Here is a 57,408-nt window from a genome sequence, read left to right as displayed (position 1 = left end):
CGAGGTCAATGGCCTGCACCAGCACCTGCGCGGTGAGCTGAACATCGGCCTCACCGACAACCTGGTGACCATCGCGCACATGCGCATCACCAATGCCCTGGCCCGGCTCAAGGTGCAGGGGCCGGACGTGCGCATCAATATCCGCATGACGCCCCCCTCGGAGGTGGAACAGGGCGTGCTCGACGGGCGCCTGCATATTGGCGTGGTGCCGCAGGTCGGAGCCCTCTCCGGCCTGGAATACCAGGCGCTATACGATGAGCGCTCGTTGCTCTACTGCGCGGTCGGCCACCCGCTGTTCTATGTCGATGACCAACAACTGGAGGACGAACGGCTCAACGCCCAGGAGGCCATCGCCCCGACCTTCCGTGTGCCGCCCGAGGTGCAGAACCACTACCAGGCACTGAACTGCACGGCCAGCGCCTCGGATCGCGAAGGCATGGCCTTCCTCATCCTTACCGGGCGTTACATTGGTTACCTTCCGGATCACTATGCCCAGGCTTGGGTACAGCAGGGGCGCCTGCGCGCACTCAAGGCCAGCAGCCGCTTCTACGACATCAACCTGGCCGCCGTGACACGCAAGGGGCGTCGTTCGCATCTGGTACTGGAGAGCTTTCTCGAAGCCCTGGCCGAAGGTTGAGACGCCGCACCACCGACGTGCATGGCGCTCCATAACGGTGCATGATTCACGGCGCCAGGCCTTAGCGCACAAAAAAGCCCCAGGATCGTATCCAAAGAACTACGGAGTATTGCGCACAGTTTTCTCTAACAACCTGATCGACTGGACAGCTTCTTGCATCCGGGCGAGCAGCCTTGCTGCCAGGTGCGCACCCTGCCAGCCCCACCCGCCCCAGCTGCGAGATCGCGCCATGCCCCAGGAAAAAACCGCTCACTCCGACCTGATCTACGCCCTGGATGACCGCCCAGCGCCGCTGCCGGCCTTCTTCGCCGCGCTGCAGCACGTGCTGGCCTGCTTCGTCGGCATCGTCACGCCAACCTTGATCATCGGTGGCGTGCTGGGCCTGCACGAGCAACTGCCTTACCTGATCAGCATGGGCCTGATGGTGTCCGGTGTCGGCACCCTGATCCAGGCGCGCCGCCCCTTCGGCATCGGCGCCGGGATGATCTGCGTGCAGGGCACCAGCTTCGCCTTCCTCAGCGCGGTGCTGGCCGCCGGGATGATGGTCAAGGCGCGCGGTGGCAGCGCCGATGACATCCTGGCGATGGTCTTCGGCGTGTGCTTCTTCGGTGCCTTCATCGAGATGGTGCTGAGCCGCTTCATCGGCCGCCTGCAACGCATCGTCACGCCGCTGGTGACGGGCATCGTCATCACCATCATCGGTATCAGCCTGATCGAAGTGGGCATCACCGACCTCGGCGGCGGTGCCAATGCCGAGAACTTCGGCGCGCCGATCAACCTGGCCCTGGGCGCGCTGGTGCTGGTTTGCATCATCGTGCTCAACCGCCTGAGCAACCCCTGGCTGCGCCTGTCGGCCATCATCATCGGCCTGTTGCTGGGTTCGCTGCTCGCCTGGCTGTGCGGCGTGCTGGTACCGCAGCCATTGCCCGAGCTGCCGCTGATCAGCCTGCCAGTTCCCTTTCGTTACGGCTTCGCCTTCGACTGGATGGCCTTCGTTCCGGTGGCCCTGATCTATCTGATCACCGCCATCGAAACCACCGGCGACCTCACCGCCAACTGCATGATCTCGCGCCAGCCGATCAAAGGCCCGCAGTACCTCGAACGCATCAAGGGCGGGGTGTTCGGCGATGGCGTCAGCTCACTGATCGCCGCCGTGTTCAACACCTTTCCCAACACCACCTTCAGCCAAAACAACGGCGTGATCCAGCTCACCGGCGTGGCCAGCCGGCATGTCGGCTACTACATCGGCGCGCTGCTGATCGTGCTCGGGCTGTTCCCTGTGCTCGGTGCGGTGCTGCAGCAGATTCCCAAGCCGGTGCTGGGTGGCGCCACCCTGGTGATGTTCGGCTCGGTGGCCGCCGCCGGCATCCGCATCCTCGCCCAGGCCCCGCTGGATCGCCGCAGCCTGTTGATCATGGCCACCAGCTTCGGCATCGGCCTGGGCATTTCCAGCCAACCCGAGCTGCTTGGGCAAATGCCGACACTGGTGCAGACCGTGTTCGGTTCGGCCATTACCAGCGGCGGCCTCACCGCCATCCTGATGAACCTGCTGCTGCCTCTGGAGCCTGACGAACGCGCAGAATGAGGTGAATGACGGCGCGCGATTTCCGTCAAATCATCGTCGCCGAGTTCATGACGGCAAGCTTTTTGCTGGCAATGGGCCAGAGTGTTACGGGGGTAACACTCGTCACATCCATAGGGCCCCAGCTCCCTTCCAGGGGCCGTCATGACTTATCAAGGTTGCCAAGGGGCCACGATGTTTTTCTTCAATCCGGTTCTGGCGTTGATGAACCGCGCCCGCTACGCCCATAAATTCCTGCTCATCTTCACGGTGTTCATGCTGCCCTACTGCTGGCTGTCGATCAGCAAGCTGATGGATGTCGGCCAGGATCTCCAAGCCTCACGCCATGAGCTGCAAGGCCTGCTCACCCTCGAACACTACCTGCCGGTTTACCGCCAGGCACAGGAGATGGCCGGCATACAGGTGATCGGCTACGCCCGTAACAAGGACGATGCCAAGCAGCTCATCGAGCAGACGACACAGGCCTACCAACAACAGAGACAGGCTCTCGATGCCCGCCTGCAGGGCGGCCCGTTCGCCAACTTCGCTCTGGGCGACGATGCCCAGGGCATCGAGCCCAGCAGCAAGATTTCCACTCAGGGCCTGGGCTCGCAGATGATCGCCCACAGCCACGTCCTCACGCCGTTGATCGCCAACATGCGCGAAATTGCTGCCGTCTCGCGCCTGAGCCAGGACAGCAACCCGCGCGTGTACCGCAATATCGATCTGCTGCTCAACGAGTGGCTGCCCCTGTACGACGTGATGGCTCGCACCCGCACCTATGCCACCTACATGACGGCCTACGGCTTTCTCGAGTCCTCGACACGACCGACCATTACCAACCTGCTCGACACCCTCTCACGCTACACCGACCTGGCTCAGGGCAAGGGCAACGCCCAGGCGCGCCAGTTGATGAGCGAGGCCGCCAAGGTCGCTGCCGAGCGCTACAAGCGCGAGATCGTCGACACCTACACGCAAAGCGGCTACTTCGACCAGAAATCGGTCGAACAATGGCAGCAGCGCTACGCGGCCTACGCGCCACAGTTCGCCAGCCTCGACCAAGCCAGCCAGGCGCTGCTCACGGAAACCCGCACGCTGCTGCAGGCCCGCGCCGATGCCAACCAGCACGCCCTGGTACTCTGGTCAGCCAGCCTGACCCTGGTGGTGATTCTGCTGTTGTACCTCTTCATCGGCTTCTACCTGTCGGTGCGCGGCGCCATCCGCGACCTGACCAGCGCCACCCGGCGCATGGCCGAGGGCGACCTGCGCCAGCCAGTGACCACCGCCGCCCGCGATGAGCTGGGCGACCTGGCCAAGGACTTCAACGACATGCAGACCCGCATGCAGCAGCTCATCGCCGAGGTGGTGCGCTTCTCCGAAAGCACCCTGAGCAAGGCCCAGAGCGTGGCCGACAGCGCCTCCACCAGCCAGCGCAGCGTCGAGCGCCAGGCCAGCGAACTGGAGCTGATCGCCACCTCGATGAGCGAGCTGGTGAGCAACGTTCAGGAGGTCAGCCAGAACTCCCACGTCACCGCCGACAAGGCCAACGGCGCCGGCGAGAAATGCCGCGAGGGCCGCGTACAGGTGGATCAGGCGGTGACGCGGATCAACCAGTTGTTCACCGAGATGGATGACTCCATCGCCGCCATCACCTCGGTGGAAAAGGAAAGCCAGGAAATCGTCAAGGCCGTCGACCTGATCAAGAGCGTGGCCGAACAGACCAACCTGCTGGCGCTCAACGCCGCCATCGAGGCCGCAAGGGCCGGCGAGCAGGGTCGCGGCTTCGCCGTGGTGGCCGACGAGGTGCGCAGCCTGGCGATTCGCTCGCACGAGCTGACCGGCGAGATCGACCAGACCATCGAGCGCCTGCGCCAGCAGGTCGACAATGCAGTGAAGACCATCCGCAACAGCCACCAGAGCGCGGCGCAGAGCGTCGAGCAGGTGACCCTGACGGCCAGCACCTTCGAGGCCATCACCGGCAGCATGGATCAGATCATCGACCACAACATCCAGATCGCCTCGGCTGCCGAGCAGCAGGCCGCGGTGGTACAAGGCGTCGAGCAGAACACCCTGGAGATCAAGAGCCTGAGCGAGAGCAACGCCCACGAGGCGCAAAGCACGGTGCAGGTCAGCGGCGAGCTGAGCGGCATGACCCGCGACCTGCACGGGTTGCTCGCCTCGTTCAGGGTCTGACCCGCGCCAAGGCACCCGCGCCCATTGCTTGAAGCGCGGGCGCTGGTCGCCGTTTTCCTGCAGCAAGGCTTGTCACCCAGGCGGGGCTGGGGTATCAGTGCACTCGCTCCGCTCCCAGATCAGTTCGGAATCGCCATGACCCTTGAAGTCCATGCTCACACCGCCCACGACAAACCCGCCGGGCGCATTCGCCAGAAAAACGAAGAGGCCATCATCAAGGCCGCCGAAGAGGAGTTCGCCCGTCACGGCTTCAAGGGCACCAGCATGAACACCATCGCGCAGAACGTCGGCCTGCCCAAGGCCAACCTGCACTACTACTTCACCAACAAGCTGGGGCTGTACCTGGCGGTGCTGAGCAACATCCTCGAACTGTGGGACAGCACCTTCAATCACCTCACCGTCGATGACGATCCGGCCGAAGCGCTGGAGCGCTATATCCGCGCCAAGATGGAGTTCTCCCGACGCCAGCCGAAGGCCTCGCGCATCTTCGCCATGGAGGTGATCAGCGGTGGCGAATGCCTGTCGCAATACTTCAATCAAAGCTACCTGGAGTGGTTCCGTGGCCGCGCCGCGGTGTTCGAGGCCTGGATCGCCACCGGCAAGATGGATCCGGTCGACCCGATCCACCTGATCTTCCTGCTGTGGAGCAGCACCCAGCATTACGCCGACTTTGCCTCGCAGATCTGCCGCATCAAGCAGTGCTCGCGCCTGACCAAGCAGGACTTCGATGAAGCAGCCGAGCAACTGGTGCAGATCATCCTCAAGGGTTGCGGCCTGACACCCGCAAACAAAGCTTCATAGACTCGTCACATTCGCCCACTAGGCTGCCCTCCACCCGTGGAGGAGATGAGCCTGATGGACAATAACGAACTGACTGACCTGCAACATCTGGTACTGAGCCGCCGCCGCTTCATCGGCACCGGCGCCCTGGCCGGCGCCGCCCTGTTCCTGGCTGGCAGCCCGCTGGGCCGCACGGCCCTGGCCAATGCCATCAGCACCCAAGCGCTGCTCGGCTTCGACAACATCGTGGCGACCACCGCCGACACCATCACCCTGCCGCCGGGCTACCGCTTCGACGTGCTGATCAGTTGGGGCCAGCCACTGCATGCCGACTCCACGCCTTATCGCGGCGACGGCAGCCACAATGCCAAGGAACAGCTCGGCCAGTTCGGCGAGAACAACGACGGCATGAGCTTCTTCCCCTGGCCGGGCGACGCCAACCGCGCACTCATGGCGATCAACAACGAATACTGCAACTACCAGTACCTGCTGCAGCACGGCAAGCCGCCGCAGTCCCTGGCAGACGTACGCAAGGCCCAGGCCGCCGTGGGCGTCACCGTCATCGAAGTCAAACGCAATGCCGATGGCGCCTGGCAATTCGTCCAGGGCTCGCCGTACAACCGTCGCATCCATGCCAACCTGCCCATGGAAATCAGCGGCCCGGCGCGTGGCCATGCGCTGATGAAGACCGCCGCCGACCCGCTCGGCACCGAAGTGCTCGGCACCTTCCAGAACTGCTCCAGCGGCATGACCCCCTGGGGCACCTACCTGACCTGCGAAGAGAACTTCACCGACTGCTTCGGCAGTACCGACGCCAAGCTGGCCCTGAGCCCGGCGCTCAAGCGTTACAGCGCCAACCTCGAAGGCGCCAGCGACAACCGCTGGCACCTGTTCGACGAGCGCTTCGACTTCTCCCGTCATCCCAATGAGATCAACCGCCACGGCTGGATCACCGAGATCGACCCGTTCGACCCGGATTCCAAGCCGATCAAGCGCACCGCACTGGGCCGCTTCAAGCACGAGAACGCCGCCCTCACCGAGACCCGCGACGGTCGCGTGGTGGTGTACATGGGCGACGACGAGCGCGGCGAGTTCATCTACAAGTTCATCAGCCGTGACCGCCTCGACAAGAGCAATCCCAAGGCCAACCGCCACCTGCTCGACCACGGTGACCTGTACGTCGCCCACCTCGGCGGCGATGCCCAGCAGCCGCGCGGCGAAGGCCGCTGGATCAAGCTGCGCTTTGGCCAGAATGGCCTGACCGCCGAAAACGGCTTCAGCGACCAGGGCGACGTGCTGATCCGCGCCCGCGCCGCCGGCACTCAGGTTGGCGCCACGCGCATGGATCGCCCGGAATGGATTGCCGTCAGCCCGCAGGACGGCCAGGTCTATTGCACCCTGACCAATAACGTCAAACGCGGTAACGACGACCAGCCGGTGGACGGCGCCAACCCGCGCGCCAACAACGTCTACGGGCAGATTCTGCGCTGGCGTGAGGCCGGCGACGACGCCGCTGCCGAGCGCTTCACCTGGGATCTGTTCGTGGTCGCCGGCAACCCGGTGGTGCACCCCGGCACGCCCAACGCCGGCTCGGCCAACGTCAACGCCGACAACATGTTCAACAGCCCCGACGGCCTCGGCTTCGACAAGGATGGCCGCTTGTGGGTGCTCACCGACGGCAACTATAGCAACAGCGGCGACTTCGCCGGCATGGGCAACAACCAGATGCTCTGCGCCGACCCGGTCAGCGGCGAAATCCGCCGCTTCCTGGTCGGCCCGCGCGGCTGCGAGATCACCGGCCTGGCCTTCGCCCCGGATCAACGCACGATGTTCGTCGGTGTGCAGCATCCGGGTGAAGACGGCAAGTCCAGCTTCCCAGATCACCGCGACGGCATGCGCCCCCGCTCCTCGGTGGTGATGATCCGCCGCGACGACGGCGGCGTGATCGGCGCCTGATATCGCTCGGCATCAATCAACGCCCGCCAGGCTTATAGGGCACTTCTAAAAACGTAGGCGAGGCAGCCAGCGCAAGGCAAAAACAGGCGAAAAAGCGCAGTTTACGCGTTGTAAATGAGCATTTTGAGCCTGTTTTTAACGCCGCGATGGCAACGCAGGTAGTTTTTAGAAGTGCCCTATACTGGCGGGCGTTTTTATTGCCCGGCCAACCAACATGCCCAGTACCCTGCTCGGCCCTTGCGAGTACCGCGAGGAAATCCGCAAGAGCCGCTTCCTCGCCCTCGCCGCCCCGGTCACCAGCGCCGCCGAAGCGCAAGCCTTTATCGAACGCCACAGCGACCTGGCCGCCTCGCACAACTGCTGGGCGTGGAAGGTGGGCAACCAGTACCGCTTCAACGACGACGGCGAACCGGGCGGCACCGCCGGCCGGCCCATCCTCGCCGCCATCGAAGGGCAGGACTGCGACCAGGTGGTGGTACTGGTGATCCGCTGGTACGGCGGCATCCAGCTCGGCACCGGCGGCCTGGCCCGCGCCTACGGCGGCAGCGCAGCCAAATGCCTGCAGGCGGGCGAGCGCCGCGAACTGATCCTGCGCCAGGCATTCACCTGCCATTTGCAGTTCGCCGAACTGCCACTGTTCAAGGCGCGCCTGAATGACTTCGACAGCCTGATCGAAGGCGAAGACTACGACGCCACCGGCGCCCGCCTGCACCTGGCGGTGGCCCCGGCCGAGCGCGAAGGGCTGGAGCGGCTGCTGGGTGATATCAGCCGTGGTCGGGAGAGCCTGAGCGCAACTGACTGACAGGTTGGTGCGCTATGCTGACGAGTCTTTCTCACCCACCATGGAGCCCGACATGACTGCCTCCCGATCCATCCTGATCATTGGAGCCTCACGCGGCCTCGGCCTTGGCCTGGCCAGTGAATTCACCACCCAGGGCTGGGCCGTGACCGCCACCGTGCGCAGCGCCGCGCAACAAGCCCCTCTGCAAGAGCTCGGCGTGCGCGTGGAACTGCTGGAAATGACCGAGCCGGTCAGCCTGGAGCAACTGGCTGGTCACCTCGACGGGCAACGCTTCGACGTCATCTTCGTCAACGCCGGAGTGGCCGGCCCGGCGCACCACAGCACCGCTCAGGCCAGCGCAGAAGAAATGGGCCAACTGTTCCTGACCAACGCCGTCGCCCCGCTGCGCGTGGCCGAGCGCCTGCTGCCGAACCTGGCAGCCGAACAGGGGCTGATCGTATTCATGAGCTCGATCCTCGGCAGCATCGAAACCGGCGCCGGCATGGGCATGCCGCTGTACGGCGCCAGCAAGGCAGCACTCAACCACCTGGCGCAATGCTTCGTGCGCGGCCAGGACAACCCCAAGCTCGGCGTGCTGCTGATGCACCCAGGCTGGGTACGCACCGACATGGGTGGCGACAATGCCCCGCTGGATATCGACAGCAGTTGCAAGGGCATGGTCGAACAGGTCGGCGCAGCCGTCGGCCAACCTGGCTTGCGCTACCTCGACTACCAAGGCAATCCGCTGCCCTGGTAAGCGCCTGACGTATAGCCCCCCAGGACAATGGCTCCCACGCGCCAGCGTGGGAGCACTACCGCGACGCTCGGCGTCGCTACCGAGCCGGATAGGCTGTTGCCATTTCCTGCCAGCGTGCACAGTCAGAGCGCCTCGATATACCTATACTCTTGCGTGCTAAGAACACTCGCTGGATGCGAGCCTCCCAAAACCGTCAATCGGAACCAGGTCAATGGACAACCTGTATCAGCCTCCCAAAGCCGAACTGCTGGACGAACAATCCTCCTCTCGTAACGCCTTCTTCGTCACCTCAGAGAACAAACTCTACCTGCTGAATTTTGCCACCTTCGGCCTGTACCCCCTCTACTGGTTCTACAAGCAGTGGGACAGCCAGCGCACTGCAATGCTGCCGAAAAAGATCATGCCGGCCGTACGCTCGTTCTTTCAGATCTTCTTCACCCATTCGCTATGCAGGCGGATCAGCGAGCACAAGCAGCGTCAGGGTCTGGGATCATGGGATTATTCAGGTACCGCCTGGCTCTATGTCGTGCTGATGGTAGTTAGCAATGGCCTGTCTCGTATCGAGCTCGAGAACGGTTCTCTGAATATGCTACTGCTGATCGGCTGCATCGTGGCCCCGGCGATCCCCCTGGCCCAGATCCAGCGACACGCCAACCAAGCCAGCGGCGATGACAACGGTCAGAGCAATGCCCGCATCAGCGGCCTCAACCTGCTCTTCATCATCCCTGCCGCAGCGCTCTGGATGCTCGCACTGGTTGGCTCCTATCTCTGAAGCCCGAGCACAAACGTTGCAGTTGCAGGATGGGTTGAGCACAGCGAAACCCATCGTTCAGGCATCGCTACATTCGATCTCGGCTACCTGCTCGCCAATGGTGGATAAGCTTCGCGTTATCCACCCTACGCTCGAAGTCAGGATGATGTACCTGTAGGGTGGATGACGCTTTTTCATCCACCGTTTGTACGGTGGATATACGGGCTAAGACTCACACCCAATTCTGGCTAGCTGCAACCTCAACTGGTTAAGTTTTTCTGGCTGATGTCTGAATTTCTGGATAAGCATTTGCCGCCACCGATCCCAGTTACTAACGACGCCTCGAACTGCCTGAGCTGACGCAGCAGGCTCATCGTCGAAACCAAACTCGAAGCCACAACTACACATCTCGAATGATCCGCCCTCTTCGGTTCGTGGCTGAAACTTCAATTCAAGGGAACCACATACCGGGCAATACCATAGGTTATCAGCCTCTTTATATAGAGTGATATTTTCGTTCTCTGGCGTTTTTATCGTGACGCTTTCCATAAAGCTCCAACGCTGGCCAAACAAAAGGAGTTACCAACCCGACAGCAATGCTTGTCACATAACTCCGCATACCGCGTTTAGCTTTATACAAACTCCTTCCACAACTGTGAAGCTACGCGTTCAGACTGAAATTCGTACATTGCAAAAACAAAAGCAACGGCAACATCAACAACAGATAATCACGCCCCGTAAATTTTACTAAACACGAATATTTTCACGAGCCACCTTTACTATAACGCTGCGTCAGCGGACCTGTGTAGTGGAATAAATTTTATGGTAAAAAGAGCGTAGCGATACCATAAAGTTTGCAGAGCGTAACTGGTTCCACTGCACCATCTTGTTAGTTTTCTTCATACTGAGACCAGTACCTTTCATATTTTTCCCTGGCAAAATTTCTGTCTGTGAATCCAGTTTCATCATTAGCGCAAAATTTTACAAATGCTGCACATGCCCAAAGCTGATCGGGAGTAAACAATGAAAAGCGTTCTTTATGATATTCAGCTAGCTTAGGATCTTTTGCATGATTATCTAGCGAGTAAAGAGTATGGTCAGACCAAACCTCATCACTGCCAAAATTTTTAAGGTACCAAATCATATAAGCTGGCAAGTAAAATCGCATGCCTGTTTTATTCACAAAACTCAAAGCTGACTGACACTTCCTTATGTGCTCTCTTGGCACATCTTGCCAGCGCCCGATATAGTCTCTTCTACGATGTTCTTTGTCGTGGTCATAGTCATAGTCATCATGCGCTTCAGCTACATGCAGAGTAATTTCTTCAGGTTGAGGAACCCCATCGAAGGCTTTCTCTATCATGTTAATTAGTTCTTCAATGTTCATGGAAATCTAACGTTTGGTTAAGGAGCGGGCTTTAGCCCGTCCCAGTGAGTGGAGCGAGCGATTTGAACCACTAGTTAGACGGCAGTTGCAATGCTGCATAATGCTTCCGCTTCGGCTCTTCCAGAATTTTCATGGATAAAAATAATGTCTTCGGTGACGCCGAGCTCATTCGTAAGCCCCACTACGAAATCTCTTTTTGTTTCGACTGCGATTTGCTGAAGGCTGAGTGCGATAGCTTTGGCGTGAATTTTAGTAATTGCTTCCAAATTTAAATCTAAGCCAATGTCCCAGTCGAGTAGATCTTGAGAGCTCATGTCCGGCGTTTTGGGATGCTGGAAATTTACCAATTTGGGTTCTAATTCGTGCAAGCGAACTGCGAGATTTTTAAGCTCGATAATCAAGGTTTTTTCACACACTGAAAGGTCCGAGCCATCCACTCTTATGTACAACCAGCGCATTACTTAATCTACCTTCTAACGTTTGGTTAAGGGGCGGGCTTTAGCCCGTCCCAAGCGAGCGACTTGAACCACTTGTTATGCGGTTTGCTCACTAGCCTAATATTCCTTGCCTGGCACTGACGATTAACTTTGCAACACTAATGTCATGTTCGTTGTTGTCTGTGGCGTTCAATCCGATATTTTGACGAATTGTTGATGTGAGTGAAGCAGCGATTCTAATGTGATCGCAACCCTCTACTGCAAGTTGGAATATGTGAGGTACATAGCTATCGTATTCATCATCCCACTCACTGTCTTCTTCGTAGACACCGATAGGATCCCAGTTCTTCCAGAGAATTTTGGATATCCTATTCCAGAGTTCTTTTTCCTTTGAGCTCAATTTATTCTTCATGCTCGATTACGCATAACGTTTGGCTAAGGGGCGGGCTTCAGCCCGTCCCAGTGAGCGGAGCGAACGATTTGAGCCAGTTGTTAGGCTGGCGTTGCCGGGTAAGTTACGAGAGATAATCATGGTCTTCCAGTTCTGGCTCTGGATAAACATTAATTTTATATTTTCTCTGAAGTAAACTTATGACTTGTTGGATGTGCGGCCCGGCGCTAGCAGATTTGATTTGATGTTTCATTGACGAGAATGTATCTATAACAACTTTATGCTTGTCTATGTGTATCCAAAACCAAGAGTCAGTTTGCAGCCCGCACTCGATATTTTTGAAGTGTTCCAGAAGATATTTCTTTAGCCCTTCATGGACGTCCCAGCACTCTTCTGGATATTCAAATTTTGCGAATATCATAGGGACTCCTGCGTAAGTGCCTAACAGTGATTAGATGGAAGGCGGTACTAATCCAATAGTAGAGCCTTCCATCTAACTCCGCACCATCCCGTTTCGCCTGCTGCAAAAACCCTTCCCAATCATAAACTTACCGCTATGCCCCGATAGACCAGTGTATTCGCTTGACCTCCTCTTTTTGCTCCAGCATTACGGCCCCGTAAGAACCCTGTGCGCCGCCATCGCGCATTCGGCTGCGATTCTCTGCGGCCAGCAAGAGGGAACCCCGGATTGCATCCGGGCTACGGGTCGCGGCTAAAGCCCCTCCCACAAATTGCCACTCTCGTGTGGGAGGGGCTTTAGCCTCGAACGCGCGAATGCGGTGCGTTGGGCACTGTGCACGGAGAAGCGCGCACCAAGGACGAGCACGGAAATGCGCTTGATCATGGGCAAGCGTCCAGACAATGGATTTTCTGACTCCCTGGCCAAGTTTTTGCTTTAGCCCCGCTCAGTTCTTTCCATGAGCGTTTTCCATGTCCGTCTCACCCGACTCTCCACGCTTGCAGCTCACCGCCATCAGCAAGCAATACCCCGGCTGTCTGGCCAATGACCGTATCGACCTGGCCATCGCTCCCGGTGAGATCCGCGCCCTGCTCGGCGAGAACGGCGCCGGCAAGAGCACGTTGATGAAGATCATCTACGGCGTCACCCAGCCGAGCAGCGGTGAGATTCGCTGGCAGGGCGAGCGGCTGACGATGCGCGACCCAGCCATGGCGCGGCGTCTGGGCATCGGTATGGTGTTCCAACATTTCTCGCTGTTCGAGACGCTGACCGTGGCCGAGAACATCGCCCTGGCCATGGGCGGGCAGGCCGGTACGCCGAAGCAACTGGAGTCGAAGATTCGCGAGGTGTCGCAGCGCTACGGCATGGCGTTGGAGCCGACCCGGTTGGTGCACAGCCTGTCCATCGGCGAACGGCAGCGGGTGGAGATCGTGCGTTGCCTGATGCAGGACATCAAACTGCTGATCCTCGACGAACCCACCTCGGTACTCACCCCGCAGGAGGCCGACGAGCTGTTCATCACCCTGCGCCGTCTGGCCGCCGAGGGCTGCAGCATTCTGTTTATCAGCCACAAGCTGGGTGAGGTGCGCGCGCTGTGCCAGAGCGCCACGGTGCTGCGTGGTGGGCGGGTGTCCGGCCATTGCGTGCCAGCAGAGTGCTCGGATCTGGAACTGGCGCGGCTGATGGTCGGCGACGCCGAGGGGCTGGAAAGCAGTTACCCGAAAGTCAGCGGCGGCCTGCCACGGTTGCGCGTCGATGATTTGAGTTGGCACAACCCCGACCCGTTCGGTTGTTCGCTGGAACGCATTCGCCTGGAAGTGCGCAGCGGCGAGATCGTCGGTATCGCCGGAGTCGCTGGCAATGGCCAGGACGAGTTGCTCGCGCTGCTCAGCGGCGAAACCCGTCTGCACCGTAGTGAGCGTGAGCGGGTCAGCCTGGATGCCGCGCCGGTGGCCAATCTGCAGCCGGATGCGCGGCGCGCTCTGGGCCTGGCTTTCGTGCCCGCCGAACGCCTTGGCCATGGCGCGGTGCCGGAAATGAGCCTGGTGGACAACGCCCTGCTCACCGCCTTCCAGGGCTTGGTCAAGTGCGGACTGGTGCAGCGCGGCAAGGTGCGTGCGCTGGCCGAGCAGATCATCCAGCGCTTCGCGGTGAAGACGCCGGATGCTGACACCGCCGCGCGCAGCCTGTCCGGTGGCAATCTGCAGAAATTCATTCTGGGGCGGGAAATCCTGCAAAACCCGAAACTGCTGGTGGCCGCGCACCCCACCTGGGGTGTCGACGTCGGCGCCGCCGCCGCCATCCACCGCGCGCTGATCGCCCTGCGCGATGCCGGCGCGGCGATCCTGGTGATCTCCGAAGACCTCGACGAGCTGTTCCAGATCAGCGACCGCATCGGCGCGCTGTGCAGCGGGCGGCTGTCGCCACTGGCCGCGACGGCGCAGGTGTCCACCGTGGAAGTCGGTCGCTGGATGGCCGGTGAATTCGATCAACCCGCCGCCGCTGCGGCCTGCTGACGGAGCCCGTCATGCTGTTATCCCTGGAACCGCGCGGCCAGGAGTCGCGCCCCATGCTCTGGTTGTCGCCGCTGTTGGCCGCCGTGCTGACGCTGGTGAGCGGCGTACTGCTGTTCACCCTACTCGGCCATGACCCGCTGGAAACCCTGCACACCCTGCTGATCGCCCCGCTCAGCGACTGGTATGGCGTGTCCGAACTGCTGGTCAAGGCGCTGCCGATTCTGCTCTGCGCCCTGGGCCTGGCGGTGGCCTACCAGGCGCGCATCTGGAACATCGGCGCCGAAGGCCAGTTGCTGATCGGCGCCCTGGCCGGCAGCGCCATGGCGCTGCAACTGATCGACTGGGAAAGCCGCTGGGCACTGGCCTGGGTGGTGCTGGCCGGCACCTGCGCGGGCGCGGCCTGGGCCGGGCTTACCGCCTGGCTGCGCACGCAGTTCAACGCCAACGAAATCCTCACCAGCATCATGCTCAACTACATCGCGCTGAACCTGCTGCTGTTCTTCGTGCATGGCCCGCTGAAGGATCCGGCCGGTTTCAACTTCCCCGAATCGGCGATGTTCGGCGATGCCAGCCGCCTGCCGCTGGTCAGCGAGGACGGGCGCCTGCATGGCGGTCTGTACCTGGCGCTGCTGGCCCTGGTGGCGGTGTGGGTGCTGCTGCACAAGAGCTTTCTCGGTTTCCAGATCAAGGTGCTGGGCCTGGACAGCCGTGCCGCGAGTTTCGTCGGCTTTCGCGAGAAGCGCCTGGTGTGGTTCGCCCTGCTGGTCAGCGGCGCGCTGGCTGGGCTGGCGGGTGTGGGCGAAGTGGCCGGGCCCATCGGCCAACTGGTGCCGCAGGTGTCGCCCGGTTACGGCTATGCGGCGATCACCGTGGCCTTTCTCGGTCGTCTCAACCCGCTCGGCATAGTCGCCGCCAGCCTGTTGATGGCGCTGCTGTATCTGGGCGGCGAGAACGCACAGATGAACCTCAACCTGCCGCAGGCGATCACCCAACTGTTCCAGGGCATGATGCTGTTCTACCTGCTGGCCTGTGATGTGTTGATCCTCTATCGGCCACGCTTCGCGTGGGGCTTCAAGCTGCAAGCCACAGGCCGCAAGCAGGAGTCTGCCGCATGACTTGTTTCCATTTTTTCTTTACTTGCCGCTTGCAGCCTGAGGCTTGACGCTCATGGATCTCGATCTGTTGACCAATATCTTCTACGCCATGGCGCGCACCGGCACGCCGCTGCTGCTGGTGGCCCTGGGCGAGCTGGTGTGCGAGAAGAGCGGTGTGCTCAACCTCGGCCAGGAAGGCATGATGCTGTTCGGCGCGGTGATCGGTTTTATCGTCGCCTTCAGCACCGGCAGCCTGTGGCTCGGTGTGCTGCTGGCGATTGCTGCGGGCATGCTGTTGTCGATGCTGTTCGCCGCCGTGGCGCTGGGTTTCAACGCCAACCAGGTGGCCACAGGCCTGGCCCTGACCATTTTCGGCGTGGGTCTGTCCACCTTCGTCGGCGCCGCCTGGGTCGGCAAGCCGCTGACCGGCTTCGAGCCCATCGTCATTCCGCTGCTGTCCGACATACCGCTGATCGGACGCATGCTGTTCGCTCAGGATGTACTTATCTACCTTTCCTTCGTCCTGTTCGCCCTGGTCGCCTGGGTGCTGCTGAAAAGCCGCATCGGCCTGATCATCCAGGCCGTTGGCGAAAACCCGGACGCCGCCAGCGCCATGGGCCTGCCGGTGCTGCGCGTGCGCACCCTGGCGGTGCTATTCGGCGGCGCCATGGCTGGCCTGGCCGGCGGCTACCTGTCGCTGGCCTATACGCCGATGTGGGCGGAGAACATGACCGCCGGGCGCGGCTGGATCGCCCTGGCGCTGGTGGTGTTCGCCAGTTGGCGCGTATTCCGTGTGCTGCTCGGCGCCTACCTGTTCGGCCTGGCCAGCATCCTTCACCTGGTGGCGCAAGGCATTGGCCTGTCGATCCCGTCGAACCTGCTGGCCATGCTGCCCTATGTGGCCACCATCCTGGTGCTGGTGCTGCTCTCGCGTGATGCGATAAAGACCCGGCTGTATGCGCCAGTCTCATTGGGCCAACCTTGGCAGCCGGGGCATTGAATTAATGCCGTAAGCTTCAAGCTTCAAGCTTCAAGCTTCAAGAAGAGCCTGAGTGCTGGACGGAGGCTGCTCATTCGCTAGACTGCTTGTGGCTTGTGGCTTGTGGCTTGTGGCTTGTGGCTTGTGGCTGGCGCTCTGCGCCTCCCCCTGGATCAGCAGACAGGGTCAACACTGAGCTGGCTTACCTGATATCAACCTCAGAGGAGCCTGCTCATGGCAGCTACCCGTATCTGGATCAAGAACCCGCTCGCCATCTTCACCGCCAACGATCTGGACGCCTCCGGCGGCCTGGTGATCGAGGATGGCCGCATCGCCGAAGTGCTTGGTGCCGGCCAGCAGCCGTCAACACCCTGCGAGCAGAGCTTCGATGCCCGCGAGCACGTCGTGCTGCCAGGCCTGATCAACACCCATCATCACTTCTACCAGACCCTTACCCGCGCCTGGGCGCCGGTGGTCAACCAGCCGCTGTTCCCCTGGCTGAAGACGCTCTATCCGGTCTGGGCACGCCTCACGCCCGAGAAACTGGCGCTGGCCAGCAAGGTGGCGCTGGCCGAGCTGCTGCTGTCCGGCTGCAGCACCGCCGCCGACCATCATTACCTGTTCCCTGGCGGACTGGAGCAGGCCATCGACGTGCAGGTGGAGACCGTGCGCGAACTGGGCATGCGCGCCATGCTCTGCCGCGGCTCGATGAGCCTGGGCGAGGCCGACGGCGGCCTGCCGCCGCAACACACGGTGCAGAGCGGTGAGACGATCCTGGCCGACAGTCAGCGCCTGATTCGCCAGTACCACGAACGTGGCGATGGCGCGCAGATTCAGATCGCCCTGGCGCCCTGTTCGCCCTTTTCGGTCACCCGCGACATCATGCGCGCCAGCGCCGAGCTGGCCGAGCAACTGGACGTGCGCCTGCACACCCATCTGGCCGAAACGCTCGACGAAGAAGACTACTGTCTGCGCCAGTTCGGCCTGCGCACCGTGGATTATCTGGAAAGCGTCGGCTGGCTCGGCCCGCGCATCTGGCTGGCCCATGGCATCCACTTCAACCCCGAGGAAATCGCCCGCCTCGGCGCCGCCGGCACTGGCGTCTGCCACTGCCCCTGCTCGAACATGCGCCTGGCGTCGGGTATCTGCCCCGTGCACGACCTGGAGACAGCCGGCGCGCCGGTGGGCCTGGGGGTCGACGGCTCGGCCTCCAACGACGCCTCGAACCTGATCCTCGAAGCCCGCCAGGCCCTGTATACCCAGCGCCTGCGCTACGGCGCCGAGGCAATTACCCCGCAACGCGCGCTGGGCTGGGCCACATGTGGTTCGGCGCGCCTGCTCGGGCGCAGCGATATCGGCGAGCTGGCGGTAGGCAAGCAGGCCGACCTGGCGCTGTTCAAGCTCGATGAGCTGCGTTTCTCCGGCAGCCACGACCCGCTCGCTGCCCTGCTGCTGTGCGGTGCCGATCGCGCCGACCGCATGATGATTGGCGGCACCTGGCGCGTTATCGACGGGCAGATCGAGGGGTTGGATGTGGCGCAACTGATCGCCGACCACCGACAGGCGGCGAGGCAGTTGGTGAATGCCTGATCCTGAACCGTAGGGTGCGCCATGCGCACCGAGAAACTGCCGGTGCGCACAGCGCACCCTACGGGCTGCTCGCGAAGGCTCTTGCCTCGAACGCTTCGCGAGCAGAGCTCGCTCCTACAAGGGGAATCGCACGAACAGCCATGCTTTGCGCACCACAACACGGCACGTAACAACAACGCGCACCAATCCAGCTCCGCTCCACCACCCGCTCCCGACAGCAAACCGCGCAGCGCCACCTATCTGTCCTATTGGTCAGCTTTTTGCAGTCATGGGATCAGCCAACCAACAGCTATCCCAAACACAAGACTGGAGTTCCACCGATCATGTTCGAGAAGAGCAAGAAACCGCTGCTGCGTATCCTAATCGCCGCCCTGGGCTTTGGCGCCATGCTCAGCGCCTCCGCCGCCGATCCACTGAAAGTCGGCTTCGTCTATATCGGTCCCATCGGCGACCACGGCTGGACTTACCAGCACGAGCAGGGCCGGCAGATGCTGATGAAGGAAATGGGCGACAAGGTCAGCACCAGCTTCGTCGAGAACGTACCGGAAGGTGCCGACGCCGAGCGGGTGATCCGCAATATGGCCAAAGGCGGTTTCGACCTGATCTTCACCACCTCCTTCGGCTACATGAACCCGACCATCAAGGTGGCCAAGCAATTTCCCAAGGTAACCTTCGAGCATGCCACCGGCTACAAGCAGGCCAAGAACGTCGGCACCTACCTGTCGCGCTCCTATGAGGGGCGTTACGTCGGCGGCTTCCTCGCGGCGAAGATGACCAAGACCAAGAAGGTCGGCTATATCGCCTCCTTCCCGATCCCAGAAGTCATCCGCGACATCAACGCCATCCAGTTGGCGTTGGACAAGTACAACCCGGGCACCGAGATCAAGGTGGTGTGGGTCAACACCTGGTTCGATCCGGGCAAGGAATCCGACGCCGCCAACGCGCTGATCGACCAGGGCGTGGACGTGATGTTCCAGCACACCGACAGCCCGGCGCCGATCCAGACCGCCGAGCGCCGGGGCATCTATGCCGTGGGTTACGCCTCGGACATGGCCCACTTCGGGCCCAAGGCCGTGCTCACCTCCATCGTCAACGACTGGGGCCCGCACTACATCAAATCCACCCAGGCAGTGATCGACGGCACCTGGAAATCCGAAGACTTCTGGGGTGGCCTGGCCGAGGACACCATCGAACTGCCGATCAGCGACCTGGTGCCGGCTGACGTGAAGAGCGAGGCCGAGCAGATCATCGCCGACATTCGCAGCGGCAAGTTCCACCCCTTTACCGGCCCGATCAAGGATCAGAGCGGCGAAGAGCGCATCGCCGATGGCGTGAGCGCGACCAATGCCGAGCTGGCGTCGATGAACTACTACGTGGAAAACGTGAAGGCCGAGTTGCCGAAGTAAAAGCAGAGCATCGCGGCTGAAGCCGCTCCCACAGGTGTGGGAGGCGCTTCAGCGGCGATAACCCGAAAGCCACCGATGCCGTCCCTGCAGAGCTTTTATGAACAGCCTCCCCATCATCGATATCGCCCCCCTGTACAACAACGACGCTTCCGCCTGGCCCGCCGTGGCCGAGCAGATCGACCGCGCCTGCCGCGACTGGGGCTTCTTCTATATCGTTGGCCACCCGATCAGCGCCGAGCGCATCGATGCCCTGCTCGATGCGGCGAAAACCTTCTTCGCCCTGCCGACCGAGGAAAAGCTCAGGATCGACATTACCCAGAGCACTCATCACCGCGGCTATGGGGCGATTGCCACCGAGCAGCTCGACCCGAGCAAGCCCAGCGACCTCAAGGAGACCTTCGACATGGGTTTCCACATGCCCGCCGATCACCCCGAGGTGCTGGCCGGCAAACCCTTGCGTGGGCCAAATCGCCACCCGGAGATGCCCGGCTGGGCCGACCTGATGGAAACCCACTACGCGGATATGCAGGACTTGGCCAAGACCCTGCTGCGCGCCATGGCCATGGCGCTGGACATCGAGCAGGATTTCTTCGACGCGCGCTTTCATGAGCCGATCAGCGTGCTGCGCATGATCCACTATCCGCCGCGCCACACTGCCAGCAGCGCCGAGCAACAGGGCGCAGGCGCACACACCGACTACGGCTGCGTCACCCTGCTCTATCAGGATGAAGCCGGTGGCCTGCAGGCGCGTGCGCGTAACGGCGAGTGGATCGAAGCGCCACCGATTGCCGGCAGCTTCGTGGTCAATATCGGCGACATGATGGCGCGCTGGAGCAACGACCGTTACACCTCCACACCGCACCGGGTGATCAGCCCGCTGGGGGTGGATCGCTACTCCATGCCGTTCTTCGCCGAACCGCACCCTGACACGCTGATCGACTGCCTGCCGAACTGCTCCAGCGCGGAAAACCCGGCCAAGTATCCGCCGGTGACCAGCGCCGCGTACCTGCTGTCGCGTTTCGCCGATACCTATGCCTATCGGCGCGAGGAGGCATAGGGCTGATTGCGTCGTGACTGATGGCTCCCACGCTCCGGCGTGGGAGCCCTACCAGGGACGCTCTGCGTCCCGCAGACGCGGAGCGTCTGCAACGGCGTTCCCACGCAGAGCGTGGGAACGATCAAGCGATGTCCACCCTACGCAGCGGGCCAGGTGGCGCAGCACGATCCTGTCCCAAGGGTTAAACTTTGCCGATTCCCAAGCCTGACAACGAGAACCGACCATGCCCGAATGGCTCAACGCCCTGCCCAAGGCCGAACTGCACCTGCACCTGGAAGGCTCGCTGGAGCCCGAGCTGCTGTTCGCCCTGGCCGAACGCAATCAGATCGCCCTGCCCTGGGCCGATGTCGAGACCCTGCGCGCGGCCTATGCCTTCAACAACCTGCAGGAATTTCTCGACCTGTATTACCAAGGCGCCAACGTGCTGCGCACCGAGCAGGACTTCTACGACCTGACCTGGGCCTACCTGCAACGCTGCAAGGCGCAGAACGTCATCCACGTCGAACCCTTCTTCGACCCGCAGACCCACACCGACCGCGGCATTCCCTTCGAGGTGGTGCTGCGCGGCATCCAGCAGGCGCTACGCGACGGCGAGCAGCAACTGGGCATCAGCCACGGCCTGATCCTCAGCTTCCTGCGCCATCTGCCTGAGGAAGAAGCGTTCAAGACCCTGGAGCAGGCCATGCCGTTCCGCGATGCCTTTATCGGCGTCGGCCTCGACAGCTCGGAGAAGGGCTTCCCGCCACGGCTGTTCGAGCGGGTGTTCGCCAAGGCACGCAGCGAAGGCCTGCATGCCGTGGCGCATGCTGGCGAAGAGGGGCCGCCCGAGTACATCTGGGAGGCGCTGGATCTGCTCAAGATCAAGCGCATCGACCACGGCGTACGCGCCATCGAGGACGAGCGGCTGATGCAGCGCATCATCGACGAGCAGATTCCACTGACCGTCTGCCCGCTATCGAACATCAAGCTCTGCGTGTTCGAGCACATGGGCCAGCACAACATCCTCGAGATGCTCGAGCGCGGCGTGAAGGTGACGGTGAACTCCGATGACCCGGCCTACTTCGGCGGCTATGTTGGCGAGAACTTCGCCGCCCTGCACGAACACCTGGGCATGACCGAGGCACAAGCCAAACGCCTGGCGCAGAACAGCCTGGACGCGCGCCTGGCCTGAGTGCCTGACGAGCCGCCCTCACGCTGGTCGGCTCGCTGATTACAGGCCAGGCCAGGTAATGGCACAATAGTGGCATACTTTTCAAGCGCTACCGTAGCCTCAGAGCCGCTCCATGTCCTCTCGTGCCTATCGCCACCTCATCACCTGGCTCTGCCTGCTCGTGCCCTGGCTCGCCCAGGCCGAGGAGTCGATCCGCGTCGTCACGGAGGAACTACCGCCCTACAGCATGACCATCGACGGCAAGCCCAGCGGCCTGGCCACCGAAGTGGTGCAGGCCTTGCTCGACGAGGTTGGCGAGAAGAGCAACATCCAGTTCATGCCCTGGGCACGCGCCTATGACATCGCGCTCAACGGCCGTAACGTACTGATCTACTCGATCGCCCGCACGCCGGAGCGTGAGGCGCTGTTCAACTGGGTCGGCCCCATCGCCCCTGGCCACTGGTTTCTCTACAGCACCCAGGCGAACCTGCACCTGGACAGCCTCGAGCAAGCGCGCCGGTACCAGATCGCCACGGTCAAGGACGATGTCGGCGAGCGCTACCTGCTCAGCCATGGCTTCGAGATCGGCAGAAACCTGCAGTCGAGCAACCGTTACGAACTCAACTACGAAAAACTGCGCAGGGGCCGTGTCGACCTGTGGATCATCAACAAGATCAATGCCGACTACATCCTGCGCCAGCAGGGCCAGCACCCTGAGCACCCGCTCTACTCCGTGCTCGATCTAGGCAATCTCGATGGCGCCGAACTGAGCCTGGCGTTCAGCCGCAACACCTCCGCCGCCACCCTCGCGCGCTTTCGCCATGGCCTGCAGGCTCTGAAAGAGACGGGTCAGCTAGAGGCCATCTACGCAAAATGGCAATGAACGACGCGCCTCTGCAGCTAGGCCAACAGTCGCTCGGCCGACACTTGGTCACGGTCACCTTGCTGTTCTGCGTCCTGTTCATCCTGCTCAGCACCTCATTGCGCACCTACCTGGCCTGGAACGGCAACCTGCAGAACATGCGCAACGAGCTGCAACTGATCGATCAGGTGTTTCGCGCCACCCTGTCCAAGGCCATCTGGGAAATGGACGAGGACACCCTGCACACCCAGCTCGACAGCGTATCGCAGGCAGGCGCCGTGGGCCTGATCGAGCTGCGCATCCTGCGTGAAGGGCGTGAGCCGCAGGTGATTCGCCATCAGGCAGCGGATTATCAAGAAACCTCACGCGCGCCCGAGCTGTATGAAAAGCTCAGCTACGCCCCCTACCCTGGTGGCAAGGAGAATATCGGCGAGCTGCGCCTGGTGGGCAACGAAGCCCTGCTCTGGCAAGAACTGGTCGGTGACGTCGCCTCCATTCTCCTGGCGCAGGTGCTGCAAAGCCTGATGATCGCTGGGCTGATCATGCTGCTGTTCAACCGCTCGGTCACGGTGCATGTGCGCCAGATCGCCCGCCACCTCAGCCAGTTATCACCAACCACACTGGAAAGGCGCCTGCGCCTGCAACGTGCCGCCAGCCGTGACGACGAACTCAGCCTGCTGGAGAGCGGCATCAACAAACTGCAGGACAAGCTGCGCACCTACCTGGAGCGTCAGGATCGTGCCGAGCAGGCCCTCGCCGCGCACCGCGACCGCCTGGCCGAACTGGTGGAGGAGCGCACCGCGGAGCTGCGCGCCGCCAATGAGCGCCTGCACGCACTCAACCGCAGTGACCCGCTCACCGGGCTGGCCAACCGGCGCCATTTCGACGAAACCAAGCAGCTCGAGATGCGCCGAGCACGCGGGCAGGATCTGCCCCTGTCAGTGCTGATGTGCGATGTCGACCACTTCAAGAGTTACAACGACAGCTACGGCCATGCCGCTGGCGACCAGTGCCTGAGCCAGATCGCCGCGTTGCTGAGGGGGCTGTTCAACCGCAGCGGGGAACTGGTCACCCGTCTTGGTGGCGAGGAATTCGCCGTTCTCCTGCCTGGGATCGATGGCCAGCAGGCTGAGCTATGCGCCCAGCGCCTGCATGCTGGGCTGGAGGAGCTGGCCATCGCCCACGGCACATCCGCAACAGCTGGGCATGTGACCCTGAGCATCGGCATCGCCCAACTGGAAGCCGAACCAGACGATTTCGAGGCGCTGATGCAGCGCGCCGATCAAGCCCTGTACCGCGCCAAGCGCCTGGGGCGTAACCGTACCGTGCGATTCTGACTGACGAGGCCAGCATGTTCCTGACCCACTTCGCCTGGTTGACCGCCCTGCTGCTGGCACCTGCCCTGGCATCTGCCGATACGATCAGGGCCGTCACCGAAGACAGCCTGTACGCCTTCGTGCAGGACGACAAGGTCGCGGGCCCCGCCACCGCCGTGGTCGAGGCCACACTGCACGAGGCCGGGCTCGACTATCAACTGGCGCTGTACCCCTGGGCACGCGCCTATGACCTGGCCCTGCAGCAGCCTAACGTGCTGATCTACCTGATCGCCCGCACGCCAGAGCGTGAAAGCTCGTTTAAATGGGCCGCCAAGGTGCTCGACTACGATGCCTACCTGTACAAGCTCAAGGCCCGCGAGGACGTCCAGGTGCAAGAGCTGGACGATGCCAGGGGCTATCTGATCGGTGTGGTGCGCGACGACATGCGCCAGCAGTACTTGCAGAGCCGAGGCTTCACCAAGCTTTCGGTAGCCGCCAGAAACAATGAAAACATGCGCCGCCTGTTCAACCGGCAGATCGAACTGCTGCCCCTGACCGAAGGCGATGCCAGGCGACTGAGCCGCGAGGCGGGGCACGATGCCAGCGAACTGCAACGCACGGCACGCCTCGCTGAACTGTCCAGCGGGCTGTACCTGGCCTACAGCGCCAGCACCGACGACGCCATAGTCGAGCGCACGCGTGCCGCCTTCGAGCGCCTGCTCCTCAATGGCGAGATAACGCGCTTGATGAGTGCGGTACGCAAACGGGCTCAGTGATCCAGCGGGCGACGCTTGCCGGTGATCATCGACAACGGCAGGTTCTCGCGCAGCCGATAGCTCTCGAACAGGGCAGCGGCGATATGCAGCCCCACCAGAGCCATCAGGGCGTTGGCGAAGAATTCGTGGATGTCCTGTGGCAGGTCGGCGCCCCAGAAGTAATCCACCTCCTCCATGAGAAAACCGGTCACGCCCAGGCCCAGCATCAAGGCCATCATCAGGATCATCACCAGAGCGCCCAGCGGCGAGTGGCCGAGACGGTGATAGGGCTTGCCGGAAAACAGTGCCCCCGCATGCGCACGCAGGCGTGCCGGCGTCGGCCAGAAGTCGGCCCAGCGCGCCGCGGGCGTGCCAATGAAGCCCCACAGCAGGCGAATCGCTAGCCAGGCCACGGCGTAGTAGCCGAACCAGCGATGCCAGTTCTCGCCCTCTTCGGTGAAGAAGTAGTTGGCCAGGAAAGCGCCGGCCAGGGACCAGTGGAACAGGCGCACCACTGGATCCCACACGCGCACGGTCGAGCTGCTCATCAGCCTTCCACGTTGCTCTTGACCGGCTTGCCGCTGACCGGGTCGAAGTAGATCTCGACCTTCTTGCCGTCCTTGTCGTGGCCGTAGATTTCGTAGCAGTTGCCGCCGGTGACCTTGAACTTCTTGATCTGGTAGCCCTGGGCTTTCAGGTCGGCCTGGAACTTGTCCTGATCCTGCCACTGCGCCTTGTCGGCGGTGGTGCATTCGGTGGCGGCGAAGGTCAGCGGGCTGGCGAGGGCCAGGGACAGCAGAAGCAGTTTGCGCATGATGGAGTCCTCGAAGATGCAGGGGTAAGTGTGTTTGCGGGGCTACTTTCACGCAGGAACCTTAACGCTGTATTAGCCCGCATAGATTCGTAGCCCGGATGAAATCCGGGGAGGTCGACAGAGATCCCCTCTCCCCCAGCCCCTCTCCCATGAATGGGAGAGGGGAGCAACAGCACTGAAGCCTCAGAAGTCGAAATCCACCTTGGCCCAGAAGGTGCGGCCCGGCTCATCGATGCCGGTGTCGGCGGGGAAGCCGAAACCGGCGTCGCCGGCCAGGTTGAGGTGCTCGGCGTAGTTCTTGTCGAGCAGGTTATCCACACCGGCGCTGAGCTTGACCTGCTGGCTGACGCGATAGGCGCCGTTGAGCGACAGCACACCAAAACCGGCGCTGTCGCCGAAGTCCTGGCCCACCACGTTGCCCCGGCCTTCGGCGATACGGCCCTGGTCGTCGACCACACGCCACAGGGCGCCGACACTCCAGTCGTCGCGCGCATAGGTCAGGCCCAGGCGTGCTTCCAGCGGCGGCATCTGCGGTAGCGCTTCACCATCCGAGCTGTTCTTGCCCCAGGCGTAGGCCAGGGTGGCATCGGCCTTCCAGTTGGAGGTGAAGGCATAGGCCACGCCCAGCTCGCCGCCCATGATGCGCGCATCGACGTTGTCGGCCCGGGTGCTCATGCCCCGGTAGTCGAACAGGATGTAGTCGCGGATCTGCCCGGCATAGGCCGAAGCCCAGGCCTGCAGCGCCTCACTCTGGTACTGGATGCCGACATCGAGCTGAGAGGTCTTCTCCGGCTCGATGCCGTCGAAGGCATTGTCCGCGCCAGCCGGGCCATTGAGGCCGGCGGAAAACAGCTCCCAGTAATCGGGGAAGCGCTGTACATGGCCAATGCCGGCATAGACAGTGGTCGGCGAGCCGGCCAGGTCATGCTCGTAGCGCAAGAAACCGCTGGGCAGAGTGTCGGCGCGGGTTTCACCTGCCGTCGGGTTGGGCCGGGCCATACCCATCATGCTGCGAAAACTCGTCCGGTAATCCTTGGCCGAGGCGCGATCCAGGCGCGCACCGGAGACCAGCCGATCACCCTCGGCCAGGCTCCAGGTGGCTTCGGCGAACAGGCCGTAGTTGTGCATCACGGCATCCTTGTCCCAGGGGAAGCGATCGGCGTCGACATAGGGCATACCCATCATGCCGCCGCTGGAACTGCGCTTACGGTGTTCGCTACGCTGCGCATCGATGCCGGTGATCAGCTCGACGTCGTCCCACCGCCAGGTAGCGGCCAGGCGTGCGCCGAGGGTACGACGGTCGACCTGCGCTGCCATCGGCCCGGCCATCATGCTGGTAGGATCGAGCACGCGCAGACGGAAGTTGTCCATGATGTGGTCGGCGTAGTTGTAGTAGACCTTGGCCTCGAGCTTATCCAGCACGCCACCGAGGTTGCTGCGCTCGACGCGCAAGCCGAGGCTCTCGCGCTTGAACTGGGTGCCGTCCATGCCACGGCCGGCATAGCGCGCCTCACCATCGCCCCGCCCGGCCGTGAGTTCGACCAGGGTGTCGGCATCCGGCGTCCAGCCCAGGGCCACATCGCCGTTCCACTTGTTCCAGCGTGAGGCGATGGTGTCGCCATCGCCATTGTCGTAGTCATCGGAGTGCGAGCGATTGCCCATCACCCGCAGGTAGCCCTGCTCGCTGCCGACGGCGCCATCGATCAGGCGGTCGAAGCGGCCATTGGAGCCCGCCAGCACGCTGGCATGCAGGCGCGCGCCCAGCTCGCCAAAATGCTCTGGCTCACGGTCGAAACGCACCACACCGGCCGAAGCGCCCGGCCCCCAGATCACGGTTTGCGGGCCCTTGGTGACGGTCAGCAGGTCGAAGGTTTCCGGCGCGATATAGGAACTGGGCGCATCCATCCGTCCGGGGCAGGCGCCGATCATCTGCCCGCCATCGGTGAGCAGCAGCAGGCGCGAACCGAACAGGCCACGCAGCACCGGGTCGCTGTTGCTGCCACCGCTGCGAATGGCGGAGAAGCCGGGAATGGTCTTGAGGTAATCGGCGGCATCGCTGGCCGGCACTGGCTGGCGCGCGTCCTTGGGATCGGCCACCACGGTCAGCGGCGAGGCCTGCTGCACGGCGGTGATCACGGTGGGCGGCAACTCGGCGTCAGCCTCCTCGGCCATGGCCGGGGTGATGACGCACAGACCAAAGGCCACAGCGAAGGCCTGGCGCCAGCGCTGACGGTGAACGGACAGGGCAAAACGCGACGATGCGGAGCCTTGGCTCCGGACAGCAGAAACGAACATGGAAATACCTGAAAGTTGGCAGTTGTTATGGGGGTGAGCCAGGCCTTGAGGCCGTCTTTCAGGTACGCGGTGAAGCCCGAGGATTGAGCGAGGGCCAGCGATGACGATGGGGTACCGCGAGGAGCACGCTGGGCAACGGTCGAATCGCCTCGCGATTCAGCAAGCCGAACAGTCCGAAGAAGGCGGCCAGCAGAATGGCGCTGAAGCTGGAGGCGATGGCGCAACCGCCGCTGCCGAACAGCGCCGGCGGCACGATGCCGGAGCCATCGAGATCGGCCCCCGCGCCGAAGTTGCCATCGAAAGCGCAGTACTGCGCATCCAGCCCGCTGAGCTGCATCCCGGCCATCTGCCCATGGCTGATCGCACAGGCGAGTGCTGCGAACAGAACGCTGAAATACAGCGTCCAGGCAATCAGTGGACGATGCTGGCGGGATGACTTCATGGGCCGTGACTCTAGCAGTCGCTTGTAGCTGCCCGGTCTGCGACCGAGAGCCGCATACGGCTGGGTGATGGGTGTATCGAATCGCAGATGAGCCAGAGAACCACCTTCGCCAGGCTGAGGGGGAAGGCGGACTGTATGAGTGTCTTCATGGTTGATCAGTGGCCGTTGTCGTTCTTGTGCAAGCGCCAGGTGCAAGAAAGCGGGCTCTCCCTTGCGGGAGAGCCGTCATCGAACGTGCTCGATAAAGTGCACTTCGGGCTTAACCGTGGATGCCCAGACAAGGCATATTCCAACCCGAAGTCCGCACATGCTATGGGGCCATCCCTGCCCTCTCAACTGCGACAACCCGCCACACAGCGCCCGGGAAACCCGTGCTCATGGCGCCCTGCAATCGCTGTGGCGGTTTGTCGCAGCGTTCTATTCGGCAATCCGCAGCCAGCGATGAAAACCCGCCACGCCGGCGCGGCTCAGCGGTGACCAGGCGAAGTCGAAACGCGCCGGTGGCAACACCTGGATATCGTCATCCAGCACCGTGCCCGGGTTCTTCCAATCGATCAGCGTCAGCGGCCGTACGCTGCTGGCCAGCAGGATGCCCTGCGCCAGGCTGGTGTCGCTGGTAACCCAACGCGCGGCGGCAGCCGATAGCAGGCTTTCCACCTGCGCAGTGGTGACGCGGGGTGCGTATTCGGAGGCCAGCAGCCAACGGCATACGCTGATATGGAAGGTCCAGTCCTGCGCCGGCTGGTGGCGATAAGCCCAGATCATGAAGCTGCGGAACAGATTCAACCCTTCTGGTGGGTCGAGCTTGAGCAAATTGGGGCACAGGTCGTAGAGCAGGTGCCAATAGGGCAACAGCCCGGAGTCCAGCGCGATGAAAGAACGGGCATTGCTCGGGTAATCGGGAAACAGCGATTCGCCAGAGGCACGCCGGCGCGGCGGCATGGCCTTGAGATGGGATGAACGCATGGGTTCAGCCTCCTGTTCATGTTCGGCCTCGGCAAACGAGGCGACTGGAGCTCGACGAGCTCCGCCAGAGCGTTATCCAGCGAACGGGCACCTCTAAAAACTACCTGCGTTGCCATCGCGGCGTTAAAAACAGGCTCAAAATGCTCATTTACAACTCGTAAACTGCGCTTTTTCGCCTGTTTTTGCCTTGCGCTGGCTGCCTCGCCTACGTTTTTAGAAGTGCCCTAACAGAGGCGGTGCGCGCGATTGCGCAAGGGGCAGGCGCGGTGCCGGGGGCGCCGGCCAGTCCAGCAGCGGCGGCGCCACGCCTATCGCGGCCAGGGCGAACAGCGCCCAGTCCAGGCTGCCCAGCGCCGGGCTATGGATCAGCAGCGAGCAGTAGGCACAGGCATCGAGTACGAATGCCTGCTGTAGCGGCGCGGCAGGTGCAGGCGTCTGCATCGGGCCATCGTGGCAGGCCAGTTCGGCCAACCACGACCAGTCCCGAGGTTCGGCGCGTAGCTGCGAAGCCAGCGGCGCCAGGGCGATCAGAACGAGTGCCAGCAGCCCGAGCCGGGCGCCGAGCAATCGCCTGCGAGCCGTGAAGGTCATCAGTGCTGGTGCGCGCCTTCGCCGTGCTCCATGCCGTGAGCCGGCGCCTCCTTCTGCACCGCCACTTCCACCTCCACCTTGCCGGCCTTCTCGAAGTTCAGGGTCAGCGGGAAGCGCTCACCGGCCTTGGCCTGCTGCTTCAGGTCGAACAGCATGACGTGGTAGCCCATGGGCTCGAACTTCACCTCGCCACCGGCAGGGATCACCACATCCTGCACCTGCTGCATCTTCATCACGCCATCGGCGTGAACATGCTCGTGCAACTCGGCCTTGCCGGCCACCGGGCTGCTGACGCCGAGCAGACGATCCGCCTCGCTGCCCTTGTTGTGCACCACGAAGTAGGCGGCAGCGGTCGGCGCCACTGGCGGCATCTCGCGCGACCAGGGGTGGTCGATATGCAGTTGCCCAACGTCGTATTCATGCGCCTGGGCCAGCAGCGCCGGCAGCAGCAGGGTCAGGCCGAGCATGGTTTTCTTCAGGGTCATGGGTGTTACCTCCTTTGGGGAAACGAAAACATCAGAAATCCAGGGTCAAACCGGCGTACAAGGCGCGACCATCGCCCGGTGCATGCAGGGATTGGGCGATGCCCGCGGTGCTGTCGTACCACACGTACTCGTAGTAGCGATTGGTGACGTTCTTCATCTGCATATCGATGCTGACCGTCTCGCTGACGCGGTATTCGGCGCCGAGGTTGAGCAAGGTATAGCCACCATACTGGCCGGTCGTGTTGGTGCGCTCCAGGTAGTAATCGCTCTGACCGTTGACCCAGGCGCTCAGCTTGAGCTTGTCGCTGGCCTGGTAATCGGCGCCGAGGGCGTATAGATGATGCGGCACATGGTCGATTTCCTTGCCCTTGCTCGCCGGCAGGTTGGGATTGGGTTCGAGTATCTCGGAGAACTGCCGCGAGTAGGACAGCCAGATGCGCGCCGGGTCGCTCGGGTACAGGTTGAGCTGCACGTCGTAGCCACGGCGCAGGGTCTCGCCGACGTTCTCCGAATCACCGACGGCATCGTTGAGCTTGCGCTGCACCTCATCGGTGGCGTGCTGCTCCCAGTAGGCCACGCGGCCGTCGAGCCAGGCCACCGGGCTGAACTTGATGCCGGTTTCCCAACCTTCATTGATCGAGGGTTTGAGGTCATCGGCCTGGCCCGCCAGCTTGTAGGCGCCGGAGCCGACGCCGACCTGGAAGGTGCGCCCCCAGTTGGCGTAGAAGCTGGCCTCTTTCCAGGGCGAATAAACCAGGCTGAATTTGGGCTGGCGGATGCTGCCGTAGTCGTTGACGCTGGCATGCTCGCCGGTCAGCTCGTTGCGGTAGTCGCCCTCGATGCGGTCGACACGATAGGCCGGGATCAGCTTGAGGCTTTCCCAGGGCTCGATCACCGCCTGCAGGTAGACACCGGTGCTGGTCAGATCAAACACCTGATCGCGGGTCTGCGCCGCGCGTACCCGCGCCACCGTGCGATAGCGCTCGCTGACCACTTCCTGGCGCTGGATGTCGGCACCGCCTTCCAGGGCGAAGCCATGCAGGCCACTGACCACCGGGCGCCAGGTCAGGCTGCTGATGGCGCCGTACTGATCCTCATCGTTGAAGCGCTCCTGCTGGCTGACCGTCTGCCAGTAACGCACCCAGCGACGATCCTTGAAGTGGTTGTAGTAGGCCTTGCTCGACCAGGCCAGATCCTCGGCGACGTCCGTATCCAGATGCAGGCTGAGCTGATCCATGCTGCGCTCACCTTCATCGAAGGCGTTGCTGGCATAGGATTGGCGCGGATGATCATGCGCATCGTCGTGACTGAGGTAGCCGGCTTCCAGCGCTTCGCCCTCGTAGTGACGGGCAATCAGCCCGGCGCGCCAGCCGGCATCGGCGGTGTAGAACCACTTGCCAGCGAAACTCTGCCGCTCGGCATCGGCGTGATCGCGATAGCCGCCGCTCTTCTGATAGGCGACGAAGTAGTTCTGCGACCAGTTGCCCGACTCGATACCTTTGACCGCCTGCAACTCCTGGGTGTCGAAGCTGCCGCTGCGCAGGCGCAGCTTGCCGTCGTTGCCACCGATGCGAGTGTTGATGCTGGCGTTGCCGGCGATGTTGTGCAGGCCGTAGCGCGGGTCGTTGGTGCCACGCACCACCTCGATGTCCTCGATATCCAGCGGGAACACCATATCGATGAAGGGCATGTTGCCGTCATTGGTGTTGCTCGGGATGCCGTCGATCAACAGCTTCACCGCGTTGACCTCGCCCTCGCCGTTGAAGCCGCGAAACGACAGCTTGCCGGAGGTGGTGCCCTGGTTGAACTGGGTCAGCATCACCCCTGGCACGCGGTTGAACAGCTCCCAGCTGTATTGCACGGGCTGTGTTTCCAGCACGTCGCTGCCGACGTAATCCACCGAGCTGAGGATGCTCTGGCTCGACAGCGGGCCGGTTTCCTCACCGGAGATGGTCACGGTGCCCAGCGCCAGGCTGCTGTCGGCCCAGGCAGGCACCGCCTGCAAGCCGAGAGCCAGTGCGGCCAGGTGAATCGAGTGTTTCAGTGTTCGTTGCGTCACTTGCATGTGTTCAATTCCACTTGCGGCCGCCCGCCTCGGCAGGCGCCGCCCAAATTCGGTCACGGCCAGGGATCTGCGTCGCACCCTGCCAGATGAGGAGGTCAGGCCGACGGCGCGCTGGCGGCCGATTGGCGGCGCCACAGACCGAGCAGCCAATCCAGCGCCCAGACCAGCAGCAGCGAGGCGCCGACCAGGGGGAAGATCGCGCCGAGCACGATCATCACGCCGATGGCGGTCTTCCAGCGTGGCAGGTCGTGGCGCAGCGGCGGCACACCGAAGCGGCCAGCCGGGCGGCGTTTCCACCACAACACCAGGCCACTGACCGAGCTGAACAGGATCAGCAAACAGATCGCCGCCATCAGCAACTGATTGGGCAGGCCGAACATGCGCCCTTCATGGATCATCGCGCCGCTTTCCACGGCCTTGGCCACCGCGCCGTAGTCCTTCCAACGGACATCGGCGAGCACTTCGCCGCTGTACTGATCGATATGCAGGGTAGCGTCGTTGCGGGGGTCGCTGGCGAACAGCGCGACGGTGTACACGCCCTGCTCGCCCTTGGGCAGGGTGATGCTGTAACCGGGCTGCACGCCGCGCGCCTCGGCGGTGTCGACCACCTGTTGCAGCAACCGGCCCGCATTGGCAGGCATGGCCTGCCCCGGCTGCGCTGCATGGCCTTGGTGATCGCCGTGCCCCTGGTGGGCGGCATGCGCATCGGAAGCCGGCAGCGGCGCCGTTTCCACAGCCCAGGCCACGGTCTGCCGCGCGCTGTGGTTGAGGCTGCCGGTCAGTTGCCCGGACTTGGGCACCTCGTTCCACATGGCGTCGGGGAACTGGTTCCACACGGCTGCGAACTGCTTGCCCCAGAAGCCAGTCCAGGCCATGCCGGTCAGCAGCATCAGCAGCAGGATGGCGCTACCCCAGAAGCCGGTCACCGCATGCAGGTCGCGCCACCACAGGCGCCCGCGCACGCTCAGGCGCGGCCAGAGAATGCCTGCGCCGCTGCGCCCGCGCGGCCACCACAGGTACAGACCGGAAATCACCAGGACGATGCCCCAGCCCGCCGCCAGCTCGATCAGGCGGTCACCGAGGGTGCCGATCAGCAGGTCGCCGTGCAGCTTGCGCGTCGCCGCCTGCAGGTTCCACAGGGCATCCTGGGTGCCGAGCACGGTGCCACGGTAGGGGTCGAGGAACAGGTTGAGGTCGCGGCCATCCTCAGTGATGACGAACTGCGCACTGCGATCGGCGGCCGCCGGCGGCAGGTACTGCTTGATCGCCGCCTGCGGGTAGGCCTCGCGCACCCGCGCCAGTTGCTGGTCGGCGCTCAGGCGCTGCTCGGCCACCGGCACCTGCAGCAGGTCGGCATACATCAGGTTGTCGAGCTGCGGTTTGAACAGGTAGATCAACCCGGTGAGCGACAACAGGATGAGGAACGGAATGACGAACAGTCCGGCATAGAAATGCCAGCGCCAGGCCAGGTTGTAGAACGAAGGTTGCGGGCGCATGGCTGCACCTGCGGGGTTGTCGGAACGCGACGACATTAAGCATCTCCCAAGTCGGCTGCCAGCGAGCAGACGACGACTGCATGATGGAAAGCCCTGTACAGGGCACGAGGATCAGGCAGTCAGCGGGGAGGCGCGAGGGTTGGCCGGGGGCCAGCGATAGCGGGCAAGACGGGGAATGTGCAGCGTCGGCAAGGGCCGTACGCTGTCACTGGCGAGCAGGCCCAGCAGACCGAAGAAGGCGGCGAGGATGATCGCGCTGAACAGGCTGCCGAGGGCGCAGCCGGTGCCGGTCGCCGGGTTCGGCGGGACGATGCCGGAACCATCGAGATCGGCACCAGCGCCGAAGTTGCCGTCGAAGGAACAGTACTGGCCGTCCAGACCGCTGAGCTGCATGCCGGCCATCTGCCCATGGCTGATGGCGCAGACGAGCGCACCGAACAGGATGCTGAAGTACAGCATCCAGGCAGTCAGTGAGCGGTGTGTGCGGGCCAGTTTCATGGGCGCGACTCTAAACAGAGGGTAGCGGCGCGGCACTGCGGTCGATTGCCGCAGCCGTTCGAGGCGAGAGTCTAGCAGAGCTCAGACGCCCCGCCACGGCGCGTCCGCCAGCAACAGCTCGCAGCGGCTCTGCAGGAACTCGCGCAGCAGATGCACCGCCTTGCTCAACTGCGCCCGGTGAGCGCAGACCAGATACAGCGGCGTCGGCTCGCCGAGCCAGTCCGGCAGCAGCACCTGCAGGCGCCCGGCGCCTACGTCCTCGGCCACGTCCAGCCAGGACTTGTACACCAGCCCCTGCCCCGCCACGGCCCAGCGTCGGGTCACGTCGGCATCGTCGCTGACGCGGTTGCCGGTAGCCGTCACCAGCAGCTCGCGTTTGCCCTGACTGAAGCGCCAGCGCTCGTGCACCCGACCGTGCAGCATGTACAGCAGGCAGTTGTGTCGGGCCACCTCTTCCACCGTTTGCGGCGCACCGTGCCGGGCCAGGTAGTCGGGTGCGGCACAGAGTACCCGGCGGTTGTCCGCTGCCACCGGCAAGGCCACCAGGCTGGAGTCCTCCGGCGCGCCGTAGCGCAGGGCGATGTCCACCGGCTCGCGAAACAGATCGGCCATGCGGTCGGCCAACAGCAAGCGCAGGTGTAGTTGCGGGTGAGCCTCCTGAAAGGCATCGAGCCATTGCAGCAGGGTATTGCGGCCAAAATCCGAGGGTGCCGAGAGTTGCAGCACACCACGAATGCCCTCCTGACTGCCGGCCAGTTGCTGGCGCCCCTGTTCCAGGCTGTGCAAGGCCTGACGAGCATGCACCAGGTACTGCTCGCCCTCCGGGGTCAGGCGCAGGCTGCGCGTGGAGCGCGCCAGCAGGCGCACCTGCAGTTGCTGCTCCAGGCGCTTGAGTGCGGCGCTGGCCACGGCGGGCGACACGTCCAGCAGCCGTGCGGCGGCGGAAAGGCTGCCGGCTTCGGCAGTGCGAACGAAGAGTTGCAGGTCATCGAGACGCAGCATGGCGGCAGCACTTTCAAAAAAAAGATGAAAGAGACTCTACCAAGCGCGGCTTTTTCTCGTCATCCAATTGAAAGAGCATGATCCATCTCGTTCAACGACTCAGGAGTAAGCCTCATGAAAGCCATCGCCTATTACCAGTCCCTGCCAGCCGACCATCCCGAGGCCCTGCAGGACGTGCAGCTGCCCGAGCCCGCGCCTGGCCCGCGCGATCTGCTGGTGGAGGTACGCGCCATATCGGTGAACCCGGTCGACACCAAGATCCGCCGCAATGTCGCCCCCGAGCCTGGCACGGCCAAGGTGCTGGGCTGGGACGTCGCCGGTGTGGTCAAGGCGGTGGGCAGCGCGGTCAGCCTGTTCCAGCCGGGTGACCCGGTGTTCTATGCCGGCGCCCTGGATCGCGCCGGCGCCAACAGCGAGTTGCACCTGGTCGACGAGCGCATCGTCGGCAAGATGCCGCAGAGCCTGTCCTTCGCCGAAGCCGCCGCCCTGCCGTTGACCGCGATCACCGCCTGGGAACTGCTGTTCGAGCGCCTGCAGGTTGGCGAAGGTAGCGCCAGTGCCGACCAGAGCCTGCTGATCGTCGGTGCCGCCGGCGGCGTCGGCTCGATTCTCACGCAACTGGCACGGCGCCTCACTGGCCTGACCGTGATCGGCACCGCCTCACGCCCGCAGACCCAGGCCTGGGTGCGCGAGCTGGGCGCGCACCATGTGATCGATCACAGCAAACCGCTGAGCGAGGAACTGGCGCGCATCGGCATCGGCCAGGTCACCCATGTGGCCAGCCTGACCCAGACCGATCAGCACTTCGACCAGCTCATCGAAGCCTTGCAGCCCCAAGGACGCCTGGCCCTGATCGACGATCCGCTGCAGCCGCTGGACGTGATGAAGCTCAAGCGCAAGAGCCTGTCGCTGCACTGGGAGCTGATGTTCACCCGCTCGCTGTACCAGACCGCCGACATGATCGAGCAGCACCGCTTGCTGCAACGGGTAGCCGAGCTGGTGGATGCTGGCGTGCTGAAAACTACCCTGAGCGAGCACTTCGGTCGTATCGATGCCGCCAACCTGCGCCGCGCCCATGCCCTGCTGGAAAGTGGCTCGGCCAAGGGCAAGATCGTGCTCGAAGGTTTTTGAGCCGAGCCACCGCTGAAGCCGCCCCAGCACAAAGGTTCATGTTTTCCGACGAACGGCAAATGCCTTGCCAGGCCTGCATTCCAGGCCACCGAACGATACCCGTTACATTGCGATTTGATTCATGTCAGTAAAGAGTCATGCAGGAGTTCTACCATGACGGCTCTGCCCACAGATGTCGGTGTTCCGTCTCACTTCGGGAGGTAGCTAGCATGAAGATCATCGTTCAGCAGCGTAACCAGGGCGGCGAAAGCCGTTGGCAGGTATCACTGGATAAACAGTGCGTGAGCTTTCGCAGCGAAGCGCAAGCCAGAGAGTTCGTCAGTACGTTGGAAAGCCGACTGCGCGCGCCGCATGTGCTGCCACAGGAGCCCGAGCAGCGCCAAGCCAGCTAGCTGGGACGGCGTAGCGCCGGACTGCTGCGCAGCATATCCAAGACGGCATCGACCATTGCCGCCGCTTGCGCGGCCAGGTCGTACTTGGGCGCCAGTATCCAGTTGGCCTCGATACCGGCGATGAAGGCATGCAGGCAGACGGCGGCGCGTGGGCAATCCAGTTGCGCCGGTAGCTGACCTTTGGCCACGGCGTTGGCGAGAGCCTTGGCGATACGCTGATCGCTCTCGCCGCACAGTGCGCGCATGCGCTCGCGCAGCCCCAGCAGTTCGCCGGTGTACTCGCATTTGTAACGCAGGATGTCATGAATGCGCTGGGTCTGAGGATCCTGTGCCAGGCGCGTGAGTACCTGAATCAACAGCTCGCGCATGCAGCCGAGCGGGTTGGGTTCGTCCTCGCTTTCGCTGGCCCGCGCCAGTTCCTCCAGCGGTAGGCGCATGCGTTCGAGCATGGCCTGAAACAGGTCTATCTTGTTCTCGAAGTACCAGTAGATAGCGCCTCGGCTGACGCCGGCCTCCTTGGCCACCTCGGCCAACGTTGCCCGCGAAACGCCCTGAGCATGGAACACATGCTCGGCGGCATCGAGTATCTGCACGCGTGTCGCTTCTGCTTCCTGCTTGGTTCGCCTGGCCATTTGCCACCTTTGTTACGCCTTCGATGAAACCTGCCCCTAGGGGGGCGGTCGAGAGTATGAAGGCAGTTTCGGGCATTTACAAACATTCACGCACGTAAGTATATTTGCCCATCTTTTTTCACCCTTCTCTTAGCCCTTCGGGCATCGATATCAACCAGAACGAGGTTCCTGCAGATGCACACGAAGCCAGCCTTCGCCGTCTTGGTTTCCGCCGTTGCTCTGTCCCTACTCGGCCTGACCGGCTGCAAGGAAGACAGCGCACCGCCCGCCCAACAGACGCCTCAGGTGGGTGTGGTCACCCTCAAGGCCGAGCCCTTTGCCCTGACCACCCAGGTGCCCGGTCGAACCACGGCCTATCGCATCGCCGAGGTGCGCCCGCAGGTGAATGGCATCATCCAGAAGCGCCTGTTCACCGAAGGCAGCGAAGTCAAGGCCGGCCAGCAGCTCTACCAGATCGACCCGGCCACCTACGAAGCCGCCTATGAGAGCGCCCGGGCCACGCAGATTTCCGCCAGCGCCCTGGCCGATCGCTACAAGTTGCTGGTGGCCGACAAGGCCGTGAGCCAACAGGCCTATGACGAGGCGCGCGCCTCGGCCCTGCAGGCCCAGGCCGCGCTGGATCGCGCACGCATCGACCTGCGCTATACCAAGGTGCTGGCGCCGATCAGCGGGCGCATCGGCCGCTCCGCCGTGACCGAAGGCGCTCTGGTCACCAGCGGCCAGGCCATGGCCATGGCCACCATCCAGCAATTCGATCCGATCTATGTCGACGTCACCCAGTCGAGCAAGGAGCTGTTGAGCCTGCGCAGCGACCTGGCCGCAGGTCGCCTGCAGAAGGTCGGTGACAATGCCGCCAAGGTGCAGCTTGTTCTGGAGGATGGCAGCCACTACGCCCATGAAGGCACCCTGGAATTCTCCGAGGTAGCCGTGGACGAAGGCACCGGCTCGGTAACCCTGCGCGCCGTGTTCCCCAACCCGGATCATCTGCTGCTGCCGGGCATGTTCGTGCATGCCGAGCTGCAGGCCGGCATCAAGCAACAGGCCATTCTCGCCCCGCAACAAGGCGTGACCCGCAATCAGCGCGGCGAGCCGACCGCCATGGTGGTCAATGCCGAGAACAAGGTGGAGCAGCGTGTACTCAAGGCCAGCCGCACCGTCGGCAGTGCCTGGCTGGTGGAAGACGGACTGCAGGATGGCGACCGCCTGATCACCGAGGGCTTGCAGTTCGTCCAGCCCGGTGCCGAGGTCAAGGCGGTTCCGGCCGGCAACGTCAAGGCCGAGCAACCGGCGCCAGACGCCAAGAAAGACAACGGCCAGGGCTGAACGGAGAACGCTGAATGTCCAGATTCTTTATCGACCGGCCCATCTTCGCCTGGGTGATCGCGCTGGTGATCATGCTGGCGGGGGGCCTGTCCATCCTCACCTTGCCGATCAACCAGTACCCGAGCATCGCGCCGCCCGCCGTGAGCATCCAGGTCAGCTACCCGGGCGCCTCGGCGCAGACGGTGCAGGACACCGTGGTGCAGGTGATCGAGCAGCAGCTCAACGGCATCGACGGCTTGCGCTACGTCAGCTCGGCGAGCAACTCCGACGGCAGCATGGAAATCATCGTGACCTTCGAGCAGGGGGTCAATCCGGACATCGCCCAGGTGCAGGTGCAGAACAAGCTGCAACTGGCCACCCCCTTGTTGCCGCAGGAAGTGCAGCAGCAGGGCATCCGCGTGACCAAGGCGGTGAAGAACTTCCTCATGGTGATCGGGGTGGTTTCCACCGACGGCAGCATGACCCGCGAAGACCTGTCGGACTACATCGTCTCCAACCTGCAGGATCCGATCTCGCGCGCCAAGGGTGTGGGCGACTTCCAGGTGTTCGGCGCGCAATATGCCATGCGTATCTGGCTCGACCCGGCCAAGCTCAACAGCTTCCAGCTCACCCCGGTGGACGTGAAGAGTGCCATCCAGGCGCAGAACGTGCAGATTTCCTCCGGTCAGTTCGGCGGTCTGCCAGCCGTACCGGGCAACCAGCTCAACGCCACCATCATCGGCAAGACGCGCCTGCAGACCCCGGAAGAGTTCCGCAAGATCCTCCTCAAGGTGCAGCCCGATGGCTCCCAGGTGCGCCTGGGTGACGTGGCCAAGGTGGAACTGGGTGGCGAGAACTACTCGATCAATGCCCAGTTCAACGGCCTGCCGGCCTCCGGCCTGGCGATCAAGCTGGCCACCGGGGCCAACGCCCTGGACACCGCCAAGGCGGTGCGCGCGACCATCGACGATCTCAAGCCGTTCTTCCCGGCGGGCATGGAAGTGGTCTTCCCTTATGACACCACGCCGGTGATCTCGGCCTCCATCGAAGGGGTGGTGCACACCCTGTTCGAGGCCATCGTGCTGGTGTTCCTGGTGATGTTCCTGTTCCTGCAGAACCTGCGGGCGACCATCATTCCCACCCTGGCGGTGCCGGTGGTGCTGCTGGGTACCTTTGGCGTGCTGGCGGCGTTCGGCTTCTCCATCAACACCCTGACCATGTTCGCCATGGTGCTGGCCATCGGCTTGCTGGTGGACGACGCCATCGTGGTGGTGGAGAACGTCGAGCGGGTGATGCGCGAGGACGGCCTGTCGCCGAAGGAGGCGACGCGCAAGTCCATGGGGCAGATTCAGGGCGCCCTGGTAGGCATCGCCCTGGTGCTGTCGGCGGTGTTTCTGCCGATGGCCTTCTTCAGTGGCTCCACCGGGGTGATCTACCGGCAATTCTCCATCACCATCGTCTCGGCCATGGCGCTGTCGGTGCTGGTGGCGCTGATCTTCACCCCGGCGCTGTGCGCCACCCTGCTCAAGCCCATCGACGGCGAACACCATGAGGCCAAGGGCGGCTTCTTCGGCTGGTTCAACCGTAACTTCGACCGCACCAGCGACGCCTATCGACGTGGCGTCAGCGGCATGCTCAAGCGCAAGGCGCCGTACCTGCTGCTGTACCTGGTGATCGTCGGCATCATGGTCTGGATGTTCACCCGCATCCCCACCTCCTTCCTCCCCGAGGAAGATCAGGGCGTGCTCTTCGCCCAGGTGCAGACGCCGGCAGGCTCCAGTGCCGAGCGCACCCAGGTGGTGGTGGACAAGATGCGCAAGTACCTGCTGGAAGACGAGGCGAGCACGGTGAAATCGGTGTTCACCGTCACTGGCTTCAACTTCGCCGGTCGCGGCCAGAGTTCGGGCATGGCCTTCATCATGCTCAAGCCCTGGGGCGAGCGTCCCGGTGAGGAGAACGGCGTCGCCGCACTGGCTCAGCGCGCGCAGATGCACTTCTTCAGCTTCCGTGATGCCATGGTCTTCGCCTTCGCCCCGCCGGCGGTGATGGAGCTGGGTAACGCCACCGGTTTCAACCTGTTCCTGCAGGATCAGGCCGGGGTCGGCCACGAAGTGATGAACCAGGCGCGCGACAAGTTCCTCAAGCTGGCCAACCAGAACCCCGTGCTCAGCCAGGTACGCGCCAACGGCCTGCGTGACGAGCCGCAGTACCAGTTGCTGATCGACGACGAGCGCGCCCGCGCCCTCGGCCTGTCGCTGGCGGATATCAACAGCACCCTGTCGATCGGCTGGGGCGCCAGCTACGTCAACGACTTCATCGACCGTGGCCGAGTGAAGAAGGTGTACCTGCAAGGCATCGCCGATTCGCGCATGAACCCGGAAGACCTGAACAAGTGGTACGTGCGCAACGACCAGGGGCAGATGGTGCCGTTCAGCGCCTTCGCCAGTGGCGAGTGGATCTACGGCCCGCCCAAGCTGGCGCGCTACAACGGCGTGTCGGCGGTGGAGATTCTCGGTGCTCCGGCCCCCGGCTACAGCACCGGCGATGCCATGGCGGCAGTCGAGGAAATCGCCAAGCAACTGCCGGAAGGCGTCGGCTATGCCTGGACGGGACTGTCCTACGAGGAACGCCTGGCCGGCTCGCAGAAGGTCGCGTTGTTCGCCATTTCCATCCTGGTGGTGTTCCTCTGCCTGGCGGCGTTGTACGAGAGCTGGTCGATTCCCTTCGCGGTGATCTTCACCGTGCCGCTGGGGATCATCGGCGCCTTGCTGTTCACCGAGTTGCGCAGCCTGTCCAACGACGTGTTCTTCCAGGTCGGCCTGCTCACCACCATCGGCCTGTCGGCGCGTAACGCCATCCTCATCGTCGAGTTCGCCAAGGCGCAGTACGAGAAAGGCCTGACCCTGACCGAGGCGGCCATCGAGGCCTGCCGCATGCGTCTGCGCCCGATCGTGATGACCTCGCTGGCCTTCATCCTCGGCTGCTTGCCCCTGGCCATCGCCAGCGGCGCCGGCGCCGGCAGCAAGCACGCCATCGGCACCGGGGTGATCGGCGGCATGCTCAGCGCCCTGGTGCTGGCGATCTTCTGGATTCCGCTGTTCTACGTGGCCATCTGCTCGCTGTTCGAGCGCAAGAAAAAACAGTCGACCGGCGACCCTGACAAGGAGGCACTGCAATGAGGCAGTCCCTGTTATCCCTGGCCGTAGCCACTGCCCTGCTCAGCGGCTGCAGCCTGATTCCCGACTATCAGCGCCCCGAGGCTCCCGTGGCGGCGGACTGGCCGCAGGGCGAGGCCTACGGCGACGCAGCCCGCGAAGGCAGCGTAGCGGCAGCCGATCTGCAGTGGCAGGCCTTCTTCCGTGACCCGGCGCTGCGCCAGTTGGTGCAGACGGCACTGGAGAACAACCGCGACCTGCGCGTCGCTGCGCTCAACGTCGAGGCCTACCAGGCGCTGTACCGCATCCAGCGCGCCGACCTGCTGCCCTCGGTTTCCGCCGATGGCGCCAGCACGCGCCAGCGCCTGCCGGCCGACCTGAGCCAGACCGGGCAGGCGCGCACCAGCGGCCAGCACAGCGTCACCCTGGGCATCAACGCCTGGGAGCTGGACTTCTTCGGCCGCCTGCGCAGCCTCAGCGAGCAGGCCCTGCAGCAATACCTGGCCACCGAACAGGCCGCACGCAGCACGCAGATCAGCCTGATCGCCAGCGTGGCCAGCGCCTACCTGCAATGGCAGGCGGATCAGTCCCTGCTCAAGCTGACCCAGGACACCCTGGAAACCTACGAAGCCAGCTACCAACTGACCCAGCGCAGCTTCGACGTCGGCGTCTCCGATGCCCTGGCCCTGAGCCAAGCACGTAGCGCGGTGGACAGCGCCCGGGTCAGCCTGGCGCAGTACCAGCGCCGCGTCGCCCAGGATCGCAACGCGCTGATCCAGCTGCTGGGCACCGGCCTGCCGAACGACCTGCCGCAAGGCCTGAAGCTGGACAAGCAAATACTGGAAAGCGTACCGGCCGGACTGCCCTCCGACCTGCTGCAACGTCGCCCCGACCTGCTGCAGGCTGAGTACCAGCTCAAGGCGGCCAACGCCAACATCGGTGCGGCGCGCGCGGCGTTCTTCCCCAGCGTCAGCCTGACCGCCAACGCCGGCACCGCCAGCCGCGAACTATCCGGCCTGTTCGACGCAGGTTCCGGCACCTGGTTGTTCCAGCCGCAGATCAACCTGCCGATCTTCAACGCCGGTCGCCTGCGCGCCAACCTCGACTATGCCGAGCTGCAGAAAGACATCCAGGTCGCCCAGTACGAGAAGGCCATCCAGACCGCCTTCCAGGAAGTCGCCGACCGCCTGGCAGCACGCACCACCTACCGTGAACAGCTCGCGGCCCAGCGTACTCTGCTGCAGACCACCGAGACTTACTACGAACTGGCCGAACGGCGTTATCGCACCGGCGTGGACAGCTACCTGACCCTGCTCGATGCCCAGCGCCAGCTGTTCAGCATTCGCCAGCAACTGATCAGCGACCGCCTGGCGCAACTGACCAGCGAAGTGGAGCTGTACAAGGCACTAGGTGGTGGTTGGAACGGCGACGAGGTGACCGCCACGCAGAATTGATCGCGCGTACCCCGCATCAAGGACGGTTCATCCTCACGCGCCGCCCCCACCCAGTTGGTGGGGGCGTTTTTTTGTTCTGTGCGGAGGTCGGGGAAGTTGGGCTTGAGACCGGACTGGGAATTCGGTGTTTGTTTTTCTGGTGTCTGTTCCGAATTGCCGCGTTTTTGCTGATGTTTCTGGTTTCGCCCTCCCGGGCGAGTCACTTTGCGGGCAAAGTAACCAAAACCTTCCGCCCGATCATCCGGCCCTGGCTGCGCCAGGGTTCGCTCACTCCATCGCCGTTCCAGAGGCCCGCCGCGGTGGGCCATCCCTGGCCCATCGCGGCTTTCGCGGCATCCATGCCGCTCAACCTCTTCCACGACGATTCCGTTTGCCCTCCTGGGCGGGCTCTGCACGCGCCTGGAGCCACGGTAACTCCCCGGAACTCTGCGTGCTTGATGGGGGCAGCCGTAGGGCGAACTCAGGAGCCTAAGCGAACAGTCCGCCGGGCCATGCCAAGTTCGGCACCACGACTTACGCCTAATACTCCCAATGGCGTACTGCTTCGCGAGTACGCCCTACGCGGAGGCAGCCACACGCATGAAACTGCGCGAATGAAACTATTGGTTTAATTCGACAGCCACCTCGTGGTTCCACTGTTACCAGAACACTCCGAGCATGCCCGGAGCCAATGTACGTTCAGGCGCGCTAACTCCCCCTTCAGGAGGCCGAACGTAGGCATTGCGCAGGGGGCGAGCGGCATGGATGCCGCGAGAGGCTTGAAGGGCCATGGATGGCCCTTGCAAGCCGACCCCGGAGCAATGCCGGAGTGAGGGAAGTCGAGCGAAGCATGACGGGGACGCCTAGTTCCGGATGGCGGGGGTGCGTTTCTTTTGCTTACTTTTCTTTGCGCATTTCAAAGAAAAGTGAGTCGCCCGAGGGGGCGAAACCCGGAATCACTGAACACACAGCAGCGGCGTCCAGCCCCCCCAACAAGCCACCACACCAACACACAAACTCGCCAGTCCGGTATCAAACGAAAATCCCTTCGTCCGCCCCCCTCACACCACAAAACGCCTGCAACTCCAGGCAAAAGCACAGGCCACCGCACTGCACAGTGCAATCACCAACGCCATCGGCACCGCCGACCCATCATGCAGATAGGCCACCAGCGCCGAAGCCCCAGCCGCCACGCTGAACTGCAGGCTACCGAGCAACCCCGACGCACTGCCAGCATGGCGCCCCTGCCCGGCCATGGCGCAAGCCGTGGCATTGGGCAGCACGCAGCCCAGGCTGGCCACGCAGACGAACAACGGCACCATCAATATCCACAGGTTCGCCGGCTGCCAGAGCGCCAAGGCCAACAGCGTCAGGGCGCTGAGCAGATACAGCAGAACCATGCGCCGCAGCCAGGGCGCCGGGCCGCCACGCCGCACCAGGCGCGCATTGACCTGCGCCATCAGCACGAAACCCGCCGCATTGCTGCCGAACAGCCAGCCATAGTGCTCGGCCGGCACACCGTACAGCTCGATGAAGACGAAGGGCGAGCCGGCGATATAGGCGAACATTCCCGCCATCGCCACACCACCAGCCAGGCTGTAGCCCATGAAGGGCCGGTTGCGCAGCAACGCCCAGTACTGGCCGAACGCCCCGCTCAAGGGAGCCGGCTGCACCTGCGCCGAACGTGTTTCCGGCAGCCAGAGCAACACCGCCAGCAGGCACGTCCCGGCAAACAGCGCCAGGCTATAGAAGATCGACGGCCAGCCCAGGGTGCCCAGCAGCAGACCACCGCCCAGCGGCGCCAGGATCGGCGCCAGGCCCATCACCAGCACCAGTTGCGAGAATACCTTGGCCGAGGCCAGTGGATCGCACAGATCACGCACCACGGCGCGAGTGATGACCATGCCGGCGCAGCCACCCAGGGCCTGCACGAAGCGCGCACCGATCAACCATTCCAGGCTCGGTGCCAAGGCACAGGCCAGCGAGGCCAGGGTGAACAGCGTGACCCCGATCAGCAGCGGTATACGCCGCCCGAAGCGGTCAGCCAGCGGCCCGTAGAACAGTTGCCCGAGGGAGATCCCGATGAAGTAGGCCGCCAGCGATAGCTGCACGTGCTCCACATCGGTGGCGAATTGCCGCGCCAAGGTCGGGAAGCTAGGCAGGTAGAAGTCGATGGCCAGAGGGCCGAAGGCACAGAGAGCGCCCAGGATGAGCAGAATTCGCAGCGACATGATGATCCAGGTCTTTTATTAGCCGGCTAATCATCTCACTGCCGTAGCCCACGATAAACCCTGGCGCCCTCGATCTGACGAATACCTGGGGATTCAGCCTTACTGTGGCTGCCTGCCACCCAGGCAAAATCGGTAAACTGGCCCCATCCGAAATGACCTCCCCGGCCCTCATGCGCAGAACCAAAGAAGATGCGGAGAAGACCCGCGTAGCCATTCTCAACGCCGCCGAGCAATTGTTCCTCGAGCGCGGCGTCGCTCACACCAGCCTCGAGCAGATCGCTCGCGAGGCCGGCGTGACCCGTGGCGCGGTGTACTGGCACTTCCAGAACAAGGCGCACCTGTTCCACGAGATGCTCAACCAGGTGCGCCTGCCGCTGGAGCCGCTGGCCGAACAACTGGCGGCGGTCGACGGCATGGCCTCGCTGCAACTGCTGCGCGACCTGTGCGTGGAAGCCATGGCCAACCTGGTGTTCGACGAGCAGCGTCGGCGCATCCTCACCGTGCTGCTGCGCCGCTGCGAATTTACCGAGGAGCTGCGCGAAGCCGAAGAACGCCACGAAGCCTTCGTCAATCAGTTCATCGCGCTGTGCGAGCAGCAGTTCGCCCTGCCGGCCGTGCAGGCGCAACTGCGCCCGGGCATCACCCCGCGCCTGGCCTCACGCGCCCTGCACGCCATGCTGGTGGGCCTGTTCAGCGACTGGCTGCGCGACCCCACACTGTTCGACGCGCAGCACGACACCCCGGCGATATTCGACAGTTGCCTGCGCGGCCTGCTGCTGAACTGGCCCTGACTCAGGCCGGCTGCACGGCGTAGCCTTCCTCGCGAATCGCCGCCTGCACCTGCTCGGCATCCAGTCTGTCGCTGACCTGCACCCGACCGGCAGCCAGATCCACCTCCACCTCGGCAGCAGCGTCCAGCGCCTTGATCGCCTGAGTAATGGCACGTACGCAGTGCCCGCATGACATGCCGCTGACCTTGAACGCTTGCATGGCTGACTCCTTGATCCGTTGGTCGATGGGTGTAGTCTCGACCTTGCCACGGTGGCAAGGTCAAGCCCTTGTCCCGCATCACCCACCTCCATCGAGGACTGCCAGCATGCGTCCACACCCTCTGCTGCTTGCCACGTTCCTGGCAGCCAACGCCGTTGCCGAACCGCTGACGCCCCTGGTGGACAGCGCCCAGGGCGAAGGTTATGCGGTGCTGATCGTGTCCCGCGAGCGCCTGGAGGTCGGCACCACCTGCGAGGTGGCCCTGTATCTGCACGACCAGATGGCCGCACGGCTGTACCAGGGCCAGTCGGTGTCGTTCAACCTGCCACCGGGTGAAGTCTCGCTACGCCTGGGCCTGACCGGAACCGGCAGTTGCCAGGATGGCATCGCCCAGTTGCGCAACCAGTCGCTGCAACTGCGTGCCGGGGAGATCCGCCGCTACCGCATCGCCATGGACGCCGACGGCCTGCGACTGCGTGACGCGCCGCCGATCAACTGAATGCTTGACCTTGCCATAGGGTCAAGGTTGATCCTGTAGCCATCGCACTACGGGAGCTTGAGATGACCACCTTCGCTCTACCCATACAGGGCATGACCTGCGCCAGTTGCGCCGGGCGCATCGAACGCGCGCTGCGCAAGCTGCCGGATGTCACCAGCGTCAGCGTCAACCTGGCCAGCGAGCAGGCCCGCGTCGATGCGCCGGGCGAGCGCCTGCCGCAGTTGATCGAGGCCATCGAAGGCGCAGGCTACAGCGTGCCCAGGCAATCCCTGGAGCTGGCCATCGAAGGCATGACCTGCGCCAGTTGCGTCGGCCGCATCGAACGCGCCCTGGGCAAGCTGCCTGGGGTCAGCCAGGTGACCGTCAACCTCGCCGACGAGAAGGCGCGCCTGCAGGTGCTGGCCGGTTTCGAGCCACGCCAGGCCGTGGAAGCGGTCAGCGCCGCCGGCTACGGTGCAACCCTGCTCGACGACGCGCGCCCCGACACGGATCGCGCCCATCAGCGCCTGCGCCGTGAACGCCTGACCCTGCTCGCCGCCATCGCCCTCAGTCTGCCGCTGGTGCTGCCGATGCTGGTGGAACCCCTGGGCCTGCATTGGGCGCTGCCGGCCTGGGTGCAGTTCGCACTGGCCACGCCGGTGCAGTTCATCTTCGGCGCGCGCTTCTACCGCGCGGCCTGGCAGGCACTCAAGGCGCGTGCCGGCAACATGGATCAACTGGTGGCCATCGGCACCAGCGCCGGCTACGGCCTGAGCCTGTACCAGTGGGCGGTGACGCCGGCCGGGCAGACGCCGCACCTGTACTTCGAGGCCTCGGCGGTGATCATCAGCCTGATCCTGCTCGGCAAATACCTGGAAAGCCGCGCCAAGCGCCAGACCGCCAGCGCCATCCGCGCCCTACAGGCCCTGCGCCCGGATCACGCCACGCGCCTGCAAGGCGGCCGCGAAGAGCAGGTCGCCATCGACGCCCTGGCTCTGGGCGACCAGGTGCTGGTCAAACCCGGCGAGCGCTTCCCGGTGGACGGCGAGGTCATTGAGGGCCGCAGCCATGCCGACGAAGCGCTGATCAGCGGCGAGAGCCTGCCAGTGGCCAAGCAGCCCGGCGACAAGGTCACTGCCGGTGCCATCAACGGTGAAGGTCGCTTGCTGGTGAACACCACCGCACTGGGCGCGGAAACCGTGCTGGCGCGCATCATCCGCCTGGTGGAGGATGCCCAGGCCGCCAAGGCGCCGATCCAGAAGCTGGTGGACAAGGTCAGCCAGGTGTTCGTCCCCGCTGTGCTGCTGCTGGCCCTGGCCACCCTGCTTGGCTGGCTGATGTTCGGCGCAGCGCTGGAAAATGCCCTGCTCAATGCCGTGGCGGTGCTGGTGATCGCCTGCCCCTGCGCCCTCGGCCTGGCCACGCCGACTGCGATCATGGCCGGCACCGGCGTTGCCGCGCGTCATGGCATCCTGATCAAGGACGCCGAAGCCCTGGAGGTGGCGCACGCTATCCAGCAGATCGCCTTCGACAAGACCGGCACCCTCACCGAAGGCAAGCCGCGTATCGTCCATATCGGCCTGGGCGAGGCCGATGAAACCAAGCTGCTGCGCCTGGCCGGAGGCCTGCAGCAGGGCAGCGAACACCCGCTGGCCAAGGCCGTGCTGCAAAGCTGCGAAGAACGCGACATCGCCCTGCCGGCCCTGAGCGACAGCCGCGTGCTGGCCGGGCGTGGCATCGCCGGTACGCTGGAAGGCCGCTCACTGCAACTGGGCAGCAGCCGCCTGTTGCAGGAACACAAGCTGGCCATGGGCGCGCTGGAGCAATCCGCGCACGCCTGGGAGACCGAAGGGCGCACCCTGTCCTGGCTCCTGGAAACTGGTGACCAACCCCGCCTGCTCGGCCTGCTGGCCTTCGGTGACGCACTCAAGAGCGGAGCCGCCGAGGCCATCGCGCAGTTGCGCGAACAGGGCATCAGCAGCCATCTGATCAGCGGTGACAACCAGGGCAGCGTGGCGGCGGTGGCCAGCGAGCTGGGCATCGACGAGCCCCACGCCCAGGTACTGCCGGAGGACAAGGCGCGACTGGTCGGCGAACTACGTCAGCATGGCCCGGTTGCCATGGTCGGCGACGGCATCAACGATGCACCGGCCCTGGCCGCCGCCGATGTCGGCATCGCCATGGGCAGCGGTACCGATGCCGCCATGCACGCCGCCGGCATCACCCTGATGCGCGGCGACCCGCGCCTGGTGCCCGCCGCGCTGGACATCAGCCGGCGTACCTACGCGAAGATCCGCCAAAACCTGTTCTGGGCTTTCATCTACAACCTGATCGGCATACCGCTGGCCGCAGCCGGCCTGCTCAACCCGATGTTCGCCGGTGCCGCCATGGCCCTGTCCAGCGTCAGCGTGGTGAGCAACGCGCTGCTGCTCAGCCGCTGGAGACCACGCCCATGAATATCGGCCAGGCCGCCAAACACACCGGCCTCAGCGCCAAGATGATTCGCTACTACGAGTCCATCGACCTGCTGCCGCGCGCCGGGCGTACGCAGAGCGGTTATCGCCAGTACAACGAGCAGGATCTGCACCGCCTGGCCTTCATCAAGCGGGCGCGCGATCTGGGCTTCTCGCTGGAGGAAGTCAGCCGGCTGCTGGCGCTATGGCAGGACAAGCAGCGCGCCAGTGCCGATGTAAAAGCGCTGGCCGAGGCGCATATCGCCGAGCTGGAACGGCGCATCGCCGAGATGAGCGCCCTGCGCGACACCCTGGCCGAGCTGGCCGCCAGTTGCCAGGGCGATGGGCGGCCGGACTGCCCCATCCTGCACGGGCTGGAGCAAGGGTTGGACGATGCGACGCCTTGCTGCGCGACGCCACCTCGTGACTGATCAGGCCGCTTCCATGGCCAAGGGCTGAGCTTCGGGCTGCTTGATCAACGCATAGACCACCCCGGTCAGCAGGCTGCCGGCGACGATGGCCAGCAGATACAGCAGCGCATGGTTGATGGCGTTGGGGATCAGCAGCACGAACAGGCCGCCGTGCGGCGCCATCAGCTTGCAGCCGAAGTACATCGACAGCGCGCCGGTCAGCGCACCACCGGCGATGCTGGCCGGGATCACCCGCAGCGGATCCTTGGCAGCAAAGGGAATCGCCCCCTCGGAGATAAAGCACAGTCCCAGCACCCCGGCGGCCTTGCCGGCCTGGCGCTCGCTGTCGGCGAACTTGCGCCGCGCCAGCACGGTGGCGATGGCCATGCCGATCGGCGGCACCATACCGGCGGCCATGGTCGCCGCCATCGGCGCATAGCTGCTCGACGCCAGCAGGCCAACGGAGAAGGCGTAGGCGGCCTTGTTGATCGGCCCGCCAAGATCCACGCACATCATGCCGCCGAGCAGCACGCCGAGGAGAATGGCGTTGGTGCTGCCCATGCCGTCGAGGAAAGTGGTCAACGACTGCAGCATGCCGGCCACCGGGGTGCCGACCACGTAGATCATCACCAGGCCGGTGAACAGGCTGGCCAGCAGTGGGATGATCAGAATGGGCTTGAGCGCCTCGACGCTGGCCGGCAGGCGCACCCACTGTGCCAGGGCCTTGGCCGAATAACCGGCGAGAAAACCAGCGACGATACCACCGATGAAGCCCGCGCCCAGCGAGCTGGCCAGCAGGCCGCCGATCATCCCCGGCGCCAGGCCCGGACGATCCGCGATGGAATAGGCAATGTAACCGGCCAGTACCGGCACCATCAGCTTGAACGCGGCGTCGCCGCCAATCTTCATCAGGGCAGCGGCGAAGGTGCCCTCCTCCTTGAACGCCTCAATGCCGAAGACGAAGGACAAGGCGATCAGCAGACCACCGGCCACCACCATCGGCAGCATGTAGGACACACCGGTCAGCAGGTGCTTGTAGGGCCCGCTCTTTTCGCCACTCTTGGCAGGCGCACTGCCCTCGACCGACGCGGCCTCGGCCAGCGGTCGCGCTTCGTTCAGCGCACGCTCCAGGGTCTGCTGCGGCTGCTTGAGCGCCACGCCGGTGCCGCAACGGTAGACCTTCTTGCCGGCGAAGCGGCTGGTGTCCACCTCGATATCGGTGGCCAGCAGCACAGCATCGGCGGCGGCGATGGCGGCCTCGTCCAGCAGGTTGCGCGCGCCCACCGAGCCACGGGTTTCCACCTGCAGCTCGATGCCCATGCGCGCGGCGGCCTGCTGCAGCGCTTCGGCGGCCATGAAGGTGTGCGCTACGCCGGTCGGGCAAGCGGTGATGGCCACCAGACGGCGCGAACCGCTGGTTGCTGGCATGGCAACGGCCTGATAGGGCTCGGCACGCTCGGCCGCCTCGCGCAGAAAGCGCTGCGGCTCGGCCAGCGCCTCGGCTGGCGTGGATTGCACCAGGCGCTTGCCGGCGAAGCGGGCCAACGGCAGGTCGCCGGTCTTGACCACCAGCACCCAGTCAGCGGCGGCGATATCGGCCTCGCTCAGCGGCGAGCCGATGGCGCGAGAGTCATGCACCTCGACCTTGGCTTTCCAGCCCAGGCGCTCGGCGGCGGCCTGCAGCAAGCGCGAACAGAGCACGCTGGTGACCTGGCCGTTGGGGCAGGCGGTGACGATCAACAGATTCATGGTCGGGGCCTCTTATTCTTGCAAGGGCTGTAGCTGGACAGCGGCCTGCAGCCGCGCCAGTTGGTCGATATCGTGAATGCCGAAGCCGATCTGGGTGACCGCCTGCGCGGCCACCGCCGTGGCCAGGCGCAGAGTGCGCTCGGCCGGCCAGCCTTCGAGCAGGCCGTGCAGGCTGGCGGCTAGCAGCGAATCGCCGGCGCCCACCGTGCTGGCCACCTCGACCCGTGGCGGCAGCGCGCGCAGGGCGATGTTCGGGCCATGCCAGTCGACGCCCTCGGCGCCGCGTGACAGCAGGATGTGCTCGATACCCTGCCCGCGCAGGCGCGCCACTGCCGCCGCCAGATCGGCGCCGCAGGCCTCGGCCAGTTCCTCTTCGTTGGGCTTGATCAGCCAGGGCGTGACGCTCAGCGCAGCACTCAGCGCCGCGCCGCTGCTGTCCACGGCCAGCGGCAAGCCGGCGCTCTTGATCCGCTTGAGCAGGCTGGCGAACCACTCGGGCGATACGCCACGCGGCAGGCTGCCGGCCACCACCACGGCGTCATGCCCGGCCAGCAGTGGCTGCAGCTCATTCAGCAGTTGTGCCAGATGAGCGTCCTCGATCTGCGGGCCGGGGCCGTTGAGGTCGGTGATGCGCCCGTCGGCTTCGGCCAGCTTGATATTGCTGCGCGTCTCGCCCGGCACACGAACGAACAGGTCACGAAAGCCGCGCTTGTGCATCAACGCCTCGAACGGCGCGGCGTTGGCGCGGCCAAGAAAGCCGCTGACGCTCAGCGTGTGGCCGAGGTCGGCCAGCACCTGGGCGACGTTCAGCCCCTTGCCGGCGGCATGGCTGGCAAAATCCCGGCAGCGGTTGACCGCGCCGGGCTGCAACTGGTCTAGGCGCAGGGTCAGATCCAGCGCCGGGTTCAGGGTCAGGGTGAGAATCCGTGCCATCAGTGCAAGCCTCCGGCCAGGGCGCGCACGGCGACCGCGCTCTCCAGGGTCAGCGCGCGCTGCGCCAGGGTGCGCGCCTCACGGCTGTCCAACTCGCGCACGCGCGCCTTGACCAGGGCGATGCTGCGCGGCGACACGCTCAGCTCGTCCACCCCCAGGCCCACCAGCAGCGGCACGGCCAGGCGGTCGCCGGCCAGTTCGCCGCATACGCCCACCCATTTGCCGTGGGCGTGGGCCGCCTCTACCGTCATGGCGATCAGGCGCAGCACCGCCGGATGCAGGCCGTCGGCCTGGGCCGAGAGCTGCGGGTGGCCACGGTCGATGGCCAGGCAGTATTGGGTCAGGTCGTTGGTGCCGATGCTGAAGAAGTCCACTTCGCGCGCCAGCAAAGGTGCCAGCAGCGCCGCCGAGGGCACTTCGATCATGATGCCCAGTTGCAGATCCTGCACCGGGATTTCCTCACGCAGGCGCTGCGCCAGGTCACGCGCGGTACGCCACTCTTCCATCGTGCCGACCATGGGGAACATGATGCGCAGCGGGCGCCCTGCGGCCGAGGTCAGCAGGGCGCGCAACTGGGTTTCGAGAATTTCCGGACGCTGCAGGCTGAGGCGGATGCCGCGCACGCCGAGGAAGGGGTTCTCCTCGGCCGGCATCGGCCAGTAGGGCAGCGGCTTGTCACCGCCGACATCCAGGGTGCGCACCACCAGCGGGCGCCCACCCAAGGCTTCGAGCACGCGGCGGTACTCGCGCTCCTGGGCCGCCTGGCTCGGCGCCTGAGCGTGCTCCATGAACACCAGCTCGGTGCGCAGCAGGCCCACGGCCTCGGCACCCAGCTCGACGGCACCCACCGTTTCGCTGGCCGCGCCGATATTGGCGGCCACCTCCACCTGCACGCCGTCGCGGGTCAGCGCTGGTTCGAGGCGGGTGGCGTGGGCCTGCTCGCGGCGCTGCTGCTCAGCCTCGCGTTCGCGCACGGCCTGCTGCCGGGTGGCTTCGTCCGGGTCGATGCGCACCAGGCCGCTGTCGCCATCGAGCAGCAGCGGCGTGCCCTGGGCCAGCGCCAGGATCGCCTCGCCGGCACCGACCACCGCCGGGATACCCAGAGCACGAGCGATGATCGCACTGTGCGCGGTGGCGCCACCGTTGGCGGTGAGGATTCCGGCCACACGTTGGCGATCCAGGGCGGCGACGTCCGACGGCGCCACCTCGCTCATCACCAGCACATAGGGTTCGTCGGGTTCGCGCGGCAGCTCGATGCCGCACAGATGCGCCAGCACACGGCGGCCGATGTCGCGCAGATCGGCGGCACGCTCGGCCAGCAGAATGTCGTGCAGGGCTTCCTGGCGCTGCGCGGCGGTCTCGATCTCCTGCTGCCAGGCGGCTTCGGCGCTGGCACCGGTCTCCAGGCGGGCGTCGACGTCCTCGCGCAAGGCCGGATCCTCCAGCATGGCCAGGTGCGCGCTGAAGATTTCGCGAATGCTGGCCACTCCGGCGCCATCCACCAGGCGCTGGATCTGCGCGGCAATGGCAGCCAGGGCTTCATTCAGACGCTGGCGTTCGCTGTCCACGCCGGCGCCCTGCTCGGCGAACTCGAAACGCGGCATCACCCGCACCAGCGCCGGGCCCATGGCGATGCCGGGCGAAGCGGCGACTGCCTGTACCTTGCTGCCAGCAGGCGGCGCCAGCAACGGCTCCTCGGCCAGCACGGCGGGCACTTCCGCCGCCTCGTTCAACAGCGGCTCCACTGCTTCACCAAGGCCGCTTTCCACCGCGGCGCGCAGCGCCGGCAGCGCGTCGGCGGCGATTTCCGGCGCGGCGCTGAACTCCAGCACCTGGCCGCGTCGGGCGCCGAGGGCCAGCAGCCGGCTGAGGCTCTTGGCGGAGACCCCGGCGCCTTCGTCACCGAGCAGGCGCACCCGCACCTCGCCGTCGAAGCGCTGCGCCAGTTCGCTCAGCGCCTTGGCCGGGCGGGCATGCAGACCATGGGCATTGAGCAGGGGCACCGCCACCTTGGGCCAGTCCGGCGCCACCTCGCCGCCGAGCGCTTCGATCACCCGGCGGCTGTCGTTGGCTTCGCTCAACTCGGCGGCTCGACCACCGATCAGCACGTCGCACAGACGCTCCAGGGCCTGGCGATGCGCCTCCCCCTGGCTGGCCAGGCAGAACAGGCCCTTGAGCGGCTCCCCACGAAAGCTCAGGGCTTGCGCCGGGGTGACGAAGGCCAGACCGGGGCGCTGCACGCTCTGCTCGCTGTGCAGCCACCACAGGCCATCCCCCAGCGGCAGTGCTTCGCTGCGCGCCAGGCCGAGGGCGAAGCCGCTGCTGGCACAACCGGCCTGGCGCAGCAGGCGCGCGCCCTGCCACAGCAATTCGTCGAAGTCTTCGGCAGCCAGGCCCAGGCTGACCAGTTGCCCATCCAGCGCCAGCGCCTGCGGCGCGCCCTGCAGCAGCTCGACGATCTGCTCGGGCTCACGGGCCTCGCGCAGCGCCTGGCTCAGGTCACCCTCACCGAGGGCACGGGTAAGCAGTTGCAGCAGGTGCAGGTGTTCGTCCGACTGCGCGGCGATGGCGATGGCCAGGTACACCTGTTGGCCGTTGCCCCAGTCCACTCCCTCGGGGAACTGGATCAGGCGCACGCCGGTGTTGAGTACCTGATCGCGGGTTTGTGGCGTGCCGTGAGGAATGGCGATGCCTTGGCCCAGGTAGGTCGAGCCTTGCGCTTCGCGCGCGCGCAGCCCTTCGAGATAACTCGGGGTGGCCAGGCCGCCGGCCGCCAGTGCCTCGCCAATCATGGCCAGTGCCGCCGACTTGTCCGCCGCCTGGCGGCCCATCTGGATCTGGCTGGCATCGAGTTCGAGCATGGGGGTTACCTCCGGCAGCTTGGAGCCGGTGACCAGCCTGGGCGGCACCGACGATGAATCTTGTTATGGGTTGAAAGCCTGTGAAAAAACTATCAGTGAAGACTAGGCGCTGCATGGCACCCGGTATTCGTCTATCTGGCCTGGCACTGACCAATCAATTGCTGAAACGTTTCACCTGACACTGGCACCTTAGCCGATAATGGGTAATCCTTGAAGCCCGATCATCGCCTCCCCGTTCAGGATTCGCCCGTGAAACTCAGCGACATCGCCCGCCTCGCGCAGGTCTCGGTGACCACCGCCAGCTATGTGATCAACGGCCAGGCCGAGAAGCGCCGAATCAGCCAGAGCACCGTCGAGCGCGTGCTCGCGGTGGTCGAGGAGAATGGTTACCGCCCGGATCAGCAGGCCGCCAGCCTGCGCCGCGGGCAAAGCCGCTGCCTGGGCTTCATCCTGCCGGATCTGGAAAACCCCAGCTATGCGCGCCTGGCCAAACTGCTGGAACAGAAGGCGCGTGCCGCCGGCTATCAGATGCTGATTGCCAGCTCCGACGACGACCCGCACAGCGAACGGCAGTTGCTCGAGCTGTTCCGCTCGCGTCGCTGCGATGCGCTGATCGTTGCCAGTTGCCTGCCGCCGGACGACCCGCTGTACCCCGAACTGGTGGCCGTCGGGCTGCCGATCATCGCCGTGGATCGGGCGCTGTCGCCGCAGCATATCCGCTCGGTGGTCAGCGATGACGAGGCCGCCGGGCGCCAGCTCACCAGCAGCCTGCTGCCGACCAGGCCCCGCCATATCGGCCTGCTCGCCGCGCGCCCGGAACTGGTCATCAGCCAGGCACGCGAGCGCGGCTTTCGCCAGGCCCTGGAGGGTTTCGAGGGGCGCATCAGCGTCTACTACGGCGAGCAGTTCAACCGCCGCAGCGGTTACCAGCAGATGCAGGCCCTGCTCGCCGAAGCCGGCCCGCCCGATGCCCTGGTCAGCACCGCCTACGTGCTGCTCGAAGGGGTGTTCGACCTGCTCCAGGAGAAACCGCAGAGCACCTGGTCAGCATTGCGCCTGGCCACCTTCGGCGACAATCAGTTGCTGGACTTCTTGCCCTTGCGGGTCAACGCCATGTGCCAGCAGCACGAGCGCATCGCCGAACGGGTGTTGACCTGGGCTCTGCGTGCGGTGGAGCAGGACGACTACCAACCGGGTGTCGAGGCCATCGAGCGCAGCTTTCTGGCGCGTGCCTAGGGTCAGTTGACACCAGGGCCTGAAAAACTCGCCAACGCCCCCGACATTGGCAGTAAGCTGAACCCTCGCCCATTGGTTATGCCTGCTCATGCGCCTGATCGACACTCATACCCATCTGGATTTTTCGGAATTCGACACCGACCGCAACGCGGTGCTCGCCCGCTGCCGCGACCGGGGTGTCGAGCGCCTGGTGGTGCTCGGCGTGTACCAGGACAACTGGCAGCGCCTGTGGCAGTTGGTGGAGGCGAACGAAGGACTGCATGCCGCCTTCGGCCTGCATCCGGTATATCTGGACGATCATCGCCCGGAGCACCTGGAGCAGTTGCGCGACTGGCTGGAACGTCTGGCCGGGCAGCGCAAGTTGTGCGCCGTTGGTGAATTCGGCTTGGACTACTACCTCGAACACCTCGACCGCACGCGCCAGCAGGCGCTGTTCGAGGCGCAGCTGGAACTGGCCGCCGAGTTCGAGTTACCGGCGCTGCTGCACGTCCGCCGCGCCCATGCTGCGACCATCGCCACCCTGAAGCGCTTTCGCCTGCACCGTGGCGGCATCATCCATGCCTTTGCCGGCAGCTACGAGGAAGCTCGCGAATACATCAAGCTGGGTTTTCGCCTCGGCCTCGGCGGCGCGGCCACCTGGGCGCAAGCCAAGCGCCTGCACAAGGTGGTGGCAGAGCTGCCGCTGGAGGCCATCGTGCTGGAAACCGACGCGCCGGACATGGCGCCATCGATGCATGCCCACCAGCGCAACAGCCCGGAGTATCTGCCGGAAATCTGCAGCGTCCTGGCGCTGCTGCGCGACATGGACGCCACCGAGCTGGCCGAGGCCAGCAGCCGCAATGCCGAGCATTTGTTCGGTTGGAAATAAGGTTCTTCGCGGAATCTCGGGAAAATCAGTGGTTGACACTGGACTGGCAAGTTTGTGTGTTGTTTTCGGTGTTCAAGCTGCTTATCGGCGCTTAGCTGACGTCTCCCATTTCGCCCCCCGGCGACCTTCTTTTGTCAAACGCCACAAAAGAAGGCAAAAAGGCTTGGCCCCGCCATCCGGCCCCG

49 protein-coding genes and 1 pseudogene (1 of these 50 only partly in view) are annotated in these 57,408 nt (G+C 64.1%); 30 read left to right on the top strand and 20 right to left on the bottom strand.

Annotated elements, in window-relative coordinates:
- From ACSVIK_RS18600 to ACSVIK_RS18560, 9 genes and pseudogenes are all read left to right on the top strand, one after another.
- A protein-coding gene (locus ACSVIK_RS18600) for a LysR family transcriptional regulator (protein WP_442445717.1) crosses the window boundary here: on the top strand, nt 1-637 show its 3' portion. 281 nt of this gene lie to the left of the window's left edge; 637 of the gene's 918 nt are visible here — the last part of the coding sequence; its start codon lies beyond the left edge, outside the window; the stop codon is at nt 635-637.
- Nucleotides 638-866: 229 nt separating this feature from the next.
- Nucleotides 867-2,222: a uracil-xanthine permease family protein gene (locus ACSVIK_RS18595; protein WP_442445716.1), complete on the top strand. Its 1,356-nt coding sequence runs from the start codon at nt 867-869 to the stop codon at nt 2,220-2,222.
- 141 nt (nt 2,223-2,363) lie between these two features.
- Nucleotides 2,364-3,536 (top strand): annotated as a pseudogene (locus ACSVIK_RS18590) (HAMP domain-containing protein); the annotation flags it as partial.
- A complete protein-coding gene (locus ACSVIK_RS18585; protein ID WP_442445727.1) occupies nt 3,528-4,391 on the top strand; it encodes a methyl-accepting chemotaxis protein in 864 nt (287 codons plus the stop codon). The pseudogene ACSVIK_RS18590 and the gene ACSVIK_RS18585, both read left to right, overlap by 9 nt.
- 135 nt (nt 4,392-4,526) lie before the next feature.
- Nucleotides 4,527-5,192: a TetR/AcrR family transcriptional regulator gene (locus tag ACSVIK_RS18580; protein WP_442445715.1), complete on the top strand. Its 666-nt coding sequence runs from the start codon at nt 4,527-4,529 to the stop codon at nt 5,190-5,192.
- A 45-nt stretch (nt 5,193-5,237) separates the two neighbouring features.
- Nucleotides 5,238-7,127 carry a PhoX family protein gene (locus ACSVIK_RS18575; RefSeq protein ID WP_442445714.1) on the top strand — a complete coding sequence of 630 codons (1,890 nt, stop codon included), beginning with the start codon at nt 5,238-5,240 and terminating at the stop codon, nt 7,125-7,127.
- Between the two features lie 214 nt (nt 7,128-7,341).
- Entirely contained in the window at nt 7,342-7,929 is a 588-nt protein-coding gene (locus ACSVIK_RS18570; protein ID WP_442445713.1) for an IMPACT family protein, read from the top strand.
- A gap of 52 nt (nt 7,930-7,981) precedes the next feature.
- Nucleotides 7,982-8,665, top strand: coding sequence for an SDR family oxidoreductase (locus tag ACSVIK_RS18565; RefSeq protein ID WP_442445712.1), 684 nt, complete (start codon nt 7,982-7,984; stop codon nt 8,663-8,665).
- Nucleotides 8,666-8,876: 211 nt separating this feature from the next.
- Entirely contained in the window at nt 8,877-9,437 is a 561-nt protein-coding gene (locus ACSVIK_RS18560; RefSeq protein WP_442445711.1) for an MFS transporter permease, read from the top strand.
- Between the two features lie 868 nt (nt 9,438-10,305).
- Here ACSVIK_RS18560 and ACSVIK_RS18555 read toward each other — a convergent pair.
- The 3 genes from ACSVIK_RS18555 to ACSVIK_RS18545 all read right to left on the bottom strand — a co-directional run bounded on the left by ACSVIK_RS18555 (nt 10,306) and on the right by ACSVIK_RS18545 (nt 11,652).
- On the bottom strand, nt 10,306-10,803 hold the full coding sequence (locus ACSVIK_RS18555) for a DUF6714 family protein (protein WP_442445710.1): 498 nt from the start codon (nt 10,801-10,803) through the stop codon (nt 10,306-10,308).
- Between the two features lie 74 nt (nt 10,804-10,877).
- The gene (locus ACSVIK_RS18550; protein WP_442445709.1) at nt 10,878-11,261 is read right to left on the bottom strand and encodes a hypothetical protein; all 384 of its coding nucleotides are present in this window, start codon (nt 11,259-11,261) and stop codon (nt 10,878-10,880) included.
- 91 nt (nt 11,262-11,352) lie between these two features.
- Nucleotides 11,353-11,652 (bottom strand): hypothetical protein, encoded by a 300-nt coding sequence (locus tag ACSVIK_RS18545; RefSeq protein WP_442445708.1) that lies wholly within the window; start codon nt 11,650-11,652, stop codon nt 11,353-11,355.
- A gap of 909 nt (nt 11,653-12,561) precedes the next feature.
- On the opposite strand from ACSVIK_RS18545, the gene ACSVIK_RS18540 reads away from it, so the two are divergent.
- From ACSVIK_RS18540 to ACSVIK_RS18495, 10 genes are all read left to right on the top strand, one after another.
- The gene (locus ACSVIK_RS18540; protein WP_442445707.1) at nt 12,562-14,106 is read left to right on the top strand and encodes an ABC transporter ATP-binding protein; all 1,545 of its coding nucleotides are present in this window, start codon (nt 12,562-12,564) and stop codon (nt 14,104-14,106) included.
- Nucleotides 14,107-14,117: 11 nt separating this feature from the next.
- Nucleotides 14,118-15,221 (top strand): ABC transporter permease, encoded by a 1,104-nt coding sequence (locus ACSVIK_RS18535; RefSeq protein ID WP_442445706.1) that lies wholly within the window; start codon nt 14,118-14,120, stop codon nt 15,219-15,221.
- Between the two features lie 52 nt (nt 15,222-15,273).
- Nucleotides 15,274-16,200, top strand: a complete 927-nt coding sequence (locus ACSVIK_RS18530) for an ABC transporter permease (protein ID WP_442445705.1) — start codon at nt 15,274-15,276, stop codon at nt 16,198-16,200.
- 213 nt (nt 16,201-16,413) lie between these two features.
- Nucleotides 16,414-17,769 (top strand): 8-oxoguanine deaminase, encoded by a 1,356-nt coding sequence (locus ACSVIK_RS18525; RefSeq protein ID WP_442445704.1) that lies wholly within the window; start codon nt 16,414-16,416, stop codon nt 17,767-17,769.
- 323 nt (nt 17,770-18,092) lie between these two features.
- A complete protein-coding gene (locus ACSVIK_RS18520; RefSeq protein ID WP_442445703.1) occupies nt 18,093-19,175 on the top strand; it encodes a BMP family ABC transporter substrate-binding protein in 1,083 nt (360 codons plus the stop codon).
- Between the two features lie 97 nt (nt 19,176-19,272).
- Entirely contained in the window at nt 19,273-20,232 is a 960-nt protein-coding gene (locus tag ACSVIK_RS18515; RefSeq protein ID WP_442445702.1) for a 2-oxoglutarate and iron-dependent oxygenase domain-containing protein, read from the top strand.
- Nucleotides 20,233-20,455: 223 nt separating this feature from the next.
- Complete coding sequence (locus ACSVIK_RS18510) at nt 20,456-21,403, top strand: adenosine deaminase (RefSeq protein WP_442445701.1); 948 nt, start codon at nt 20,456-20,458, stop codon at nt 21,401-21,403.
- A 112-nt stretch (nt 21,404-21,515) separates the two neighbouring features.
- A complete protein-coding gene (locus tag ACSVIK_RS18505; RefSeq protein WP_442445700.1) occupies nt 21,516-22,265 on the top strand; it encodes a substrate-binding periplasmic protein in 750 nt (249 codons plus the stop codon).
- Nucleotides 22,262-23,581, top strand: coding sequence for a diguanylate cyclase domain-containing protein (locus tag ACSVIK_RS18500; protein ID WP_442445699.1), 1,320 nt, complete (start codon nt 22,262-22,264; stop codon nt 23,579-23,581). The genes ACSVIK_RS18505 and ACSVIK_RS18500 overlap by 4 nt, the downstream gene beginning before the upstream one ends.
- A 14-nt stretch (nt 23,582-23,595) precedes the next feature.
- A complete protein-coding gene (locus ACSVIK_RS18495; protein WP_442445698.1) occupies nt 23,596-24,336 on the top strand; it encodes a substrate-binding periplasmic protein in 741 nt (246 codons plus the stop codon).
- Here the strand turns inward: ACSVIK_RS18495 and ACSVIK_RS18490 are convergent.
- From ACSVIK_RS18490 to ACSVIK_RS18440, 11 genes are all read right to left on the bottom strand, one after another.
- Complete coding sequence (locus tag ACSVIK_RS18490; RefSeq protein ID WP_442445697.1) at nt 24,330-24,863, bottom strand: cytochrome b/b6 domain-containing protein; 534 nt, start codon at nt 24,861-24,863, stop codon at nt 24,330-24,332. The genes ACSVIK_RS18495 and ACSVIK_RS18490 overlap by 7 nt on opposite strands.
- A complete protein-coding gene (locus tag ACSVIK_RS18485; RefSeq protein ID WP_442445696.1) occupies nt 24,863-25,129 on the bottom strand; it encodes a PepSY domain-containing protein in 267 nt (88 codons plus the stop codon). Before ACSVIK_RS18485 ends, ACSVIK_RS18490 begins: the two co-directional genes overlap by 1 nt.
- A gap of 183 nt (nt 25,130-25,312) precedes the next feature.
- Nucleotides 25,313-27,424, bottom strand: coding sequence for a TonB-dependent copper receptor (locus ACSVIK_RS18480; RefSeq protein WP_442445695.1), 2,112 nt, complete (start codon nt 27,422-27,424; stop codon nt 25,313-25,315).
- A 58-nt stretch (nt 27,425-27,482) separates the two neighbouring features.
- Entirely contained in the window at nt 27,483-27,866 is a 384-nt protein-coding gene (locus ACSVIK_RS18475; RefSeq protein ID WP_442445694.1) for a DUF2946 domain-containing protein, read from the bottom strand.
- 417 nt (nt 27,867-28,283) lie between these two features.
- A complete protein-coding gene (locus ACSVIK_RS18470; protein ID WP_442445693.1) occupies nt 28,284-28,832 on the bottom strand; it encodes a putative natural product biosynthesis protein in 549 nt (182 codons plus the stop codon).
- Nucleotides 28,833-29,045: 213 nt separating this feature from the next.
- Nucleotides 29,046-29,423 carry a DUF2946 family protein gene (locus ACSVIK_RS18465; protein WP_442445692.1) on the bottom strand — a complete coding sequence of 126 codons (378 nt, stop codon included), beginning with the start codon at nt 29,421-29,423 and terminating at the stop codon, nt 29,046-29,048.
- On the bottom strand, nt 29,423-29,908 hold the full coding sequence (locus ACSVIK_RS18460; protein ID WP_442445691.1) for a copper chaperone PCu(A)C: 486 nt from the start codon (nt 29,906-29,908) through the stop codon (nt 29,423-29,425). The genes ACSVIK_RS18465 and ACSVIK_RS18460 overlap by 1 nt, the downstream gene beginning before the upstream one ends.
- A gap of 31 nt (nt 29,909-29,939) precedes the next feature.
- Complete coding sequence (locus ACSVIK_RS18455; protein WP_442445690.1) at nt 29,940-31,973, bottom strand: TonB-dependent receptor; 2,034 nt, start codon at nt 31,971-31,973, stop codon at nt 29,940-29,942.
- A 95-nt stretch (nt 31,974-32,068) separates the two neighbouring features.
- Nucleotides 32,069-33,505: a PepSY-associated TM helix domain-containing protein gene (locus ACSVIK_RS18450; RefSeq protein ID WP_442445689.1), complete on the bottom strand. Its 1,437-nt coding sequence runs from the start codon at nt 33,503-33,505 to the stop codon at nt 32,069-32,071.
- 75 nt (nt 33,506-33,580) lie between these two features.
- Nucleotides 33,581-33,967, bottom strand: a complete 387-nt coding sequence (locus ACSVIK_RS18445; protein WP_442445688.1) for a DUF2946 domain-containing protein — start codon at nt 33,965-33,967, stop codon at nt 33,581-33,583.
- A gap of 81 nt (nt 33,968-34,048) precedes the next feature.
- Entirely contained in the window at nt 34,049-34,969 is a 921-nt protein-coding gene (locus ACSVIK_RS18440; protein WP_442445687.1) for a LysR family transcriptional regulator, read from the bottom strand.
- A 114-nt stretch (nt 34,970-35,083) separates the two neighbouring features.
- Here ACSVIK_RS18440 and ACSVIK_RS18435 point away from each other — a divergent pair, with 114 nt between their 5' ends.
- Together ACSVIK_RS18435 and ACSVIK_RS18430 are read left to right on the top strand one after the other, a co-directional pair.
- Complete coding sequence (locus ACSVIK_RS18435) at nt 35,084-36,100, top strand: zinc-binding alcohol dehydrogenase family protein (RefSeq protein WP_442445686.1); 1,017 nt, start codon at nt 35,084-35,086, stop codon at nt 36,098-36,100.
- Between the two features lie 209 nt (nt 36,101-36,309).
- A complete protein-coding gene (locus ACSVIK_RS18430) occupies nt 36,310-36,492 on the top strand; it encodes a hypothetical protein (RefSeq protein ID WP_442445685.1) in 183 nt (60 codons plus the stop codon).
- On the opposite strand, the gene ACSVIK_RS18425 is transcribed toward ACSVIK_RS18430, so the two are convergent.
- On the bottom strand, nt 36,489-37,124 hold the full coding sequence (locus ACSVIK_RS18425; RefSeq protein ID WP_442445684.1) for a TetR family transcriptional regulator: 636 nt from the start codon (nt 37,122-37,124) through the stop codon (nt 36,489-36,491). The genes ACSVIK_RS18430 and ACSVIK_RS18425 overlap by 4 nt on opposite strands.
- A gap of 174 nt (nt 37,125-37,298) precedes the next feature.
- On the opposite strand from ACSVIK_RS18425, the gene ACSVIK_RS18420 reads away from it, so the two are divergent.
- The 3 genes from ACSVIK_RS18420 to adeC are packed head-to-tail and all read left to right on the top strand — an operon-like array spanning nt 37,299 to nt 43,035.
- On the top strand, nt 37,299-38,447 hold the full coding sequence (locus ACSVIK_RS18420; protein ID WP_442445683.1) for an efflux RND transporter periplasmic adaptor subunit: 1,149 nt from the start codon (nt 37,299-37,301) through the stop codon (nt 38,445-38,447).
- A 14-nt stretch (nt 38,448-38,461) separates the two neighbouring features.
- The gene (locus ACSVIK_RS18415; RefSeq protein WP_442445682.1) at nt 38,462-41,605 is read left to right on the top strand and encodes an efflux RND transporter permease subunit; all 3,144 of its coding nucleotides are present in this window, start codon (nt 38,462-38,464) and stop codon (nt 41,603-41,605) included.
- Entirely contained in the window at nt 41,602-43,035 is a 1,434-nt protein-coding gene (adeC, locus tag ACSVIK_RS18410) for an AdeC/AdeK/OprM family multidrug efflux complex outer membrane factor (RefSeq protein ID WP_442445681.1), read from the top strand. Before ACSVIK_RS18415 ends, adeC begins: the two co-directional genes overlap by 4 nt.
- Nucleotides 43,036-44,075: 1,040 nt before the next feature.
- Here the strand turns inward: adeC and ACSVIK_RS18405 are convergent.
- The gene (locus ACSVIK_RS18405) at nt 44,076-45,245 is read right to left on the bottom strand and encodes a Bcr/CflA family multidrug efflux MFS transporter (protein WP_442445680.1); all 1,170 of its coding nucleotides are present in this window, start codon (nt 45,243-45,245) and stop codon (nt 44,076-44,078) included.
- Between the two features lie 170 nt (nt 45,246-45,415).
- Here ACSVIK_RS18405 and ACSVIK_RS18400 point away from each other — a divergent pair, with 170 nt between their 5' ends.
- A complete protein-coding gene (locus ACSVIK_RS18400) occupies nt 45,416-46,036 on the top strand; it encodes a TetR family transcriptional regulator (RefSeq protein ID WP_442445679.1) in 621 nt (206 codons plus the stop codon).
- A gap of 1 nt (nt 46,037) precedes the next feature.
- On the opposite strand, the gene ACSVIK_RS18395 is transcribed toward ACSVIK_RS18400, so the two are convergent.
- Nucleotides 46,038-46,235, bottom strand: coding sequence for a heavy-metal-associated domain-containing protein (locus ACSVIK_RS18395; protein WP_442445678.1), 198 nt, complete (start codon nt 46,233-46,235; stop codon nt 46,038-46,040).
- A 106-nt stretch (nt 46,236-46,341) separates the two neighbouring features.
- Between ACSVIK_RS18395 and ACSVIK_RS18390 the strand changes: the two genes are divergently transcribed.
- The 3 genes from ACSVIK_RS18390 (at nt 46,342) to cueR (ending at nt 49,597) form a co-directional block, all read left to right on the top strand.
- A complete protein-coding gene (locus ACSVIK_RS18390; RefSeq protein WP_268181412.1) occupies nt 46,342-46,734 on the top strand; it encodes a hypothetical protein in 393 nt (130 codons plus the stop codon).
- 62 nt (nt 46,735-46,796) lie between these two features.
- Nucleotides 46,797-49,169: a heavy metal translocating P-type ATPase gene (locus ACSVIK_RS18385; protein ID WP_442445677.1), complete on the top strand. Its 2,373-nt coding sequence runs from the start codon at nt 46,797-46,799 to the stop codon at nt 49,167-49,169.
- On the top strand, nt 49,166-49,597 hold the full coding sequence (gene cueR / locus ACSVIK_RS18380; protein ID WP_442445676.1) for a Cu(I)-responsive transcriptional regulator: 432 nt from the start codon (nt 49,166-49,168) through the stop codon (nt 49,595-49,597). The genes ACSVIK_RS18385 and cueR overlap by 4 nt, the downstream gene beginning before the upstream one ends.
- Here cueR and ACSVIK_RS18375 read toward each other — a convergent pair whose 3' ends face one another.
- The 3 genes from ACSVIK_RS18375 to ptsP are packed head-to-tail and all read right to left on the bottom strand — an operon-like array spanning nt 49,598 to nt 55,119.
- A complete protein-coding gene (locus ACSVIK_RS18375; protein WP_442445675.1) occupies nt 49,598-51,325 on the bottom strand; it encodes a fructose-specific PTS transporter subunit EIIC in 1,728 nt (575 codons plus the stop codon).
- 12 nt (nt 51,326-51,337) lie between these two features.
- Nucleotides 51,338-52,258, bottom strand: coding sequence for a 1-phosphofructokinase (gene pfkB / locus ACSVIK_RS18370; RefSeq protein ID WP_442445674.1), 921 nt, complete (start codon nt 52,256-52,258; stop codon nt 51,338-51,340).
- The gene (gene ptsP, locus ACSVIK_RS18365) at nt 52,258-55,119 is read right to left on the bottom strand and encodes a phosphoenolpyruvate--protein phosphotransferase (protein WP_442445673.1); all 2,862 of its coding nucleotides are present in this window, start codon (nt 55,117-55,119) and stop codon (nt 52,258-52,260) included. The genes pfkB and ptsP overlap by 1 nt, the downstream gene beginning before the upstream one ends.
- A 249-nt stretch (nt 55,120-55,368) precedes the next feature.
- Here ptsP and cra point away from each other — a divergent pair, with 249 nt between their 5' ends.
- Nucleotides 55,369-56,355, top strand: a complete 987-nt coding sequence (cra, locus tag ACSVIK_RS18360) for a catabolite repressor/activator (protein ID WP_442445672.1) — start codon at nt 55,369-55,371, stop codon at nt 56,353-56,355.
- 88 nt (nt 56,356-56,443) lie between these two features.
- On the top strand, nt 56,444-57,223 hold the full coding sequence (locus ACSVIK_RS18355; RefSeq protein WP_442445671.1) for a TatD family hydrolase: 780 nt from the start codon (nt 56,444-56,446) through the stop codon (nt 57,221-57,223).
- The last annotated feature ends 185 nt before the right edge of the window (nt 57,224-57,408 follow it).

Origin of the sequence: Pseudomonas sp. NCHU5216 (genome assembly GCF_052156495.1) — a bacterium.
Classification (GTDB): Bacteria; Pseudomonadota; Gammaproteobacteria; order Pseudomonadales; family Pseudomonadaceae; genus Aquipseudomonas.
Note: the sequence above shows the minus strand (reverse complement) of the source record. Positions and strands in the feature narration are given on the sequence as shown.

Bases quoted from the DNA above. Each gene is read 5' to 3' on its own strand.
- ACSVIK_RS18595 (WP_442445716.1), top strand. From the start codon at position 867: ATGCCCCAGGAAAAAACCGCTCACTCCGACCTGATCTACGCCCTGGAT.
- ACSVIK_RS18585 (WP_442445727.1), top strand. From the start codon at position 3,528: ATGCAGACCCGCATGCAGCAGCTCATCGCCGAGGTGGTGCGCTTCTCC.
- ACSVIK_RS18580 (WP_442445715.1), top strand. From the start codon at position 4,527: ATGACCCTTGAAGTCCATGCTCACACCGCCCACGACAAACCCGCCGGG.
- ACSVIK_RS18575 (WP_442445714.1), top strand. From the start codon at position 5,238: ATGAGCCTGATGGACAATAACGAACTGACTGACCTGCAACATCTGGTA.
- ACSVIK_RS18570 (WP_442445713.1), top strand. From the start codon at position 7,342: ATGCCCAGTACCCTGCTCGGCCCTTGCGAGTACCGCGAGGAAATCCGC.
- ACSVIK_RS18565 (WP_442445712.1), top strand. From the start codon at position 7,982: ATGACTGCCTCCCGATCCATCCTGATCATTGGAGCCTCACGCGGCCTC.
- ACSVIK_RS18560 (WP_442445711.1), top strand. From the start codon at position 8,877: ATGGACAACCTGTATCAGCCTCCCAAAGCCGAACTGCTGGACGAACAA.
- ACSVIK_RS18555 (WP_442445710.1), bottom strand. From the start codon at position 10,803: ATGAACATTGAAGAACTAATTAACATGATAGAGAAAGCCTTCGATGGG.
- ACSVIK_RS18550 (WP_442445709.1), bottom strand. From the start codon at position 11,261: ATGCGCTGGTTGTACATAAGAGTGGATGGCTCGGACCTTTCAGTGTGT.
- ACSVIK_RS18545 (WP_442445708.1), bottom strand. From the start codon at position 11,652: ATGAAGAATAAATTGAGCTCAAAGGAAAAAGAACTCTGGAATAGGATA.
- ACSVIK_RS18540 (WP_442445707.1), top strand. From the start codon at position 12,562: ATGTCCGTCTCACCCGACTCTCCACGCTTGCAGCTCACCGCCATCAGC.
- ACSVIK_RS18535 (WP_442445706.1), top strand. From the start codon at position 14,118: ATGCTGTTATCCCTGGAACCGCGCGGCCAGGAGTCGCGCCCCATGCTC.
- ACSVIK_RS18530 (WP_442445705.1), top strand. From the start codon at position 15,274: ATGGATCTCGATCTGTTGACCAATATCTTCTACGCCATGGCGCGCACC.
- ACSVIK_RS18525 (WP_442445704.1), top strand. From the start codon at position 16,414: ATGGCAGCTACCCGTATCTGGATCAAGAACCCGCTCGCCATCTTCACC.
- ACSVIK_RS18520 (WP_442445703.1), top strand. From the start codon at position 18,093: ATGTTCGAGAAGAGCAAGAAACCGCTGCTGCGTATCCTAATCGCCGCC.
- ACSVIK_RS18515 (WP_442445702.1), top strand. From the start codon at position 19,273: ATGAACAGCCTCCCCATCATCGATATCGCCCCCCTGTACAACAACGAC.
- ACSVIK_RS18510 (WP_442445701.1), top strand. From the start codon at position 20,456: ATGCCCGAATGGCTCAACGCCCTGCCCAAGGCCGAACTGCACCTGCAC.
- ACSVIK_RS18505 (WP_442445700.1), top strand. From the start codon at position 21,516: ATGTCCTCTCGTGCCTATCGCCACCTCATCACCTGGCTCTGCCTGCTC.
- ACSVIK_RS18500 (WP_442445699.1), top strand. From the start codon at position 22,262: ATGAACGACGCGCCTCTGCAGCTAGGCCAACAGTCGCTCGGCCGACAC.
- ACSVIK_RS18495 (WP_442445698.1), top strand. From the start codon at position 23,596: ATGTTCCTGACCCACTTCGCCTGGTTGACCGCCCTGCTGCTGGCACCT.
- ACSVIK_RS18490 (WP_442445697.1), bottom strand. From the start codon at position 24,863: ATGAGCAGCTCGACCGTGCGCGTGTGGGATCCAGTGGTGCGCCTGTTC.
- ACSVIK_RS18485 (WP_442445696.1), bottom strand. From the start codon at position 25,129: ATGCGCAAACTGCTTCTGCTGTCCCTGGCCCTCGCCAGCCCGCTGACC.
- ACSVIK_RS18480 (WP_442445695.1), bottom strand. From the start codon at position 27,424: ATGTTCGTTTCTGCTGTCCGGAGCCAAGGCTCCGCATCGTCGCGTTTT.
- ACSVIK_RS18475 (WP_442445694.1), bottom strand. From the start codon at position 27,866: ATGAAGTCATCCCGCCAGCATCGTCCACTGATTGCCTGGACGCTGTAT.
- ACSVIK_RS18470 (WP_442445693.1), bottom strand. From the start codon at position 28,832: ATGCGTTCATCCCATCTCAAGGCCATGCCGCCGCGCCGGCGTGCCTCT.
- ACSVIK_RS18465 (WP_442445692.1), bottom strand. From the start codon at position 29,423: ATGACCTTCACGGCTCGCAGGCGATTGCTCGGCGCCCGGCTCGGGCTG.
- ACSVIK_RS18460 (WP_442445691.1), bottom strand. From the start codon at position 29,908: ATGACCCTGAAGAAAACCATGCTCGGCCTGACCCTGCTGCTGCCGGCG.
- ACSVIK_RS18455 (WP_442445690.1), bottom strand. From the start codon at position 31,973: ATGCAAGTGACGCAACGAACACTGAAACACTCGATTCACCTGGCCGCA.
- ACSVIK_RS18450 (WP_442445689.1), bottom strand. From the start codon at position 33,505: ATGTCGTCGCGTTCCGACAACCCCGCAGGTGCAGCCATGCGCCCGCAA.
- ACSVIK_RS18445 (WP_442445688.1), bottom strand. From the start codon at position 33,967: ATGAAACTGGCCCGCACACACCGCTCACTGACTGCCTGGATGCTGTAC.
- ACSVIK_RS18440 (WP_442445687.1), bottom strand. From the start codon at position 34,969: ATGCTGCGTCTCGATGACCTGCAACTCTTCGTTCGCACTGCCGAAGCC.
- ACSVIK_RS18435 (WP_442445686.1), top strand. From the start codon at position 35,084: ATGAAAGCCATCGCCTATTACCAGTCCCTGCCAGCCGACCATCCCGAG.
- ACSVIK_RS18430 (WP_442445685.1), top strand. From the start codon at position 36,310: ATGAAGATCATCGTTCAGCAGCGTAACCAGGGCGGCGAAAGCCGTTGG.
- ACSVIK_RS18425 (WP_442445684.1), bottom strand. From the start codon at position 37,124: ATGGCCAGGCGAACCAAGCAGGAAGCAGAAGCGACACGCGTGCAGATA.
- ACSVIK_RS18420 (WP_442445683.1), top strand. From the start codon at position 37,299: ATGCACACGAAGCCAGCCTTCGCCGTCTTGGTTTCCGCCGTTGCTCTG.
- ACSVIK_RS18415 (WP_442445682.1), top strand. From the start codon at position 38,462: ATGTCCAGATTCTTTATCGACCGGCCCATCTTCGCCTGGGTGATCGCG.
- adeC (WP_442445681.1), top strand. From the start codon at position 41,602: ATGAGGCAGTCCCTGTTATCCCTGGCCGTAGCCACTGCCCTGCTCAGC.
- ACSVIK_RS18405 (WP_442445680.1), bottom strand. From the start codon at position 45,245: ATGTCGCTGCGAATTCTGCTCATCCTGGGCGCTCTCTGTGCCTTCGGC.
- ACSVIK_RS18400 (WP_442445679.1), top strand. From the start codon at position 45,416: ATGCGCAGAACCAAAGAAGATGCGGAGAAGACCCGCGTAGCCATTCTC.
- ACSVIK_RS18395 (WP_442445678.1), bottom strand. From the start codon at position 46,235: ATGCAAGCGTTCAAGGTCAGCGGCATGTCATGCGGGCACTGCGTACGT.
- ACSVIK_RS18390 (WP_268181412.1), top strand. From the start codon at position 46,342: ATGCGTCCACACCCTCTGCTGCTTGCCACGTTCCTGGCAGCCAACGCC.
- ACSVIK_RS18385 (WP_442445677.1), top strand. From the start codon at position 46,797: ATGACCACCTTCGCTCTACCCATACAGGGCATGACCTGCGCCAGTTGC.
- cueR (WP_442445676.1), top strand. From the start codon at position 49,166: ATGAATATCGGCCAGGCCGCCAAACACACCGGCCTCAGCGCCAAGATG.
- ACSVIK_RS18375 (WP_442445675.1), bottom strand. From the start codon at position 51,325: ATGAATCTGTTGATCGTCACCGCCTGCCCCAACGGCCAGGTCACCAGC.
- pfkB (WP_442445674.1), bottom strand. From the start codon at position 52,258: ATGGCACGGATTCTCACCCTGACCCTGAACCCGGCGCTGGATCTGACC.
- ptsP (WP_442445673.1), bottom strand. From the start codon at position 55,119: ATGCTCGAACTCGATGCCAGCCAGATCCAGATGGGCCGCCAGGCGGCG.
- ACSVIK_RS18355 (WP_442445671.1), top strand. From the start codon at position 56,444: ATGCGCCTGATCGACACTCATACCCATCTGGATTTTTCGGAATTCGAC.